Origin of the sequence: Novosphingobium piscinae, assembly GCF_014230355.1 — a bacterium.
Taxonomy (GTDB): domain Bacteria; phylum Pseudomonadota; class Alphaproteobacteria; order Sphingomonadales; family Sphingomonadaceae; genus Novosphingobium; species Novosphingobium piscinae.
On record NZ_JACLAX010000009.1, the window covers coordinates 115343 to 164215 of the forward strand.

45 protein-coding genes and 2 tRNA genes (1 of these 47 running past the window's edge) are annotated in these 48873 nt (G+C 67.7%); 27 read left to right on the forward strand and 20 right to left on the reverse strand.

The annotated features are described in order from the left end of the window. From H7F53_RS10705 to H7F53_RS10775, 15 genes are all read left to right on the forward strand, one after another. Nucleotides 1-146, forward strand: the 3' portion of a protein-coding gene (locus tag H7F53_RS10705; protein WP_185679473.1) for a hypothetical protein. 52 nt of this gene lie to the left of the window's left edge; only the last 146 of its 198 coding nucleotides appear in the window; its start codon lies off the left edge, out of view; it ends in the stop codon at nt 144-146. Beyond that, nucleotides 139-807: a complex I 24 kDa subunit family protein gene (locus H7F53_RS10710; protein ID WP_185679474.1), complete on the forward strand. Its 669-nt coding sequence runs from the start codon at nt 139-141 to the stop codon at nt 805-807. The genes H7F53_RS10705 and H7F53_RS10710 overlap by 8 nt, the downstream gene beginning before the upstream one ends. 158 nt (nt 808-965) lie before the next feature. Next, the gene (nuoF, locus tag H7F53_RS10715) at nt 966-2252 is read left to right on the forward strand and encodes an NADH-quinone oxidoreductase subunit NuoF (RefSeq protein WP_185679475.1); all 1287 of its coding nucleotides are present in this window, start codon (nt 966-968) and stop codon (nt 2250-2252) included. A gap of 117 nt (nt 2253-2369) precedes the next feature. Next, complete coding sequence (nuoG, locus tag H7F53_RS10720; protein ID WP_185679476.1) at nt 2370-4391, forward strand: NADH-quinone oxidoreductase subunit NuoG; 2022 nt, start codon at nt 2370-2372, stop codon at nt 4389-4391. Then, nucleotides 4388-5434 (forward strand): NADH-quinone oxidoreductase subunit NuoH, encoded by a 1047-nt coding sequence (nuoH, locus tag H7F53_RS10725; RefSeq protein WP_185679477.1) that lies wholly within the window; start codon nt 4388-4390, stop codon nt 5432-5434. The genes nuoG and nuoH overlap by 4 nt, the downstream gene beginning before the upstream one ends. Further along, nucleotides 5431-5916 carry an NADH-quinone oxidoreductase subunit NuoI gene (gene nuoI, locus H7F53_RS10730; protein ID WP_185679478.1) on the forward strand — a complete coding sequence of 162 codons (486 nt, stop codon included), beginning with the start codon at nt 5431-5433 and terminating at the stop codon, nt 5914-5916. Before nuoH ends, nuoI begins: the two co-directional genes overlap by 4 nt. Before the next feature lie 12 nt (nt 5917-5928). Next, the gene (locus H7F53_RS10735) at nt 5929-6546 is read left to right on the forward strand and encodes an NADH-quinone oxidoreductase subunit J (RefSeq protein WP_185679479.1); all 618 of its coding nucleotides are present in this window, start codon (nt 5929-5931) and stop codon (nt 6544-6546) included. Beyond that, complete coding sequence (gene nuoK, locus H7F53_RS10740; protein ID WP_185679480.1) at nt 6543-6848, forward strand: NADH-quinone oxidoreductase subunit NuoK; 306 nt, start codon at nt 6543-6545, stop codon at nt 6846-6848. The genes H7F53_RS10735 and nuoK overlap by 4 nt, the downstream gene beginning before the upstream one ends. A gap of 5 nt (nt 6849-6853) precedes the next feature. Next, nucleotides 6854-8920, forward strand: coding sequence for an NADH-quinone oxidoreductase subunit L (nuoL, locus tag H7F53_RS10745; RefSeq protein WP_185679481.1), 2067 nt, complete (start codon nt 6854-6856; stop codon nt 8918-8920). 34 nt (nt 8921-8954) lie between these two features. Beyond that, nucleotides 8955-10502, forward strand: coding sequence for an NADH-quinone oxidoreductase subunit M (locus H7F53_RS10750; RefSeq protein WP_185679482.1), 1548 nt, complete (start codon nt 8955-8957; stop codon nt 10500-10502). After that, the gene (nuoN, locus tag H7F53_RS10755) at nt 10502-11965 is read left to right on the forward strand and encodes an NADH-quinone oxidoreductase subunit NuoN (protein WP_185679483.1); all 1464 of its coding nucleotides are present in this window, start codon (nt 10502-10504) and stop codon (nt 11963-11965) included. The genes H7F53_RS10750 and nuoN overlap by 1 nt, the downstream gene beginning before the upstream one ends. A gap of 43 nt (nt 11966-12008) precedes the next feature. After that, nucleotides 12009-12728: a biotin--[acetyl-CoA-carboxylase] ligase gene (locus H7F53_RS10760; protein WP_343062022.1), complete on the forward strand. Its 720-nt coding sequence runs from the start codon at nt 12009-12011 to the stop codon at nt 12726-12728. Continuing rightward, complete coding sequence (locus H7F53_RS10765) at nt 12728-13507, forward strand: type III pantothenate kinase (protein ID WP_185679485.1); 780 nt, start codon at nt 12728-12730, stop codon at nt 13505-13507. Before H7F53_RS10760 ends, H7F53_RS10765 begins: the two co-directional genes overlap by 1 nt. Continuing rightward, on the forward strand, nt 13504-15138 hold the full coding sequence (locus H7F53_RS10770; RefSeq protein ID WP_185679486.1) for an MBL fold metallo-hydrolase: 1635 nt from the start codon (nt 13504-13506) through the stop codon (nt 15136-15138). Before H7F53_RS10765 ends, H7F53_RS10770 begins: the two co-directional genes overlap by 4 nt. Nucleotides 15139-15142: 4 nt before the next feature. Beyond that, on the forward strand, nt 15143-15427 hold the full coding sequence (locus tag H7F53_RS10775; protein WP_185679487.1) for a DUF1467 family protein: 285 nt from the start codon (nt 15143-15145) through the stop codon (nt 15425-15427). A gap of 54 nt (nt 15428-15481) precedes the next feature. Here H7F53_RS10775 and H7F53_RS10780 read toward each other — a convergent pair whose 3' ends face one another. Beyond that, entirely contained in the window at nt 15482-18121 is a 2640-nt protein-coding gene (locus tag H7F53_RS10780; protein WP_185679488.1) for an ATPase, read from the reverse strand. 71 nt (nt 18122-18192) lie between these two features. Here H7F53_RS10780 and H7F53_RS10785 point away from each other — a divergent pair, with 71 nt between their 5' ends. Together H7F53_RS10785 and H7F53_RS10790 are read left to right on the forward strand one after the other, a co-directional pair. Further along, nucleotides 18193-18504 (forward strand): Hpt domain-containing protein, encoded by a 312-nt coding sequence (locus tag H7F53_RS10785; RefSeq protein WP_185679489.1) that lies wholly within the window; start codon nt 18193-18195, stop codon nt 18502-18504. Between the two features lie 150 nt (nt 18505-18654). Then, nucleotides 18655-19863 carry a hypothetical protein gene (locus tag H7F53_RS10790; RefSeq protein WP_185679490.1) on the forward strand — a complete coding sequence of 403 codons (1209 nt, stop codon included), beginning with the start codon at nt 18655-18657 and terminating at the stop codon, nt 19861-19863. Here the strand turns inward: H7F53_RS10790 and H7F53_RS10795 are convergent. Next, nucleotides 19860-20342, reverse strand: coding sequence for a hypothetical protein (locus H7F53_RS10795; RefSeq protein ID WP_185679491.1), 483 nt, complete (start codon nt 20340-20342; stop codon nt 19860-19862). The genes H7F53_RS10790 and H7F53_RS10795 overlap by 4 nt on opposite strands. 319 nt (nt 20343-20661) lie before the next feature. After that, a tRNA-Val gene (locus tag H7F53_RS10800) sits at nt 20662-20737 on the reverse strand. A 60-nt stretch (nt 20738-20797) separates the two neighbouring features. Here H7F53_RS10800 and H7F53_RS10805 point away from each other — a divergent pair. Further along, the gene (locus tag H7F53_RS10805) at nt 20798-22195 is read left to right on the forward strand and encodes a sensor histidine kinase (protein ID WP_185679492.1); all 1398 of its coding nucleotides are present in this window, start codon (nt 20798-20800) and stop codon (nt 22193-22195) included. A 91-nt stretch (nt 22196-22286) separates the two neighbouring features. On the opposite strand, the gene H7F53_RS10810 is transcribed toward H7F53_RS10805, so the two are convergent. Both H7F53_RS10810 and gltX read right to left on the reverse strand, forming a co-directional pair. Next, nucleotides 22287-23567: a citrate synthase gene (locus H7F53_RS10810; protein ID WP_185679493.1), complete on the reverse strand. Its 1281-nt coding sequence runs from the start codon at nt 23565-23567 to the stop codon at nt 22287-22289. 16 nt (nt 23568-23583) lie between these two features. Next, a complete protein-coding gene (gene gltX, locus H7F53_RS10815; protein ID WP_185679526.1) occupies nt 23584-25041 on the reverse strand; it encodes a glutamate--tRNA ligase in 1458 nt (485 codons plus the stop codon). A 136-nt stretch (nt 25042-25177) separates the two neighbouring features. Between gltX and H7F53_RS10820 the strand changes: the two genes are divergently transcribed. Further along, entirely contained in the window at nt 25178-27334 is a 2157-nt protein-coding gene (locus H7F53_RS10820; protein ID WP_185679494.1) for a ComEC/Rec2 family competence protein, read from the forward strand. Here the strand turns inward: H7F53_RS10820 and lexA are convergent. The 7 genes from lexA to H7F53_RS10855 form a co-directional block, all read right to left on the reverse strand. Next, a complete protein-coding gene (gene lexA / locus H7F53_RS10825) occupies nt 27325-28011 on the reverse strand; it encodes a transcriptional repressor LexA (protein ID WP_185679495.1) in 687 nt (228 codons plus the stop codon). The two genes, H7F53_RS10820 and lexA, sit on opposite strands and share 10 nt — an antisense overlap. A gap of 96 nt (nt 28012-28107) precedes the next feature. After that, entirely contained in the window at nt 28108-28902 is a 795-nt protein-coding gene (trpC, locus tag H7F53_RS10830) for an indole-3-glycerol phosphate synthase TrpC (protein WP_185679496.1), read from the reverse strand. Beyond that, a complete protein-coding gene (gene trpD / locus H7F53_RS10835) occupies nt 28899-29894 on the reverse strand; it encodes an anthranilate phosphoribosyltransferase (RefSeq protein ID WP_185679497.1) in 996 nt (331 codons plus the stop codon). The genes trpC and trpD overlap by 4 nt, the downstream gene beginning before the upstream one ends. Next, nucleotides 29891-30475 (reverse strand): anthranilate synthase component II, encoded by a 585-nt coding sequence (locus tag H7F53_RS10840; RefSeq protein ID WP_185679498.1) that lies wholly within the window; start codon nt 30473-30475, stop codon nt 29891-29893. The genes trpD and H7F53_RS10840 overlap by 4 nt, the downstream gene beginning before the upstream one ends. 68 nt (nt 30476-30543) lie before the next feature. Then, nucleotides 30544-31317, reverse strand: coding sequence for a bestrophin-like domain (locus H7F53_RS10845; RefSeq protein WP_185679499.1), 774 nt, complete (start codon nt 31315-31317; stop codon nt 30544-30546). Nucleotides 31318-31353: 36 nt separating this feature from the next. Beyond that, complete coding sequence (locus H7F53_RS10850; RefSeq protein WP_185679500.1) at nt 31354-32883, reverse strand: anthranilate synthase component I family protein; 1530 nt, start codon at nt 32881-32883, stop codon at nt 31354-31356. Nucleotides 32884-32893: 10 nt separating this feature from the next. After that, nucleotides 32894-34831: a peptidyl-prolyl cis-trans isomerase gene (locus H7F53_RS10855; protein WP_185679501.1), complete on the reverse strand. Its 1938-nt coding sequence runs from the start codon at nt 34829-34831 to the stop codon at nt 32894-32896. Nucleotides 34832-35134: 303 nt separating this feature from the next. Here H7F53_RS10855 and tpiA point away from each other — a divergent pair, with 303 nt between their 5' ends. The 3 genes from tpiA (at nt 35135) to pyrG (ending at nt 38219) form a co-directional block, all read left to right on the forward strand. Beyond that, nucleotides 35135-35908 carry a triose-phosphate isomerase gene (gene tpiA, locus H7F53_RS10860; RefSeq protein WP_185679502.1) on the forward strand — a complete coding sequence of 258 codons (774 nt, stop codon included), beginning with the start codon at nt 35135-35137 and terminating at the stop codon, nt 35906-35908. A 159-nt stretch (nt 35909-36067) separates the two neighbouring features. Further along, the gene (gene secG, locus H7F53_RS10865) at nt 36068-36403 is read left to right on the forward strand and encodes a preprotein translocase subunit SecG (RefSeq protein ID WP_185679503.1); all 336 of its coding nucleotides are present in this window, start codon (nt 36068-36070) and stop codon (nt 36401-36403) included. Nucleotides 36404-36587: 184 nt separating this feature from the next. After that, on the forward strand, nt 36588-38219 hold the full coding sequence (gene pyrG / locus H7F53_RS10870) for a CTP synthase (RefSeq protein WP_185679504.1): 1632 nt from the start codon (nt 36588-36590) through the stop codon (nt 38217-38219). Nucleotides 38220-38791: 572 nt separating this feature from the next. Here pyrG and H7F53_RS10875 read toward each other — a convergent pair. Then, a complete protein-coding gene (locus H7F53_RS10875) occupies nt 38792-39268 on the reverse strand; it encodes an Hsp20 family protein (protein ID WP_185679505.1) in 477 nt (158 codons plus the stop codon). A gap of 218 nt (nt 39269-39486) precedes the next feature. Here H7F53_RS10875 and grxC point away from each other — a divergent pair, with 218 nt between their 5' ends. The 5 genes from grxC (at nt 39487) to H7F53_RS10900 (ending at nt 41581) form a co-directional block, all read left to right on the forward strand. Next, nucleotides 39487-39744, forward strand: coding sequence for a glutaredoxin 3 (gene grxC, locus H7F53_RS10880; protein ID WP_185679506.1), 258 nt, complete (start codon nt 39487-39489; stop codon nt 39742-39744). A gap of 4 nt (nt 39745-39748) precedes the next feature. Continuing rightward, nucleotides 39749-40567: a carbon-nitrogen hydrolase family protein gene (locus H7F53_RS10885; protein WP_185679507.1), complete on the forward strand. Its 819-nt coding sequence runs from the start codon at nt 39749-39751 to the stop codon at nt 40565-40567. 9 nt (nt 40568-40576) lie between these two features. Further along, nucleotides 40577-41065, forward strand: a complete 489-nt coding sequence (locus H7F53_RS10890) for a DUF1178 family protein (RefSeq protein ID WP_185679508.1) — start codon at nt 40577-40579, stop codon at nt 41063-41065. 92 nt (nt 41066-41157) lie between these two features. Then, nucleotides 41158-41234: transfer RNA gene (locus H7F53_RS10895), tRNA-Arg, on the forward strand. Then, a complete protein-coding gene (locus H7F53_RS10900) occupies nt 41207-41581 on the forward strand; it encodes a hypothetical protein (RefSeq protein WP_185679509.1) in 375 nt (124 codons plus the stop codon). Before H7F53_RS10895 ends, H7F53_RS10900 begins: the two co-directional genes overlap by 28 nt. 453 nt (nt 41582-42034) lie before the next feature. Here the strand turns inward: H7F53_RS10900 and H7F53_RS10905 are convergent, their stop codons facing one another. From H7F53_RS10905 to H7F53_RS17680, 7 genes are all read right to left on the reverse strand, one after another. Continuing rightward, nucleotides 42035-42709 (reverse strand): hypothetical protein, encoded by a 675-nt coding sequence (locus H7F53_RS10905; protein ID WP_185679510.1) that lies wholly within the window; start codon nt 42707-42709, stop codon nt 42035-42037. Nucleotides 42710-42724: 15 nt separating this feature from the next. Continuing rightward, nucleotides 42725-43069 (reverse strand): head decoration protein, encoded by a 345-nt coding sequence (locus H7F53_RS10910; RefSeq protein ID WP_185679511.1) that lies wholly within the window; start codon nt 43067-43069, stop codon nt 42725-42727. Between the two features lie 10 nt (nt 43070-43079). After that, nucleotides 43080-43610, reverse strand: coding sequence for a hypothetical protein (locus H7F53_RS10915; RefSeq protein WP_185679512.1), 531 nt, complete (start codon nt 43608-43610; stop codon nt 43080-43082). Nucleotides 43611-43624: 14 nt separating this feature from the next. Next, nucleotides 43625-43855: a hypothetical protein gene (locus H7F53_RS10920; protein ID WP_185679513.1), complete on the reverse strand. Its 231-nt coding sequence runs from the start codon at nt 43853-43855 to the stop codon at nt 43625-43627. Nucleotides 43856-43903: 48 nt separating this feature from the next. Beyond that, nucleotides 43904-46795: a phage tail length tape measure family protein gene (locus tag H7F53_RS10925; RefSeq protein ID WP_185679514.1), complete on the reverse strand. Its 2892-nt coding sequence runs from the start codon at nt 46793-46795 to the stop codon at nt 43904-43906. 120 nt (nt 46796-46915) lie between these two features. Continuing rightward, nucleotides 46916-48586, reverse strand: coding sequence for an AAA family ATPase (locus H7F53_RS10930; protein ID WP_343062025.1), 1671 nt, complete (start codon nt 48584-48586; stop codon nt 46916-46918). Further along, complete coding sequence (locus tag H7F53_RS17680; RefSeq protein WP_246438823.1) at nt 48583-48732, reverse strand: hypothetical protein; 150 nt, start codon at nt 48730-48732, stop codon at nt 48583-48585. Before H7F53_RS17680 ends, H7F53_RS10930 begins: the two co-directional genes overlap by 4 nt. Nucleotides 48733-48873 lie beyond the last annotated feature (141 nt).

Consider the following 48873-nt stretch of genomic DNA (forward strand, 5'->3'; position numbering starts at 1 on the left):
TCCTGGCCGCGTTCTACTTCGTGTCGCTGGGCCTCGGCGCCCGGCCGAGTGACCTGTTGCCGATGCTGATCGCCGCGATCGGCGGGTTCGAGCTGTCGCTCTATGCGCAGGATCTCTGGCTGAAGCGGAGGCGCCAGCATGGCTGACCGTCATATCGAACCCGACAGTCCCGAACTGCGCGCCCGCTGGGGCAACTGGGCCTGGACCCCGGACAACGCGGCCAAGGCGCAGGAGATCATCGCGCGCTATCCCGAAGGACGCCAGCGCTCGGCGGTGATGCCGCTGCTGGATCTGGCCCAACGCCAGGTCGGTGCCGAGACCAACACGCAGGGCTGGCTGCCGATTCCGGTGATGGAAAAGATCGCGGCGCAACTCGACATGCCAATCATTCGCGTGGTCGAGGTCGCGACCTTCTATACGATGTACAACCTCGTCCCCGTTGGGCGCTTTCACGTGCAGGTCTGCGGGACGACGCCGTGCATGCTGCGCGGCTCCGACGATCTGATCAAGGCCTGCCACCAGCGCGGGATGAAGCCGGGGCACACCACGGCCGACGGTCTCTGGACCTTCACCGAAGTCGAATGCATGGGCAACTGCGCCTCGGCGCCGATGGTCCAGATCAACGACGACAACTACGAGGACCTGACGGCCGAGCGGCTGAACACCGTTCTGGATGCGCTGGCGCGGGGCGAGCAGCCCAAGACCGGCACGCAGGAGCCGGGACGCCATACGGTCGAGCCGGTGGGTGCCCTGTCCTCGCTGACCGCGATGGTCTCCGAAAACCATGATTATCGGGGGGAGTGGTAAGTCATGGCTGCCGCCTTCTTGTTCCCTTGCACCACCCCCACTCAGCCAGAGCCGGTCGAAGGCCACGCGCTGCGTGTCGAGCTTGGTCATTCCGCCGCGCGTGGGCTTCGACAAGCTCAGCCTGAGCGGATCTTGTTTGCTGATGAAGGAGGTGAGGCATGAGCCTCGCTGACAAGGATCGCATCTTCACCAACCTCTATGGCTACCAGCCGTGGAGCCTGAAGGCCGCGATGGCGCGGGGCGATTGGGACAACACCAAGGCCCTGCTCGCCCGTGGGCAGGATGCGATCATCCAGGAAATCAAGGACTCCGGTCTGCGCGGGCGCGGCGGGGCGGGCTTCCCGACCGGCATGAAGTGGTCCTTCATGCCCAAGGAAAGCCGCGACGGCCGTCCCAGCTTCCTGGTGATCAACGCCGACGAATCCGAGCCGGGTTCGTGCAAGGACCGCGAGATCATCCGCCACGATCCGCACAAGCTGATCGAGGGCGCGCTGGTCGCCGGCTTCGCGATGCGCGCGCGGGCGGCCTACATCTACATCCGCGGCGAATACATCCGCGAGGCCGAGACGCTGTTTGCCGCCGTCGCCGAGGCCTATGACGCCGGGCTGCTCGGCAAGAACGCGGCCGGCTCGGGCTACGATTTCGACGTCTTCGTCCATCGCGGGGCCGGCGCGTATATCTGCGGCGAAGAGACCGCGATGATCGAAAGCCTCGAAGGCAAGAAGGGCCAGCCGCGTCTCAAGCCGCCGTTCCCGGCCGGGGCGGGGCTCTATGGCTGCCCGACCACGGTCAACAACGTCGAATCCATCGCGGTGGCGCCGACCATCCTGCGCCGTGGCGCGAGCTGGTTCTCCAGCTTCGGGCGTGACAACAACAAGGGCACCAAGCTCTTCCAGATCAGCGGGCACGTGAACAAGCCCTGCGTGGTTGAGGAGGAGATGAGCATCCCCTTCCACGAGCTGATCGAGAAGCATTGCGGCGGCATCCGCGGCGGACGCGACAACCTGCTGGCGGTGATCCCGGGCGGGTCCTCGGTCCCGCTCGTCCCGGCGGAGCAGATCTGGGACGCCCCGATGGACTTCGACGGGCTGCGCGCGCTCGGCTCGGGCCTGGGCACGGCAGCCGTCATCGTGATGGACAAGTCCACCGACATCGTGCGCGCGATCAGCCGCCTGTCCTACTTCTACAAGCACGAGTCCTGCGGCCAGTGCACGCCCTGCCGCGAAGGCACCGGCTGGATGTGGCGCGTCATGGAGCGCCTGCGCACCGGCGATGCCGCGGTCGAAGAAATCGACATGCTGCAGCAGGTGACCAAGCAGGTCGAAGGCCACACCATCTGCGCCCTGGGCGACGCGGCCGCCTGGCCGATCCAGGGCCTGATCCGCCATTTCCGTCCCGAGATCGAGCGACGGATCGCCGAGAACGCGCGGGAGGCAGCAGAGTGACCGTCAAAGTGATCGTCGTCCCGGCGCAGGCCGGGACCGCTGGCCTCATCGACGCCGGCGTTCAGTCCAGTCTCCAGCGGTCCCGGATCAAGTCCGGGACGACGAATGGGGTCCCAAATGCCTAAAGTCACTGTAGACGGCACCGAACTCGAAGTCCCGGCCGGCGCCACCGTGCTGCAGGCCTGCGAGCTTGCCGGCAAGGAAATCCCGCGCTTCTGCTATCACGAGCGCCTGTCGATCGCCGGCAACTGCCGGATGTGCCTGGTCGAGGTGAGCCCCGGGCCGCCAAAGCCGCAGGCGAGTTGCGCGCTGCCCGCCACCGAGGGTCAGGTCATCAAGACCGACAGCGAGATGGTGAAGAAGGCCCGCGAAGGGGTGATGGAGTTCCTCCTCATCAACCACCCGCTCGACTGCCCGATCTGCGACCAGGGTGGCGAGTGCGACCTGCAGGACCAGTCGGTCGCCTATGGCCGCGGGGCCTCGCGCTATGACGAGAACAAGCGGGCCGTGACCGACAAGTACATGGGTCCGCTGATCAAGACGACGATGACCCGGTGCATCCACTGCACCCGCTGCGTCCGCTTCAGCGAGGAAGTGGCTGGGGTGGACGAGATCGGCGCGCTCTATCGCGGCGAGAACATGCAGATCTCGACCTACCTCGAGCATGCCGCCAAGCACGAGCTGTCTGCCAACGTCATTGACCTGTGCCCGGTCGGCGCCCTGACCAGCCGGCCCTATGCCTTCGAGGCGCGCCCGTGGGAGCTCAAGAAGACTCTGTCGATCGACGTGTCCGACGCGATCGGCGCCAATGTTCGCGTCGATGCGCGCGGCCGCGAGGTGCTGCGCATTCTGCCACGCGTCAACGATGACGTGAACGAGGAGTGGCTGAGCGACAAGGGCCGCTTCCAGGTCGATGGGCTGACCAAGCGCCGGCTCGATCGGCCGTGGATCCGCCGCGACGGCAAGCTCACCCCGGCGACCTGGGCCGAAGCCTTCGCCGCGGTGGCCAGCATCAATCCCGGTTCGTCGATCGCGGCGGTGGCCGGTGATCTGGTCGACTGCGAGACGATGTTCGCCGCCAAGGCGCTGCTCGGCGCGCTGGGTTCCAGCCTGCTCGAAGGCCGCCAGACCGGGATGAGCTATCCGGCCGACAATCTCGCTGCGGTGAACTTCAACACGACTCTCGCCGGGATCGAAATCGCCGATGCGGTGCTGATCGTCGGCAGTCACATTCGCTGGGAAGCTGCGTTGCTCAACGCTCGCCTACGCAAGGCGGTGAAGCGCGGGGCCAGGGTGTTCGTGGTCGGGCCCGAGTATGACCTCACCTACAAGGCCGAGTTCCTCGGCGACGATGCCGCGCTGCTGGGTAAGCTGCCGGGGCATGTGAGCGAGGCGTTCGGCGCGGCCAAGCGTCCGGCGATTATCATCGGCGGCGCGGGCCTGGCCAAGGGCGCGCTCGGGCCGGCGCTGGCCCTGGCCGAGCAGTGGAACCTGGTGCGCACGCTGGACGACGGCACCGCCTGGAACGGCTTCAACGTGCTGCACATGGCGGCGAGCCGCATGGGCGGGCTGATGCTGGGCTATGCCCAGGCCGGCGGGATCGCCGATCTGGTCGCGGCTAAGCCCAAGCTGGTGCTGTCGCTCGGCGCCGACGAGGTCGATTACACCCGCTTCGCCGGCTCGATGGTGGTCTACATCGGCCACCATGGCGACAAGGGCGCCCATGCCGCTGACATCATCCTGCCCGGTTCGGCCTATACCGAGAAGGCCGGGACCTACGTCAACACCGAAGGCCGGGTGCAGTACGCCGAGAAGGCCGTGTTCGCGCCGGGCGATGCCCGCGAGGACTGGACGATCCTGCGCGCACTGGCCGATGCCTTCGGGGTTTCGGTCGGCTTCGACAGCTTCGAGGAGCTGCGTGCGGCGATGGTCGCGGCGGTCCCGGCGCTGGGCGTGGAAGGGTTGGCCGATTACGGTGCGCTACCGCAGGCGGACAAGAAGGCCACTGCGGAAGGTACGATCACCTATCCGATCAAGGACTTCTACCTGACCAACCCGATCGCCCGCGCCTCGGCGACGATGCAGCGTTGCTCGGCCGAGCTGCTTCACGGCGAAGACTTCGCGGAGGCCGCGGAATGACCGCCTTCTTCCAATCGGCCGGCCTCCCGTTCGAGGCCGCATGGCTGCTCGCCACGGTCGCGGGGATCCTGCTGATCGCCTTCCCGGTGATGCTCGCCGTGGCGATCGTGATCTATTTCGACCGCAAGATCTGGGCGGCCATGGCGCTGCGCAAGGGCCCCAACGTGGTCGGCCCCTTCGGCATCCTGCAAAGCTTCGCCGATGGCCTGAAGGTGTTCCTGCAGGAAACGATCATCCCCTCGGCGGCGAACAAGGGCCTGTTCCTGATCGCGCCGATCATCACCTTCACCGTGGCGCTGCTGGCCTGGGCGGTGATCCCGTTCAGCGCGACGGCGATCCTCTCGAACATCAATGTCGGGCTGCTGTACATCCTCGCGATCTCGTCGCTGGGGGTCTATGGCACGGTTATCGCCGGCTGGTCGTCGAACTCGAAATACCCGTTCTTCTCGGCGATGCGCGCCTCGGCGCAGATGATCTCCTATGAGGTCTCGATCGGCTTCATCCTGATCTGCGTGGTGCTGTGGGCCGGCTCATTCAACCTCGACACCATTGTCCAGGCGCAGAAGGGCCACGTCTTCGGGATCGTCAACGGCTTCGTGGCGAACCCGCTGCTGTTCCCGATGTGGGTGATGTTCCTGATCTCGGGCATGGCCGAGACCCAGCGTGCTCCGTTCGACCTGACAGAGGCCGAGTCCGAGCTCGTCGCCGGCTACCAGACCGAATACTCGTCAATGGCCTTCGCGCTCTACTGGCTGGGCGAATACGCCAACGTGCTGCTGATGTGCGCGCTCAACGCTGTGCTGTTCTGGGGCGGCTATCTGCCGCCGCTCGACATTCCGGTCTTGTATGCCGTCCCCGGCCTCGTCTGGATGCTCGGCAAGATCCTGTTCTTCTTCTTCATCTTCAGCTGGGTGAAGGCCACCGTGCCGCGCTACCGCTATGACCAGCTGATGCGGTTGGGCTGGAAGGTTTTCCTGCCCGTTTCGCTGGCGTGGGTCGTTATCGTCAGCGGCTACCTCATGATCACCGGACACTTCGCATGACCGTTGCCCAGCTCATCAAGAGCTTCACGCTCTGGGAATTCCTGAAGGCTCACCTGATCACCCTGAAGTACTTCTTCAAGGTGAAGGCGACCATCAACTATCCCTTCGAGAAGAACCCGCTGTCGCCCCGTTTCCGCGGCGAGCACGCGCTGCGTCGCTATCCCAGCGGCGAAGAGCGCTGCATCGCCTGCAAGCTGTGCGAGGCGGTGTGCCCGGCCCAGGCGATCACGATCGAGGCCGAGCCGCGCGATGATGGCAGCCGCCGCACCACGCGTTACGACATCGACATGACCAAGTGCATCTACTGCGGCTTCTGTCAGGAAGCCTGTCCGGTGGACGCCATCGTCGAAGGACCGAACCTCGAGTTCGCCACCGAAACGCGCGAAGAGCTGCTCTACGACAAGGCCAAGCTGCTCGCCAACGGGGACAAGTGGGAGCGCGCCCTGGCCGCGAACCTTGAAGCCGATGCACCGTACCGGTAGGGGGCCGCGCTCATGATTCAACTCATTGCCTTCTACCTGTTCGCGACGCTTGCCACTGCGGCGGGCGCACTGACGATCCTGGCGCGCAACCCGGTTCATTCGGTGCTGTGGCTGATTGTCGCCTTCTTCAACGCCGCTGGGCTGATGGTGCTGGTCGGGGCCGAGTTCATCGCCATGCTGCTGGTGATCGTCTATGTCGGCGCCGTGGCCGTGCTGTTCCTGTTCGTGGTCATGATGCTCGACATCGACTTCGCCGAGCTGCGCGCCGGTTTCATCCGCAACTTCCCCCTGGGCTTCGCGCTGGCGCTGGTCCTGCTGATGGAGCTGGTGCTCGGCGCTGGAGCCTACAAGGCCGGTGCGCTCAAGCTGGGCACGCCCGACGGTTCGGCCACCGCTGCCGCCGGAGCCAGCAACATCGAGGCGATCGGCGCGCTGCTTTACAGCCGTTACCTGTTCCTGTTCGAGGCAGCCGGCCTGGTCTTGCTGGTCGCCATGGTCGGAGCGATCGTGCTGACCCACCGCCAGCGCAGCGGGGTCCGCGGGCAGAACGTCGCCCGGCAGAACGCGCGCCGCCCGGACGAGGCGACGCACAACGTCTCGCCCGAGGTGGGTAAGGGAGTCACGCTGTGATCGGCATCGAACACTACGTCGTCGTCAGCTCGATCCTCTTCGTGCTGGGCGTGCTGGGGATATTCCTCAACCGCAAGAACGTGATCATCATCCTGATGGCGATCGAGCTGATCCTGCTGGCCGTGAACCTCAACCTGGTCGCCTTCTCGAGCTTCCTCGGCGACCTGACCGGGCAGATCTTCGCCATGTTCGTCCTGACCGTGGCGGCCGGCGAAGCCGCGGTGGGTCTGGCGATCCTGGTGATCTACTTCCGCGGCCGCGGCACCATCGCGGTTGACGATGTGAACCGGATGAAGGGGTAAGCTTCGTGAACTCCATTCTCTTCATCGTCTTCGTGCCGCTGCTCGCCGCGGTCGTTGCCGGGCTGGGCAACAAGCAGCTCGGCAATGTCCCGGCGAAGGTCATCACCACTGGATCGCTGGCGATCTCTTGCCTGCTGTCGTGGCCGATCTTCCTGTCGTTCCTGAGCGGCAGCGCCGAGGCCAGCGTGACCCCGGTGCTGCAATGGGTGCAGTCGGGCACGATGGCCTTCGACTGGGCGCTGCGGGTCGACTCGCTGACTGCGGTCATGCTGGTGGTGATCACCAGCGTCTCGTTCCTCGTGCACCTCTATTCGTGGGGCTACATGAGCGAGGAGCCCGACCAGCCGCGCTTCTTCGCCTACCTCTCGCTGTTCACCTTCGCGATGCTGATGCTGGTGACTGCGGACAACCTGGTGCAGATGTTCTTCGGCTGGGAGGGGGTCGGCCTCGCGTCCTACCTGCTGATCGGCTTCTGGTTCCGCAAGCCATCGGCCTGCGCCGCGGCGATCAAGGCCTTCGTGGTCAACCGCGTCGGCGATCTCGGCTTCATGCTCGGCATCTTCGGCACCTATCTGGTGTTCGACACCGTCTCGATCCCCGAGATCCTGGCTGCCGCGCCGTCGATGGCCGGATCGACCATCGGCTTCCTCGGCTACCGGCTCGATACGATGACCGTGCTGTGCGTGCTGTTGTTCATCGGCGCGATGGGCAAGTCAGCCCAACTTGGGCTGCACACCTGGCTGCCGGACGCGATGGAGGGCCCGACCCCGGTCTCGGCGCTGATCCACGCCGCGACCATGGTCACTGCCGGCGTTTTCATGGTCTGCCGCCTCTCGCCGATGTTCGTGGTGAGTCCCACCGCACTGGGCTTCGTCACCTTCATCGGCGCCGCCACCTGCTTCTTCGCCGCGACGGTCGGAACGACGCAGTGGGACATCAAGCGGGTGATCGCCTATTCGACCTGCTCGCAGCTGGGCTACATGTTCTTCGCCGCCGGCGTTGGCGCCTTCGGCTCGGCCATGTTCCACCTGTTCACCCACGCCTTCTTCAAGGCGCTCCTGTTCCTCGGTGCCGGCTCGGTGATCCACGCGATGCACCACGAGCAGGACATGCGTTACTACGGTGCGCTGCGGAAGGAGATCCCGATCACCTTCTGGGCCATGATGATGGGCACCCTGGCCATCACCGGGGTCGGCATCGTCGACGTGTTCGGCTTCGCCGGGTTCTACTCGAAGGACTCCATCCTCGAAGCAGCCTATGGCGCCGGGACCGAACTAGGCGGCTTTGCCTTCTGGTGCGGCATCACCGCCGCGCTGATGACCAGCTTCTATTCGTGGCGCCTGGTGTTCCTGACCTTCTACGGCCAACCGCGCTGGGCCGCCTCGGAGCACATCCAGCACGCGGTGCATGACAGTCACGATCATGGTCATGACGACCACGCTCACGCGCACGACCACGCGCATGATGATCATGGCCACGCCCATGACCACGGGGCCAGCCACGATGGCACCGGCGGCTACCACCCGCACGAGAGCCCCTGGGTCATGCTGGTGCCGCTGATCGTGCTGAGCCTGGGCGCGGTGCTGGCTGGCTATGTCTTCCACCATGCTTTCATCAGCGAGGGCACGGGCGAGTTCTGGCAGGGTAGCCTGGTTTTTGCCGAGCACACCATCCATGCGATGCACGCCGTGCCGACCTGGGTGAAATGGGCTCCGTTCACGGTGATGGCCCTGGGCTTTGCCACAGCCTGGTACGCGTACCTGAAGAACCCCAGCCTGCCGGCCGCCTTTGTCGAGCAGCTGGGCGTCATCCACCAGTTCGTCTTCCGCAAGTGGTACTTCGACGAGCTCTATGCCTTCCTGTTCGTCCGCCCGGCCTTCTGGTTCGGCCGGGTGTTCTGGAAGCAGGGCGACGTCGGGATTATCGACCGCTTCGGCCCGAACGGCGCCGCCTGGGTCGTCGCGCAGGGTGCGCGCGTCGCCCAGCGGGTGCAGTCCGGTTATCTTTACAGCTATGCGCTGGTCATGCTCATCGGGCTTGTGATGGGGATCAGCTACGTGGTGGTGCGCTGATGCGCGCGGCGGCCACGAGCGGGGGTAGAAAGTAATGTCCGGGTTTCCCATCCTCACGCTGATGCTGCTTGTGCCGCTGGCCGGCGCGGTCGGCTGCCTGGTCTCCGGTGACCGCGGCGCACGGCAGATCGCGCTTGTTGCCACGCTGATCGATCTGGCATTGGGCGCGGTGCTTTGGTCAGGCTATCAGATCGGTGGACCGCAGTGGCAGTTCGTCGAGCATGTGCCGCTGTTCGCCGGCTTCTCCTGGGCGCTGGGGATCGACGGGATCGCGCTGCTGCTGATCCTGCTGTCGGTTTTCCTGATGCCGATCTGCATCGGCGCGAGCTGGGAGGCGGTGACCAAGCGGGTCGGCGAATACTACGCTGCCTTCCTGCTGATGGAGACGCTGATGATCGGCGTGTTCGCGGCCCAGGACCTCTACCTGTTCTACATCATGTTCGAGGCCGGCCTGATCCCGATGTACCTGATCATCGGCATCTGGGGCGGCCAGGACCGGATCTACGCCAGTTACAAGTTCTTCCTCTACACGCTGCTCGGTTCGGTGCTGATGCTGATCGCGATGCTGTGGATGGCGCACGAGGCCGGCACCACCGACATTCCGACGCTGATGGCCTATGACTTCGCGCCCACCGCGCAGACCTGGCTGTTCCTGGCCTTCTTCGCCAGCTTCGCGGTGAAGATGCCGATGTGGCCGGTCCACACCTGGCTGCCAGACGCCCACGTTCAGGCGCCGACCGCCGGTTCGGTGATCCTCGCCGGCGTGCTGCTGAAGATGGGCGGCTACGGCTTCATCCGCTTCTCGCTCCCGATGTTCCCTGAAGCTTCGGCTCAGTTTTCGGGTCTGGTCTTCGCGCTGTCGATGATCGCGGTGGTGGTCACCTCGCTCATCGCGCTGGTTCAGCACGACATGAAGAAGCTGATCGCCTATTCGTCGGTGGCGCACATGGCGATCGTCACGATCGGCCTGTTCGCCTTCAACGTGCAGGGCCTCGAAGGCGCGATGATCGTGATGCTCAGCCACGGACTGGTCTCGGGTGCGTTGTTCCTGTGCGTCGGCATCATCTACGATCGGCTGCACACCCGCGAGATCGACCGTTACGGCGGGCTCTCGATCAACATGCCGCGCTACGCCCTGTTTTTCCTGCTGTTCACGATGGCCTCGATCGGCCTTCCCGGCACCAGCGGCTTCGTTGGCGAGTTCCTCTCGCTCGGCGGGATCTACCAGGTGTCGAGCTGGGTGGCGCTGGTCTGCACAACGGGCATTATCCTGGGTGCGGCCTACATGCTCTACCTTTATCGCCGTGTCGCCTTTGGCGAGCAGCAGCACGCCGATGCCGCGGCCATGACCGACCTGACCCCGCGCGAGCTGGCGATGGTCGTCCCGCTTGCGCTCGCGGTGCTGTGGATGGGGGTCTATCCTGAAAGCTTCCTGGCGCCGATGCGCGCCGATATCGCCGCGCTGGACGCGCGCGTCGCCCGGGCCAAGCCGGCCGGCGATGCCAAGGTCACGCCCGGCAAACCCGTTGTACATGATGCCGCCCATGCTCAGCATGGTGCCGCGCCCGAGGGGGCCCACTGATGGACTGGTCGCAGTCGCTGCGCCTGATCGCGCCTGAAGAAACTCTGTCCCTTGCCGGGCTGGCCCTGTTGCTCGTCGCGGCCTGGGCTGGCGACAAGGCTGCGCGGGCGATCTCGATCGCGGCAGTCAGCGTGCTCGTTGCTGTCATGGCGCTGGTGGCCCCGGCGCTGTGCAACGGAGCGATGGGCCCGGAAACCGTGGCCTTCGCCGGCCAGATGACGGCCGATGCCTTCGCCAGTTTCGCCAAATTGCTGATTTACGGTTCGGCCGCGGTGGCGCTGGTGGTGGCGCCCAGCTTCTTCGAGCGGGTCGGGGCGATGCGCGCCGAGTATCCGGTGCTTATCCTGTTCGCCGCGATCGGCACTGGGATGATGGTCTCGGCCGGGGATTTCCTGACCCTGTACATCGGCCTCGAGATGAACTCGCTCGCCAGCTACGTCCTCGCTGCCTTCCTGCGCAGCGACGACCGCTCGGCCGAGGCGGGGCTCAAGTACTTCGTGCTCGGCGCGCTCGCCAGTGGCATCCTGCTGTTCGGGATCAGCCTGACCTATGGCTTCACCGGGACGACCAGTTTCGCTGGCGTCCATGCCGCACTGGGCGGCGGGCTGAACACCGGGATGGTGTTCGGGATTGTCTTCGTGCTGGCCGGGATCGCCTTCAAGATTGCTGCCGTGCCGTTCCACATGTGGACCCCCGACGTCTACGAGGGCGCGCCGACCCCCGTGACCTTGTTCTTCGCCACGGCTCCCAAGGTCGGCGCGCTGGGCATGCTGATGCGCGTCGCCATCGTTGCTTTCGGCAGCGCGGCCGGGGCCTGGCAGCAGATCGTGATCTTCGCAGCCGTCGCCTCGATCGTGATTGGCGCACTGGGCGCGATCGGCCAGCGCAACATCAAGCGCCTGCTCGCCTATTCGTCGATCAACAATGTCGGCTTCATCCTGATCGGCCTGGCGATCGCCACGCCGCAGGGGTCTGCCGCGATGCTGACCTACCTGGCGATCTATGTCGCGATGACGGTGGGTAGTTTCGTCGTCGTACTGATGCTGCGCGATGCCGATGGCAACCCGGTTGAGGATCTCGCCGACGTGGCCGGCCTTTCGCGCACCCAGCCGCTGCTGGCCGCGGGCATGGCGATCGTGATGTTCAGCCTGGCGGGCATCCCGCCGCTGTTCGGGTTCTGGGGCAAGTTCGTGGTGTTCCAGGCCGCGGTCGATGCGGGGTTCGTCCCGCTCGCCGCGATCGGTATCGCCGCCTCGGTGATCGGCGCCTTCTACTATCTCAAGGTCGTCAAGGTGATGTACTTCGACGAGCCGGCTGACAAGGTTGCGGGCGAGCGCGAGCTGGCACACACCGTGCTGCTGGTCGGTACGGGGTTGTTCCTCTCGCCGCTCGGCTACCTGCTGACCAAGTGGCTCGGCGGGCTGTCCGGCGCCGCGGCTCTGGCGCTGTTCCACTTTGCCTGATCCGGCTCCCCCTGGCGGCCATGCTGGCGCCGGGGTGGAGGTCGTGGCCCAAACCGGATCGACCAACGCCGACCTGATCGCCCGGCTCGCTGCCGGCGGGCGAGTGGCCGAGGGTCAGTGGCTGGTGGCCGACCGTCAGACTGCCGGCAAGGGCCGGCAGGGCCGGGTCTGGAGTGACGGGCAGGGCAACTTCATGGGCTCAACCCTGGTCCACGCCCGGCGCGGTGATCCTCCGCTGCACACGCTGGCGCTGGTTGCCGGACTGGCCGTGCTGGCAGCGGTGGGCGAGCGGCTCGCCCCACCGCGGCAGGCCCTGCTGAAGTGGCCCAACGATCTGCTGATCGGGCCCGCCAAGCTTGCCGGCATCCTGCTTGAGCGCAGCGGCGATGCAGTGGTGATCGGGGTTGGGGTCAACCTGGTCGAAGCCCCCGCCATTCCCGGGCGCGAGACCGTTGCGCTGGCCCGGTTCGGACCGGCGCCCGATCGCGACACCTTTGCGGCTGATCTGGCCCGGGCCTTCGCAGCCGAGCTCCAGCGCTGGCGCGACTATGGACTGGGCCCGGTGATTGCCCGCTGGCAGGCTGCGGCTCATCCTCTTGGCACGCCGCTTTTGGTGGGTGAGCCGGGCGAGGCGCCGCTGGTCGGTACTTTCGGGGGGCTCGACGCCGATGGGGCCTTGCTCTTGCGCGGGCATGACGGCACGACGCGCACGATCCACGCGGGCGAGGTGCGGCTCGCCCCTTCTGGGACAGGAACGGACTGATGCTGCTGGCGATCGACCTGGGCAATACCAATGTGGTCTTCGCGCTGTTCGAGGGACGCCGGATCCGCGCGCGCTGGCGCATCGCCACCGATCCGCGGCGCACCGGCGACGAATACGCCGTCTGGCTCTCGCAGCTGCTCGCGCTCGAAGGGGTGGAACGGAGCGCGGTTGACCAGATCATTGTCTCCACCGTGGTTCCGCGCGCGCTCCACAACATCCAGGTCCTGGCTGACAAGTACTTCGGCGTGACCCCGCTGATCGCAGGCGAGGGCGCGGCCGACTATGCGATGGCGATCGATGTAGACCAGCCGCGTTCGCTTGGTGCCGACCGTGCGGTCAATGCGGTGGCCGCCCACGCCCGCTACAGTGGTGACCTGATCATCGTCGATTTCGGGACCGCGACGACCTTCGACGCGGTGGACTTCAACGGTGCCTACAAGGGCGGGATCATCGCGCCCGGGATCAATCTGTCGCTGGATGCGCTGGTCGGGAACACCGCCAAGCTGCCGCGCATTGCGATCGAGGCTCCGCGCTCGACCAGCGTGATCGGGACCAATACCGAAGACCAGATGCTGATCGGGGTGTTCTGGGGTTATGTTGCCATGATGGAGGGTCTGATCGACCGGATGAAGCAGGAAATCGGCCGCCCCGCCAAGGTGATCGCCACCGGCGGGCTGGCCGTGCTGTTCGACAAGCACACGACGATCTTCGATGCGGTCGATCCCGACCTGACGCTCGACGGGCTGGCCTTGCTTGCCGAAAGGGCAGCACGCCAGTGACCCCCGGAAAGGAACTGCTGTTTTGCGCGCTCGGTGGCTCGGGCGAGATCGGGATGAACGTCAACCTCTACGGCTGCGATGGCAAGTGGCTGATGGTCGACCTTGGCATGACCTTCAGCGGCAATGAGTATCCCGGCGTCGATCTGGTCTTCGCCGATCTCGATTTCATCGAGCGCGAGCGCGACAACCTGATCGGCGTGGTCCTGACCCATGCGCACGAAGACCATATCGGAGCAGTGCCGTACTTTGCCGAGGAGCTGGGGGTACCGCTCTATGCCACCCCGTTCACTGCCCGGTTGGTCCGCTCCAAGCTGGACGAGGCGGGGATTGCCAACCGGGTCAAGCTGCACGTGATCGACCACCTCGATCGCTTCCAGCTGGGGCCGTTCGGCATTCGGTATGTGCCGCTGGCGCATTCCATCGCCGAGGGCAACGCCCTGTTGATCGACACGCCCTATGGCCGGATCTTCCACACCGGCGACTGGAAGCTGGATGACGAGCCGCAGATCGGCGTCCCCGCCACGACAGCCGAACTGACGGCGATCGGTGATGAGGGCGTTCTGGCGTTGGTCTGCGATTCGACCAATGTGTTCAATCCCGAGGGCTCCGGGTCCGAGGGCGAGGTGCGCCGCGGCCTGCTGGCTGAGGTTGAGAAGCATGCCGGCAAGCGCGTGCTGGTCACCACATTCGCCTCCAACGTCGCCCGGTTGCAGACCCTGGCTGATGTTGCCGAGGCGACTGGTCGGCGGCTCTGCGTTGCCGGCCGTTCGCTCGACCGGATCATCGGCGCGGCCCAGGCGAGCGGCTATCTGAAAGGCTTTCCGGAGCTTGTCGATCCGGACACCGCCATGGGGTTGCCGCGCGGCGACGTGTTGATCGTCGCGACCGGCGGCCAGGGCGAGCCGCGAGCGGCGCTGGCGCGGATTGCCGAGGGCCATCACGACATCGCGCTGGATCGCGGCGACGTGGTGCTGTTCTCCAGTCGGCAGATCCCGGGCAACGAGATCGCGATCGGCCGGATCCAGAACAAGCTGGCCGCCGATGGGGTGACGATCGTCACCGACCGGCAGAGCATGATCCACGTCTCGGGCCATCCGGGGCGGCCCGAATTGCTGGCGCTCTATGGCTGGATCCGTCCGCAGATCCTTGTCCCGGTGCATGGCGAGATGCGCCACATGAGCGAGCAGGGCAGGCTCGGGCGCGAGGCGGGTATTCCGCGCCAGGTGGTGCAGAAGAACGGCGACCTGGTCCGGCTGGCCCCTGGCAAGCCCGGAAAGTTCGGCGAGGTGCGCGCCGGCCGGCTCGTGCTCGACGGCGACATCATCGCCCCGGCCGACGGCCCGGGCATCGTCATGCGGCGCCGCCTTGCGCTCAATGGCCTTGTCATGGTGGCGGTCGACGGGCGCGGTCATGTCGAGGTGGCGGGCATGGGCCTGCCGCTTGAAGAGGACTATGCCGATTTCTGCACCGAGGCAGCCGAGGACGTCAGGAAGGCGCTGGCTGCGCTGAAGGGGGGAGCGCGCAAGGACCGCGATGCCCGCACTGAGGCCGCCCGCCTGGCCGCGCGGCGCGCGGCGACGCGATGGTCGGGCAAGAAGCCGCAGGTCCAGGTCATGTTGCTGGAGGGCTGAGGCGATGCGCTGGACCTCGATCCTGGCGATTTACACGCTGTTCTGGGTGCTGTCGGCCTTCCTCGTCCTGCCCTTCGGGGTACGCACGGCCGAGGAGGATGGGGCGCCTCGGATCGCCGGCCAGGCCGAGAGCGCACCGACCAGCTTCTCGTTCAAACGGCTCGCCCGCCGTGCCACGCTGCTCTCGCTGGCGCTGTTCGCACTGTTCTACCTGAACTACGTCAACGGCTGGATCGTCGCCGCCGATCTTGACGTCAGCCGCTTCTATCGCGGACCGGCGCGGACCTGACGCTCTCGCGATGCCTGGGCTGCGACTGGCCCGTGCTGGGGGCGCGGTTCTTGGTCAGGTCCGCAGACGCTCGATCGATTGGGCCAGCAGCACGTAAAGCTTGCCCATGTCGGACGACAGCAGGGTTACGCCCAGCGCATGGCCGTCGCGGGTCGACAGCAACTGGCGCAGCATCGCTTCGAAATCGTGGATGTAGCGGCTGACGTGGCCGCGGAACTCGTGGTCCTCTTCGTAGAGGCGCACGATCTCGCGCTGTTCGGTGGCATCGGCCAGGCGGAGCGCTCGCCGGGTGAAGACCCCGCGGTCGCCCTTGAGATAGGCGGCCCAGGCCATGTCGGTCACCTCGGTCGACAGCGCCTTGGCCACATCAATCGCGTTGGAATTGAGCGATTCGGTGATCAGCGCCACCCGCCGCGAGAAGTCGTTGTCGACCTGCTCTTCCGCCTTCTCACGGGCCCGGGCAACGCGCTGCTCGAGATTGCCGGTCAGTTCGTTGACCTTGCTGAGCTGGTCGCGCAGCTGGACCGTGGCCTCGCGGCTGACCCCGGCGGCGTGGCTCGCGGCCTGCTCGAGCGCACCGACCGCTTCGGCCAAACGCAAGCGCATCGCGCGGTCGATCGCCGCCGCGCTCTCCTCCCCCAGTCGCTCGGCCACGGCCGAGATCGCGCCGGAGGTATCATCGGTAAGCGTCTGGGCGGCGCTGCGGGCCGCTGCCTCGAGGCTGTCGATCGCCGCGGTCAGCTGGCTCGCGGCTCGTTCGGTAAGGGCATCGGTGCGGGCGCCGATATCGACCAGCGCCTCGCGGATGTCGCCAACCGCCATGCTGTAGTCCTCGTTCTGCGCCGACAGCGAGCGCTGCAGCTGTTCGAGCTCGGCAAAGGTGGCCTTCAGGCTGCCTCTGGTTTCCTCGGCGCTCCGGGCGAGGCTGTTGCCCTGTTCGCGCGCCTCGCCGACGCTCTCACGCAGGGCGGCAACCCGTGCCTCCCAGTCGACCAGCGCCCCTTCACCGCGCGACAGGGCAGCAGGCAGCTCCTCGCCCGACTGGCGCGCGCTGGCCTGGAGCAATTCGAGCAGGCGCACGGCGCCGTCGGTCAGCTGGTCGATGGTCGCGCTGGTGCCGTTCAGGGCTTCGCGGCTGCCGGTGAGGCGATCGGCGAGCGTGGCCAGGCTTGACCCCAGCGTATCCTCGGCCTGGTTGCCGAAGGCGGAAATCGCCGCGATCCGTTCGGACAGGGCTTCAAGCCGGGCGCTGATCGCTACGGCGCTGTCGGCCAGCTCCTGCTGGCGCGTCGATTGCTCGGCCACGCGCTTGGCCAGCTCCTCGTCGAGCTGGCGGAACAGTTCGGCGGCGCGGGAGAGTTCACCGGCGTGGCGTTCGCGTGCCTGGTCGAGCCGCTGGTCCATTTCCTCGGAGAACAGGCGGTTGCGCTCGGCCAGCCGCTGGTCGAACTCCTGCGCCTCTTCCGACAGCTTTTCGATCCGTCGTGTCGCGGCATCGAGCGCATCGCGGTCAAGCCGGTCGAGCCGCTGCACCACGCCAGCGATCTCGGCCTCGACGCGGTCCTTGGCGGCGATCAGGGCTGCCAGCGCGCCGCTTTCCCCGTCACGCAGTGCCCGGGCGAGGGCATGGCCCTCGTCGCGCAGCGCGGCGAGCCTTGCCCGCAACGAGGTAAGCGCCTCGGCCTCTTGCTGTTCGAGCTGGCTACGGGTTCGGCCGAGTTCCTCATCGAGCAATGCGGCGCGGTGCTGCAGCCCGGCCAGCGCGTCGCTCTCGTCGGCGCTGAGGCGGTCGCGCAGCTGGCCCGCGCGATGCTCGAGCATCTCGATCCGGGCCGAGACTGTGGCCTGCACCTGATCGAGCCGGGTGTCGAACAGCGCGAGCGAGGCGTCGACCCGCTCGTGCAGGCCGGCGATCGCATCGGTGCTGGTACGGCCGGCCCCGGCCAGCCGGACAAAGCCGTCGGTCAGCTCGCCGAGTGCGGTCTGGGCGGCGTTGCTGGCATGGCCGATCGTGTTGGCCAAATCCTTGGTCGAGCTGGCAATGACCGGCAGTTGGCCGCGCAGCCGCTCCATGTTGTCGAGCGCGGTAGTAGAGACCCCGGCGATGGCATCGACCTGGGCACCATTGTCGCGGATCAGGTCCTGCAGCCGGCCGGCCTGTTCGGACAGGCGGTCGGCCGCCACTCGCCCGAGCGATTCCAGATCACGCGCCTGCGCGGCGATGAACTCGCGGGCGAGGCTGAGCTCGCGGTTGACCACCGTCAGGCGGCCCTCCAGCCGCGCGGATTCTGCCGCCAGCAGGCGGGCCGCATCGCCGAACCGGCCAGCCTCGCGGCGGCTGTTGCGCATTGCCAGCAGCCACAGCACGCCAATGAGCAGCAGCGGGACAGCCCAGTCGACGACCAGCGCAATGCCTTCGCGCGGGGTCAGCCCGGCGCTGATGGTGCGGCGTTGAGCCCACAGGAAGAAACCGCTCCAGCCGCAGGCCGCAAGGCCGGCAAGCGCGGCGGGCAATGCCTCACGCCAGCGATTGCGTTCCACCGTCCAGGCTGCGGATGTGTCGGCCTGGTCCCCGTCGTCCCAGACCGGGGCCGCCGTCTCGGCCGAATCTGCCTGCGGCAGTGTAGTGTCCTCGCCCGTCAGCGGCGTTTCGCCGCCGGGCCCGATCGCGACAATGCGCTTTCCCCCAGTCATGCCGGTACGCTACCACGCAGACCAGCGGCGAGAAACCCCGCCTTAACCCTCTTCGTCGCATAAGCAGCGCCATGGTTCTTCATGCCGGCGCCCTTGATGAGACCCTGGCCGCGGCCGCCGGGAGCGATCCCGCGCTGGCGGCGGAACTCCGCGCCGCCTTTGCCGAGAGCCTGGCCAACCATGTCAACCTGCTGCAGCGCGCGCGTTGCGATGCCAACTGGCACGTGGCGGCCTTGCGCATCCGCGGGTTGGCGGCGAGCTTTCAGGTCCAGCCGCTGATCGACCTCGCCGATGCCGCACTGGCTGCCGCCCCCGGCGAGCCGACTGTGGTGCGTGCCCTGTCCGGCTTCGCCGCCGATCTGGCGGGGACCGGTCCTGCCTGAACGCTGCGGCCGGGACCGTCCGGCTGAACCGACCGTTTCACGATCACCGCCGGGAGCTTGGGCTTGGCAGGTCCGGGCCGCGGTTCTACAACCGCGCGTCCGCGGCCATGTCCGCGGCATGGCAGGAGACGGGGTCTGCGCGTCGGATTGTTGACTGCAAGCGAGCCGGCCATTGCGGGGCAGGCTCCCGCGCCCGCGTTTCTGCGGGTCGGTGGCGCCCTGGTCGCCCGGCACCAGGTGGCTCTGGCGCTGGCTGCGGGCTGCCGCCGGATCGTGGTCATCGCCCGTGACTTCACAGCCGAGTTCGCCAGCCTTCAGCGCGATGCCGAGGAGGCTGGCGCGTCATTCCACGTGGTCGCTGCGGCAACCGGGCTGACTGGTCTGGTAACAGCCGCCGACGAGGTGCTGGCGCTGGCCGAGGGGCTGCTACCGACCCCCGGCGACGCGCTGCCGCTGTTTGCTAGCGGGCAGGGGGTCATCGTGCTTCCCGCCGACCACGGCACTGCGGCCGGATTTGAGCGGATCGACCTTGCCCAAGCCTGGGCCGGGATGATGCTGGTGCCAGGCCGGCTGGTCGATCGGCTCATGGACCTGCCTGCCGATGTCGATGCCGTTTCGGCGTTGTTGCGGATCGCGCTACAGGCGGGTGTCTCGTTGCGGCCCGTGCCTGAGGCGGTGCGCAGCGGCGGTCGCTGGCTGCTGATCCGTAACGAGGTCGATGCCCAGGCCGCCGAAGAGGGCTGGATGGTGCGCCACACCGCCGATGGACCGGGTACGCCGGGTCCGGCGATGGCGCGACTGCTGGTGCGGCACTTTGGCGCCGCCATGCTGCACGAGGGCAGCAGCCGCATCATCGGCCTCGGTCTTTCGGGGTTGTTGGCCATTCTTGCCCTGGCAGCCGGGTGGTTCGGCAGCCTCGTCGGCGGCTTCGCCCTGCTGGCCGCGGCGGAGGTGGTGCTGGGAACCAGCTTGCTCCTGGTCAGCTTGCACCAGGGTGCGCTACGCCAAGGGCCGCGTCGGCTGTGGGCCTCGGGCGCCGCTGGTGTGGCATTCGATCTGGCGCTGGTTGCACTGCTCGTTCTGGCGCTGCCGCTTTTGCCCGGACAGACCCTGGCTGAACGCGGATTTCCTGCGGTGGTCTTGCTCGGGCTGTTGCGGGTTCTGCCGAGGGTCCTCCCTGGCCGGGTGATGGCCTGGCTCGAGGACCGGTTGGTTCTGACCGCGCTGTTCGCGGTGCTGGCCGCAGGCCACGTGCTGGCCCCCGCAATTCTGGGGATGAGCCTCGTTCTCCTGATGGCGGCGCTGGTGCTGATCGGTAGACGGGATGCCGCCAAGGCAACAATCATAACCGGGGCTTAACCACGCTGTTCTATTCCACCGCCATGAACTCCGCTGGTCCGCCAATCCCGGATGCCGTGTCCGGCCTCGATCCCTTGTGGAACGAACTCGCGCGCGACCGCCGCGATGGTGCTGCACTCGGACCGGTTCTGCGGCATCTGGTCCGTGGAGAGAGCAATCCGTTGCTGGGCGAGGAGCCGATTGCCCGCACCCGCGCGATGGTCGCTTCGCTTACGGTCGAGCTGCTGCGCCCGCTGGGCGAGCCGGAGGTTGCTGTCTGGAACGACGCGCTGGGCGCTGCGCTGATCGATACGGCTGGCCTGGTTGACCACGTTCACGCTCTGGCGGTGGAAGGGCAGGTCCTGGCGCGCCTTGCCGAACGGGGTATCGATCCGCTGCTGCCACCGCTGGTGCAGGACCGGATCAGTGCCAGTGATCCGCAGCTTGCCGGTCTGGCCATGACGCTGATGGCTGCTCAGACCCGGTTCGTGCGCCGCCACCAGCGCATGGAGCTGGCTGCGGCGGACCTGCCGGCGGACCTGTTCGGCGCGGCGATCTCTACCTTGGCTCGCCGGACCGCCGATGCGGGGGCCGAGGCGGTAGCCGCATGGCGCGCCGGATTCGATGAGCGGCGTGGACGGTTGGGCCTGCTCGCGCAGCTCGGATTGGGCTTGGGCGACGATTTTGCGGCCGCGCTGGACCCGGCGCAGGCTGGTTTCTCGCTGTTTGTGACCGCCGTGTCGCTCCTCACCGGACAGGATCGTGACGAGGTCCTGCTCGCCGCGGCAAGCGGCCGGCCGCTGCGCCTGGCACTCCTGCTGGCGGCGGCCGGGCTCGAACCGGCCGCGCGCGAGGCCGTGATCCTCTGCCTTCAGCCCGAAGCAAGCCCGCCGCCGCACTGGTTCCTGGTTGACAGCCATCAGGCAGCCGAACTCCTGGCGCAGGGGCAGGGGGGATGACCACGCCTCCACTCGCGCCACCCTCGGTGCCGCAGGTTCACGGGGCGATTGCCCGGACCGATTCTGAGGACCGCTTGGTGGCCGCGGACGAGCCGCTGCTCGGCCTGCAACTGCGCTGCGGTGGCGATGTGCCTGGCGCCATCGCCATTCCTGCGCTGCGCGAGGCAGTGGGCAAGGCGCGTGCGCTCGGCTTGCGGATTGCCCGCCCGATCATTGCCCAGGACGGAGCCGAGAGCGTGACGGCCTGGGTCGAGATCGAACCGGCTGTCGATGGTTGCCAGATCGAGCTCAGGCACTGGCGGTCCAGGCCCCTGCCGGTCGAGGATGAGGCTGCAATCGCACGACGCAAGCTGGCGGTCGAGCGCCAGATCGCCGAACTCCACGCGCGGCTCGATGCGCGCCAGAACGTCCTTTACGCCGCAGCCGAATCGACCGAGCTGGCGGCGCTCGCCGCGCGGATGGACAGCGCCCGCGGGCGGCCCTGGACCGATTTCGTCTCGATCCCGGGCAGTGCCCATCAGCAGCCGCTGCACTGGCGGCTGCTCGATGGCGCCCCGGTCGCGGTGGAAGGATCGGCCCGGCCCTGGCGGGCGACGCTGGTTCCGGTGGGCCTGCCTGGCAGCGAGCCTGCCGGGTTCGAGCTTTACCTCGGCTCGGACCTTCCCGCCGCCTCGCAGTCTGAGGCGAACCCGGTGGCAGCCCAGATCCGCGCACGGATGATCGGCCGCGAGGTGGCCCCGGTGCTGCGCCAGCCCATCGCCCGGATCATCGCCAATGCGGAAACCATTCGCTCCAGGCTCGCCGGCCCGCTCAGCGAGGAATACAGCGCCTATGCCGCCGATATCGCCACGGCTGGCCAGCACCTGCTCGCGCTGATCGATGATCTGACCGATCTCGAAGTGGTCGAGGCGGATGATTTCAGCACTGCGCCCGATCGGATCGATCTTGCCGAGGTGGCGCGGCAAGCTGCCGGCATTCTTGGCGTCAAGGCGCGCGAGCGCGGCATCGTCATCGATGCACCGCGTCCCGGCGAAAGCCTGCCCGCAGTCGCCGAGTTCCGCCGCGTGCTCCAGGTCCTGCTCAACCTGGTCGGAAATGCCCTGCGTTATGCTCCGGAAGGGTCGCAGATCTGGATCCGGCTTGAGGACGAGGCTGGCCTTGCGCGGGTGATCGTGGCTGACCAGGGACCGGGGCTCGATCCCGCGCAGCAGCGCAAGGTATTCGAGAAGTTCGAGCGGCTTGGCCGCAGCGGCGATGGCGGCTCGGGGCTGGGGCTTTACATCTCGCGCCGCCTCGCCCGCGCGATGGGCGGCGACCTCACCGTTGACAGCGCGCCTGGCCAGGGCGCGCGTTTCGTGCTGACGGTCCCGGGCGATCTGCCGGTTTCACGCTGACCCTCATTTTCGCTGGCTTGCGCCGCGCCCACCAACAACAACGGCGCCGATCCCGGGATCGGCGCCGTTTCTTGCTCGGTTGGTCTCGCGATCAGCGCTGGCTGAGCGGCACGTAGTCGCGCTGCGTCGGGCCGGTGTAGAGTTGCCGCGGACGGCCGATCTTCTGGCCCGGGTCCGAAATCATCTCGTTCCACTGCGCCACCCAGCCAACGGTGCGGGCCAGGGCAAACAGCACAGTGAACATGGTGGTCGGGAAGCCGATCGCCGACAGAATGATGCCCGAGTAGAAGTCCACGTTGGGGAACAGCTTCTTCTCGACGAAGTAAGGATCGTTGAGTGCGATTTCCTCAAGCCGCAGCGCGGTCTCGAACAGCGGGTCGGTGACCTTGAGTGCGTCGAACACCTCGCGGACGGTCTTCTGCATGACCGTCGCGCGCGGATCGTAGTTCTTGTAGACGCGGTGGCCGAAGCCCATCAGGCGGAACGGATCGTTCTTGTCCTTGGCGCGTGCGATGTAGTGCGGGATCTTGTCCGGAGTCCCGATTTCCTTGAGCATGTTGAGTGCGGCTTCGTTCGCACCGCCATGCGCCGGGCCCCACAGGCAGGCGATGCCGGCCGCGATGCAGGCGAAGGGATTGGCGCCCGAGGATCCGGCGAGCCGCACCGTCGAGGTCGACGCGTTCTGCTCATGATCGGCGTGGAGGATGAAGATCCGGTCCATCGCCTTCTCGACCGCCGGGATTACCTCGTATTCTTCGGCCGGAACGCCGAAGGTCATGCGCAGGAAGTTGCCGGCATAGGACAGATCGTTGCGCGGATAGACAAAGGGCTGGCCGACCGAATACTTGTAGGCCATCGCTGCGATCGTCGGCATCTTGGCGATCAGGCGGTGGGCGCTGATCCGGCGCTGGTCGGGATCGGAGATGTCGGTCGAATCGTGGTAGAAGGCCGAGAGCGCGCCGACCACGCCGCACATCACCGCCATGGGGTGTGCGTCACGGCGGAAACCGCTGAAGAAGCTGCTGAGCTGCTCGTGCACCATGGTGTGGCGCGTGATCGTGCGGGTGAAATCGGTGAGTTCGGCCTGGCTCGGCAGTTCGCCGTTGAGCAGCAGGTAGCAGACCTCCATGAAGCTGGAGCCCTCGGCCAGTTGGCCGATCGGATAGCCGCGATGGAGCAGCACGCCCTCGTCGCCGTCGATGTAGGTCAGCGCGCTCTCGCAGCTGGCGGTCGAGGTGAAGCCGGGATCATACGTGAACAGCCCGGTCTGGGCATAGAGCTTGCGGATGTCGACCACGTCCGGGCCGACCGAGCCGCTCAGCACGGGAAATTCGAAATCGGCGCCACCGGCGTTCAGCTTTGCGTTACCCACCTGTCCAACTCCTTACTTATAAGGCATTCGCAGCCGGAACCGCCTGCGCGGCGATCCGCGCGAGGCTTTCGTCCCGTCCGAGCAATTCAAGCACGTCGAAAATGCCGGGCGACGTTGTCTGCCCGGTCAGCGCCGCGCGCAAAGGCTGCGCCAGCTTGCCCAGGCCAAGGCCCCAGTCCCCGGCGGCCTGCTTGAGCGTGGCCTCTAGCGCTGCGGTTGTCCAGTCGGCGTGACCGCTCAGCAGCTCGGAGATCTGGCCCAGCAGGGCGCGCGCCTCGGTGGTCAGCAGGGCCGTCGCCTTGTCGTCGAGCGATAGTGGACGCTGGGCGAACAGGAAGCCGGCTCCGGCAGCCAGGTCGTTCAGGTCACGGGCCCGGACCTTCAGCACCGGCATGGCCCGTGTCAGCAGGTCCAGGTCCGGCTCATCCGGGATCCGTGGCGCAACCAGCGCCGCCAGCGCGGCATCATCGGCTTCACGCAGATAGTGGCCGTTCAGGTTCTGCAGCTTGGCAAGGTCGAATCGCGAGGGACTCTTGCCGACGTGGGCGATATCGAACCATTCCTGTGCCTGGGCCCGGCTGATGATCTCGTCGTCGCCGTGTCCCCAGCCGAGCCGGAGCAGATAGTTGAACAGGGCTTCGGGCAGAATGCCAAGCTCGTCGCGATAGGCGTCGACGCCGAGCGCACCATGGCGCTTCGACAGCTTGGCCCCATCAGACCCGTGAATCAACGGGACATGGGCATAGACCGGATCGAACCAGCCGCCCTCGATCGCCTGCATGCCGCGGACGATCACAAGCTGGCGGAAGGCGTTGTTGAGGTGATCGTCGCCACGGATAACGTGGGTCACGCCCATGTCATGGTCGTCAACCACGACGGCCAGCATGTAGGTGGGCGTGCCATCGCTGCGCAGGAGGACGAAATCGTCGATCTCCTCGTTGCGGACGGTCACCTTGCCCTGGACCAGGTCCTCGATCACCGCTTCGCCTTCGCGAGGGGCCTTGATGCGCACGACATAGGGCTGATCGACCGGCCAGGTCTCGGGGGTCGCATCACGCCATTCGCTCTCGATCCGGAAGGGCTTGCGTTCGGCCTGCGCGCGTTCCCGCCGGGCGGCGAGTTCCTCGCTGGTGAGATAGCAGCGGTAGGCCTTGCCCGCTGCCAGTAGGGCGTGGGCGACCGCAGCGTGGCGGTCGGAGCGGGCAAACTGGAACACCGGCGGTTCGTCTCCGCCCAGGCCCAGCCAGTCCAGCCCGTCGAAGATCGCGGCAATGGCAGGCTCGGTTGAGCGGGAGCGATCAGTATCCTCGATGCGCAAAAGGTACTTGCCGCCATGATGGCGGGCAAACAGCCAATTGAACAGGGCCGTGCGCGCGCCGCCGATGTGGAGATAGCCGGTGGGCGAGGGGGCGAAGCGGGTTACCACGCCACGACCGCTGTCAGTCGCCGCGTCAGTCAACCTGCTGCTTGCCATCATGCCTCTATTCCTGTCCTTATGACGTCATGGCCCGCGTTGCCGTTCCGGCCTTCACGCCCCCACCGCCAGGCGCCGCTGCAACGCAGCGCGCCTCTTGGCGCAGGCGGGTCGGCTTGTCCAGCGGGCTTGCGCCATGAATCGCCGCATCGAGAGGTTTCTGGCCGAACGTCAGTACGATGGGGCGGCCTGGCTGGCCGTGGCCTTTGCATGTGGCATTGCGGCATGGTTCGCCTTGCCACGTGCCGGGCAGTGGGTGGCGTTTATCGGACTCGGCCTGTTCGGGGGCGTGGCCGCGCTGAAGCGTCGGCCAAGCGATGCGTCCATGCCGCTCGGTCGGATCGCGCTGGGCACCATGGCGGCGGTGCTGGCCGCCGGGGTCGCCCATGTCTGGATGCGATCCGAGCTGGTTGGCACGCCAGGTATTGCCCGCCCCTTTGCCGGCATGATCGAGGGCCGGGTGCTGTCCCGTATCATCCGGCCGGCCGACGGGGAATGGCGCCTGGTGCTGGCCACGCGCGATCCGTTGTCGCTGCGGCGGGTGATCCGGGTCCGGCTGCGTGTGCCGCAGGCGGCCATGCCCGCGAACCTGGGCGACGGGGCGCGGGTCCGGGTGAAGGTGCGGTTGATGCCTCCGGCGCCGCCGCTGTTGCCGGGAGGCTATGATTTTGCCCGGGCCGCATGGTTCGAGGGCCTGGCCGCGACAGGCGTGGCGCTGGGCCCGATTGCGGTTCAGGCGGCGGGGAAGACAGCGCCGGGGTTGCCGGCGCTACGGGCAACGCTGTCCGCGCATATCACGACCCGCCTGCCGGGTTCGGCCGGCGGGATCGCGGCGGCGCTGGCCAGTGGCGACCGCGGCGGGATCGCCAGGGCCGATGAAGAGGCCATGCGCGACGCAGGATTGAGCCACCTGCTCTCGGTGAGCGGCCTGCATGTCAGTGCCGTGGTTGCCGCCGGCTATCTTGTGGGTCTGCGCTTGCTGGCGCTGTGGCCATGGCTGGCCCTGCGGCTGCGGCTGCCGCTGTGGGCTGCGATGGGAGCCGCGGTCGCGGGTGGTTTCTATACGGTGCTGACCGGTTCCGAAGTGCCGACGGTGCGCAGCCTGGTTGGCTCCCTGCTGGTCCTCCTGGCTGTTGCGCTGGGGCGGGACCCCCTGTCCTTACGCCTGCTCGCGCTCTCGGCCCTGGTTGTTATGCTGGCGTGGCCCGAAGCCGTGATTGGCCCCAGCTTCCAGCTGAGCTTTGCGGCCGTGCTGGCGATCGTCGCGCTGCATGCGGTGCCGGCAGTGCGGGACCGGCTGGCCGCCCGCGAGGAACCGGCATGGCAGGCGGGGATGCGCCGGCTTGGCGGTTTGCTGCTCACCGGGCTGGTGATCGAGCTGGCACTGCTTCCGATCGGACTGTTCCATTTTCACCGGGCCGGGTTGCTCGGTGCGCTGGCCAATGTCGTGGCGATCCCGCTCACCACCTTCGTGATCATGCCGGCCGTTGCCCTGGCGCTGGCGCTTGACCTGGTCGGGCTCGGCGCGCCGGCCTGGTGGTGTGCCGGACAGGCGCTTGCCCTGCTTCTGCGGTTGGCCCACGGCGTGGCCGAGGTTCCTGCCGCTGTCGCGCTGACCCCTGCCTTCGGACCCGGCCCCTTCCTGCTGCTCCTTGGAGGCGGCCTGTGGCTGGCCCTGTGGCCCGGCCCAGTCCGGCGCTGGGGCCTGCTGCCGATTGCGCTGGGCGGCGTGGCTGCGCTCACCGCGCGCGCACCCGATGTGCTGGTGTCGAACGATGGTCGCCACGTCGCGGTGACCGGGCTGGTGCCAGGTCATCTGGCAGTCCTGCGCGATCCCCGGCCGGGCTTCGCGCAGGATCGACTCAACGAGATGGCTGGGCTGGATACCACCCTGGTGCCACTGACTGGTCTGCCGCAGACGACCTGCAACACCGACTTTTGCAGTGTCGTGTTGCAGCGACGCGCGCGCTCATGGCACCTGCTGCTGGCGCGCGGCTCCGATCCTGTGCCACTGCGCGACCTGGCGGCAGCCTGCGAGCGCGTCGACCTGGTGATAGCGCCGCGCTGGCTGCCGGCCAGCTGCCGGCCTCGCTGGCGCAAGATCGACCGGCACAGCCTGGCGCAGACGGGTGGGGTCGCGATCGACCTGCTTGCAGGCCGGATCGAGACAGTCCGCCGGGAGCGCGACGACCATGGCTGGCAGGTGCCGCCGCCGACCTTGCCAGCGGGACGAACCGACCAACCGGTTCCCCCGAGGTGGTCCCCGGCGGCACCGCCTGCCGCTCAGTGGTAGCGCCGCAGCAGGCCCGCTAGCTTGCCCTGCACCATCACCTCGCCGGGGGCGTAGAACTGCGGATCGTAAGCGGCATTGGCCGGATCGAGCCGCACCCGGCCCTGCTCGCGGTACAAGTACTTGAGCGTGGCCTCTTCGCCCCGCACCAGCGCGACCACGATCTCACCGTCCCGCGCGCTATCGGTGCGGCGGATCAGCGCGAAATCGCCATCGAGAATGCCGGCGTCGACCATGGAATCGCCTGACACCTCGAGCGCGTAATGCTCACCCGGGCCGAGCAGGGCGGCCGGGACGGGTAGGGTGGACTGACCTTCCAGCGCCTCGATCGGCACGCCAGCGGCGATCCGGCCGTGCAGCGGCAGTTCGATGACGTCGTTGGCCGGCGCTGCGGTGACGACCGGGCTGCGCAACTGCGGCGGCGGAGCACTGGGGCGGGGCGGCGGCGCCACCTTGGCGCTCACGTCGTCCGGCTGGCGCAGAACTTCGAGTGCGCGGGCGCGGTTGGGCAGGCGCCGGATGAAGCCCCGCTCTTCCAGCGCCGAAATCAGGCGATGGACGCCTGACTTCGAGCGAAGATCGAGTGCCTCCTTCATTTCCTCAAAAGATGGTGACACGCCGGTCTCTTCGAGACGGGCCTGGATGAACCGGATCAACTCGTGCTGCTTGCGCGTCAGCATGGCACTCTACTCCCGGCATGGACGATGCCGGACTCCGATGTTCCTGCATCGTTCAGTGAACGAACGCGGAACATCTAGGCAACTTGGCTCAGCCCGTCAAGCGGTGGTGCCCAGCAGGTTGCGCGTCGCGGTAACGACATCGGCCTGACGCATCAGGCTTTCGCCGACCAGGAAGCTGCGCACTCCGGCCGCGGCGAGGCGTTGCAGGTCGGCATGGTGGTTGATGCCGCTTTCTCCGACCAGCAGGGCACCCTCCGGCGCCAGCGGGGCGAGCCGTTCGGTCACGGCCAGATCGGTGACGAAGCGCTTGAGATCGCGGTTGTTCACGCCGACCAGTCGCGAGCGCAGACGGGCCGCGCGCTCCATTTCCGCCTCGTCGTGGACCTCGACGAGCACGTCCATGCCGCGTTCCAGCGCGGCAGCCTCGATCTCGCCCATCTGTCCATCGTCGAGCGCGGCGACGATGATCAGGATCGCGTCGGCACCGATGGCCCGGGCTTCGGCGCACTGCCAGGGATCGACCATGAAGTCCTTGCGGATCACGGGCAGCGCGCAGGCGGCGCGGGCTGCGACCAGATAGTCCTCATGCCCCTGGAAATAGGGGGCGTCGGTTAGCACCGACAGGCATGTGGCGCCGCCCTCGGCATAGGCGCGGGCGTGGGCCGGCGGATCGAAATCGGCGCGGATCAGGCCCTTTGACGGCGAGGCCTTCTTGATCTCGGCGATCAGGCCGAAGCCGGACCCCGCGGCACGCCGCAGGGCCGCCTCGAAGCCGCGCGGCGCGGACTGGGCAGCGCCCAGCGCATCGAGTTCGGCTAGGCTGAGCAGCGCCTTGCGACGGGTGACCTCAGCCGTGGTGGCGGCGCAGATTTCGGTGAGCTTGTCGGTCATTGCAGCGTCTGGATCCAGCAATCGAGCAGGGCCTTGGCGAGCCCCTTGTCTATGGCCTCGGCCGCCTCCTCGGCGGCGGCGGCCCAGTCCTGGGCCTCGCCAGCCACCAGCAGCGCGGCGGCGGCGTTGAACAGGACGGCGTCACGGTAGGGCCCCGGTTCGCCCGCCAGCAGGCGGCGCAGGGCCGCGGCATTGGTGGCCGGATCGCCGCCGCGGATCGCCTCGACCGGCGCGGATGGCAGCCCCGCCTCGGCGGCGGTCACCCGCCGCAGCGCGACGCGGCCCTGTTCGACCATGCCGACCTCGTTGCCGCCGGCCAGGCTGAGCTCGTCGAGCCCCTCGTCGCCCGAAACGACGAAGGTCCGCTCGGTTCCCAGCGCGGCGATCGCTGCGGCATAGATCGGGACATAGGCGGGCCGGGCGATGCCGACCAGCTGCCGCGTGACCCCGGCCGGATTGGCCAGCGGTCCCATGAGGTTGAAGATCGTGCGCCGGCCCAGTGCCTTGCGGATCGGCATGATGCGCCCCATCGCCGGGTGATGGCGTCCGGCGAACAGAAAGCCGATGCCCAGATCGTGCAGCGTGTCCTCGGCAGTTTCGGCCAGCCGGTCGAGGTTGAGGCCCAGCGCCTCGAGCGTGTCGGCCGCACCGGCCTTGGAACTGGCGGCGCGGTTGCCGTGCTTGGCCACCGGCACCCCGCAAGCGGCGACGACCAGACTGACCGCGGTCGAGACGTTGAGCGTGTGGAGTCCGTCTCCGCCGGTGCCGCAGACATCGATCGCTCCCGGCGGAGCCTGCACAGCAATCATGCGGTGGCGCATCGCGCGGGCGGCCCCGGTGATCTCGCCGGCCTGCTCGCCGCGGTCAGCCAGCGCGACGAGGAAGCCGGCAATCTCAGCGTCGGGGACGAGGCCATCAAGCATCGCGCCGAACGCGGCCTCGGCTTCGTCCTCGGCCAGCGGATCGGCGGTGATCGGGGGAAGTGCGGTCATGCCGGGAGGCGCGGCGTGATCCCGCACAGCATCAGGAAGTTGGCGAGCATCGCGTGGCCATGTTCGGTGGCGATCGACTCCGGGTGGAATTGCACCCCGTGGATCGGCAGGGCGACGTGGCGGAAGCCCATGACGTGGCCGTCGTCGCTGCGCGCGTTGACCGCAAGCACCGGCGGAATGTCCTCGACGATCAGCGAGTGGTAGCGGGTCGCGGTGAAGGGCGAAGGCAGGCCGGCGAAAACCCCGGTGCCGTCATGGCTGACCGGGCTGGTCTTGCCATGCATCAGCCCGCCGCGCACGACCTGTCCGCCGAAGTGCTGCCCGATCGACTGGTGGCCCAGGCAGACCCCGAGCAGTGGCCGCGCGGCATCGGCTGCGGCGCCAACCAGATCGAGGCTGATTCCGGCTTCGTTCGGGGTGCAGGGACCGGGCGAGAGGAGAAAGCCGGCGGCCCCGCTATCGAGCGCCTGTGCGGCGGTCAGTGCATCGTTGCGCACCACCTCGACCGCGGCGCCCAGCTCCATCAGGTAGTGGACCAGGTTCCAGGTGAAGCTGTCGTAGTTGTCGATGACCAGGATCATGGCAGCTGCCTCTTTCAGCCTTCGCGGGCCGGATCAAGCAATTCCTCGCCCTCGCCAGCAGGATCCGGTCAGGTACCCATCGCCGCGCGCGCCTCGCTCACGGGCGCGGCCGAGATGGTGATCGCGCCTGACCATGGCCGGTCGAGATCAAGGATCAGGGTGAGCGCCAGGGTCAGGAGCACGAACAACACCCCTGCCTCGAGCAGCGGTCGCAGGCTGCCGCGACGGGCGGTGACATAGCCGACGATGCCGGCCGAGATCACAGCATAGAGGCTGACAACGTCCAGCACCCGGCCGGGGATCCGCGCCTCCCGCTCGGCCTTGCGGGCCGCGGCGGCATCGAACATCTCGTTGGCGGCATTGACCAGCGTGGCGCCGAGCGGCGGCTCAAGCCGGACAAGCGCGGCGCGCACCGCAGCCCACACCGCGGTCTGCGCCCGCGCCGAGGCGGCTTCGACCGCGCGGCGGTCGGGCGCGGTGGGCAGCGCCGCGCGCAGATCGGCATAGCCGCGCAGGCGGTCACGCAGCGCCTCACCCTCGGACCCAGCGACCAGCCCGGCGCGCAGCCAGGCCGTACCGATCGCATTGCCCTCGCGGATCACCGCCTCGCGGCGGTCATCGTAGCGCGCCACGGCGAGCGAGAAGGTGAAGGCGATCAGCAGGCCCAGCAGGGCGAGCGCGGTTGAAAGCAGGTAGCTATCGGGGGATTCGGGGCGGGGATCGGCGGCATAGGTCAGGCGGACCCAGCGTCCGGCCAGCGCGGCGAGGACCAGCGCAGCCAGTAGCAGCGCGCCGACCAACCAGAGCGGAGCCGCGCCGAGGAAATCATCGAGTCCCGCCATCCGCGCTGCCCTCCCCCTGGCCCGCCGCAGCGGGCGCTATTGTCCGTAACCGGCCTCGCTGGCCACCCGCACCGCCTCGCGCGCCGCAGCGAACAGGGCCCCGGCCTTGTTCTCGCATTCGGCCTGCTCGCTGGCAGGCACGGAATCGGCGACGATACCGGCCCCGGCCTGGACATGCATGACTCCGTCCTTGAGCACCGCGGTGCGCAGCACGATGCACGAATCAACCGACCCGTCGGGTGCGAAGTAGCCGACCCCGCCGGCATAGGCGCCGCGGGTTTCCGGCTCGAGCTCGGCGATGATCTCGCAGGCGCGGACCTTGGGCGCGCCCGAGACGGTGCCCGCCGGGAATCCGGCGAACAACGCGTCAATCGCATCATGCCGCGCGGTGTCGAGCTGTCCGACCACGTTCGAGACGATGTGCATGACGTGGCTGTAGCGCTCGATCGTGTAGCTTTCGGTGACCCGGACCGTGCCCTTGGCGGCGACCCGGCCGACATCATTGCGGCCGAGGTCGAGCAGCATGAGGTGCTCGGCGCGCTCCTTGGGATCGGCCAGCAGGCTGGCTTCGTGCGCGGCATCGTCCTCAGGGGTGCGGCCGCGCGGACGGGTGCCGGCAATCGGCCGGATCGTCACCTCGCCGTGACGGATGCGCACCAGGATTTCCGGGCTCGAGCCGATCAGGGCGAAGCCGGGCAGATCGAGGAAATAGAGGAAGGGCGAGGGGTTCACCCGCCGTAGCGCGCGGTAGAGTGCGACTGCCGGCAGGGTGAAGGGCGTGGTGAAGCGTTGCGCCAACACGACCTGGAAGATGTCGCCAGCGGTGATGTAGTCCTGCGCCTTCAGCACCATGTCACGATAGCGCTCGGGCGCCATTACCGGGGTGCGCACCGGTTCGGGCAGGTCGGCAGGCGGCGGCGCCGTCTGCGCCGGACGGGCCAGCCGGGCCAGCGCCGCGTCGATTCGGTCGGCTGCCGCACCGATCAGCGCCTCGGGCGCACTCGCGCCGGGCCACACCGGGGCAACGCACCAGAGCGCATCGCTGAGCCGGTCGAACACCAGCACCAGGGTGGGCCGGACGAACAGCATGTCGGGCAGGGCGAGCGTGCTCTGCGGAGCCCGGGGCAGTTTCTCGACAAGGCCGATGGTTTCATAGCCGAAATAGCCGACCAGGCAGGCGAGCGCGGGCGGCAGCTCGGCCGGCACGGCAATGCGGCACGCGTTCACCAGCGCGCGCAGCTCGCTCAGGCTGTCGCCGGGCTGGGGGGTGAAGGCAGACGGATCAGTCGGCCAGTTGCGGTTGACCTCGGCAACCCGGCCGGTGGCGCGGAAGATCAGGTCTGGCGCCAGCCCGAGCAGACTGTATCGGCCGCGCACTTCCCCGCCCTGGACCGATTCGAGCAGGAAGTCGCCGCGGCCTTCCTCGAACAGCTTGAGCGCGGCCCCAACCGGAGTTTCGGTATCGGCCACCAGACGACGCCAGACCAGCGCCGGTTCGCCACGGGCGAGCTGAGCAGCGGCGGCGGCCGCGTTCTCTGGGCCGGCGGATTCCGGAAGCAGGCTCATCCCGGCGGGCTCAGTTGGTGCCGACCAGACGGCGGGCGACCGCGTCGATCGCGGCCTGGTTGCGCTTGACGCCGACCTCCTGGCGGATCGCGGCGCGCAGCTGGGCCGCGTACTCGCGTCCGGTCAGCCCGGACAATTCCCGCGCGGCGGCGGGCAGCATCGGAGCCACGCGGGCCGGATCGCCCGGCACGATCTGCGCCAGCGAGACGACAAACCAACCCTGGTTGCCGGGCGCGGCCAGAACCTTGGTGGTTCCCTTGGCCATAGAGAACAGGAGGGCGAGGGCCGGCGGCACCTGCTGGCCCTGCCGCGCCAGGTCCTCGCGGCCCAGTTCGATCCGGTCGACCGGGGGCACCCGCGGCACACCTAAAGCGGCCACGGCCGCGCCCAGTTCCTGGCCCTGCTTGACCTGGCCGAGGACCTTCTCCGCCGCAGCCTTGGCCGCCGCCGCGCCCTTCTGCAGCAGCAGGTCGGTCATCACCTGCGGCTTGATCTCAGCCAGCGGGGCGGGGGCCGAAGGGGTGATGCGCGAGACATCGAACACGATGAAGGTCTTGCCCGGCTCGATCTCGGCAAGCTGCGGCTGGCCCTCGCGCTCCATCGCGAAGGCGGTCGCCAGCACGCGGGCAAGCTCGGCCGGGGCTTTCTGTCCGGCAGTGCCGAACACCTGGCCATCGGCGGTCAGTGCCGGGGTTTCGGTGATGGTCAGCGCCAGCTCCTTGGCGACGTCGCCCAGCGAGGCGCCGTTGTCGAACTCGTCCTCGACCTTGGCCGAGAAATCGGTCAGCGCGGCGCGGCGCTTTTGCAGGCTCAGTTCTGCGAGGATCTCAGGCCGCGCCTGATCGAGCGACTTGCCCGGCTTGGCGTCGATCGCATCCACCCGCAGCACAACCCAACCGAGCGGCCCGCGCACCGGGCCGGCAGTCTTGCCAGCGGTGGTCCCAAAGGCCGCCGAGGCTACGGCGTCGTTGGCCTGGTTTGCCAGCGCCGCGCGGTTCAGCGGGCCGAGCTTGGCCACGGCCAGGCCTTTGGCGGAAGCGGCGGCCTCGAGCGTGCGGCCTCCCGCCAGTTCGGCCAGCACCGCCTTGGCGGCCGCTTCGGTGGGGAGAATCAGCTGGCTGACCCGCCGGTCCTCGCTGGGGGCATAGGCAGCCTTGTTGGCGGTATAACGGGCAGCAATCTCGGCCTCGGTCGGGGCCGGCACGCTCTTCAGTGCCGTCTCGTCAAACACGGCAAAGCGGACCGTGCGGCGCTCGGGCCGGGCATAACGGGCTCGGTTGGCGTTGTAATAGGCCGTCACCTCGGCTTCGGCGGGCGCCGCCGGCGGGGCAAAGGCCGCGGCCGGCAGCAGGGCGATTGTGCCGGTCCGGCGCTCGGCGAAAAGGGCGGCGTAGCGCAGCACCAGCCCGCCCGGCATGCGCGCGCCGAGCGCGGCCGGGGTGAGCAGCTGGCGCGCGATCAGGCCATCGGCCAGTTCCCGCCGCACTGTGGCCTCGGTCAGGCCGCGCTGCGCCAGCAGGGCGCGGAACGCGGCGTCGCTGAACTTCCCGTCGGGACCCTGGAAAGCAGGGATCTTGGCGATCTCGCTGTCCACCAGCCGGTCGCTGGCGATAACCCCGTGACGCTCACCGAATTCGGCGATCGCAGCCCGATCGATCGTCTGATCAAGGACGGTGCCGAGTCCGCCGCCCGCCACGAAGGCCTTCATCATCAGCCGGGGATTGTCGCGCTTGAGCTGTTCGACCGCGCTCGTCGCGGCCTGGGCCAGCTCGCTGGCATCGACGCCACGGCCGCCTACCGTGGCGACACGTCCATCGTTGCCGGTGACCGCATTCCGCATTCCGGCCACATCGCCCGCGGCGAAGGCCAGGGCGATCAGTGCCAGGAAGATCAGCGCGAAGACGACGCCAATCTTGGAATGCATGAAGGACCGGAAGAAATGCAGCATCGGCGGGCTCGACTGTGGGGCCCCGGCGGGGCTGAGGACGTCAGCGGGGCTTTAGGGACCAAATCGTCGCACCGCAACGGGGCGGCCATCCTCGCGGCCACCATCAGGGCAGGGGGGACTGGGCAGGGGGATAGGGCAGGGGGATAGGGTAGGGGCCGGGCGCAGGTCGGCAAATCGTGAAAAACTGTATGGTCGCGTTTTGACAGCCGGGGCGTGGCTGGCCTAGCAGCGCCGCGGAGAGCCGCCAATTCCCTCCGGATTCGGCACTATGCTCATCTAAAATCAAGATTTCAGGGAATTTTTATGCCACATCGGCCCTACATCGTCGGAAACTGGAAGATGAACGGGACCCGCGCCATGCTGGCCGAGGCCCGCGCCATCGACCGGGCGGCCGGACGCTATCCGGATGTCCAGGTCGGGCTGGCGCCCCCGTTCACGCTGGTCCAGGCGATTGCGTCGGAGGCACAGGCCATCGGCACCGGCGGGCAGGATTGCCACCCCGAGGTCAAGGGGGCGCATACCGGTGACGTGGCGGCTGCCATGCTCGCCGATGCCGGAGCGGATTTCGTCATTGTCGGCCATTCCGAGCGTCGCCGCGATCATGGCGAAGGCGATGCCCTGATCAAGGCCAAGGCGGAAGCCGCGCTGGCGAGCACGCTCGGGGTCATCGTCTGCGTCGGCGAGACGCTGGACGAGCGCGATGCCGGGCAGGCCGAAGCCGTGGTCCAGGCGCAGGTCGCCGCCTCGCTGCCGTCTGCTGCCCTGGCCGAAGAGGCAGGTATGGCGCGCGTGGCCGTGGCCTACGAACCGGTCTGGGCGATCGGCACCGGCCGGGTCGCGGCGGTGGACGATGTGATCACCATGCACCGGGCGATTCGCGCGACGCTGATCGCCTGGAGCGCCGAGCTGGGCGACAAGGTCCGCATTCTCTACGGCGGTTCCGTCAATGCCGATAACGCGCGCGACCTGCTGGCCGCCGAGGGCGTCGGCGGGGCGCTGGTCGGTGGAGCGAGCCTGACCGCGGAGAGCTTCCTCGCAATCGTCGCTGCCGCCCATTCCGCGCGCAGCGACGACTGAGGCGACCCCCAGGCCAGGCGTCGCACGGTCCTTGGCGCCCAGCGACGAAGTGTTCGCCGGGCTGCGGGAGCCGTTTCGTAATCGGCTCCATGCCTTGCCAGCGGGCTCCCGCACGCCTAGATGGCGCTCAACTTTCCCTCCGGACAACGAGTTTTGCCCGTGTTCATCTTTATCATGGTCGTCCAGGCGATCGTCGCGGCCCTGTTGGTCGGCGTCATCCTGATGCAGAAGTCCGAAGGCGGCGGCCTCGGCACCGGCGGCAGCCCCACCGGCTTCATGTCGGCGCGCGGCGCTGCCGATTTTCTGAGCCGGACCACCTCGATCCTTGCCACGGTGTTCGTCGTCCTGTCGATCGTGCTGGCGGCGATGGCGGCCGGCGCCGGCAATGGTCGTGCGATTGACACCTCGCTCAAGCGTGACGTGGCGCCGGTTCAGGCCCCGGTCGATCCGCTGGCTCCGGCCGCGGGCGCCCAACCGGCTCCTCAGGCCACCTGAGCACCGCGCCGGGATGGTGTCCCGGCGCCGATTTCGTCCCTGGTTTCCTTCCGAAGGGCGGCGTGCGGCCTCTTGCTCCGCACGCCCGCGGGATATGGCTGGTCGCGGCAGCTGTGGATTAGCTCCACATCCTGGCGCCTTGGCCTTGCCCTGCGCCCCTCGCAGCATTTAAGGCCCGACTCCCATGGCGCGGTACATCTTCATCACCGGCGGCGTGGTTTCCTCGCTCGGCAAAGGTCTTATGGCGGCAAGCCTGGCGGCTTTGCTCCAGGCCCGTGGGTTCCGGGTGCGGATCCGCAAGTTCGATCCCTATCTCAACGTCGATCCGGGGACGATGAGCCCCTACCAGCACGGCGAGGTCTTCGTGACCGACGACGGCGCCGAGACCGACCTTGACCTCGGGCATTACGAGCGGTTCACCGGCGTGTCGGCGCGCCAGTCGGACAACATCACGTCGGGCCGGATCTACCAGCAGATCATCGCCAAAGAGCGCCGCGGCGATTACCTCGGCGCAACCGTGCAGGTCATCCCCCACGTGACCGACGCGATCAAGTCCTTCGCCCAGGATGCGACCGACGATCTGGACTTCGTGCTGTGCGAGATCGGCGGGACCGTCGGCGATATCGAAAGCCTTCCGTTCATCGAGGCGCTGCGCCAGCTGCGCAACGAACTGGGGCGCGAACAGACCTGCTCGGTCCATGTCACCCTGGTGCCCTACATCGCCGCCGCCGGTGAGCTGAAGACCAAGCCGACCCAGCATTCGGTGCGCGAGCTGACCAGTCTCGGGGTCCAGCCCGACCTGCTGCTATGCCGCTGCGAGAAGCCGCTCCCGGCGAGCGAGCGTGCAAAGATCGCGCTGTTCTGCAATGTCCGGACCGAGGCGGTGATCCCGGCGCTCGATGCATCAAGCATCTATGCCGTGCCCCTGCAGTACCACCAGGAAGGGCTCGACGCCGAGGTGCTGCGTCATTTCGGGCTGACCGCGCCTGCGCCGGATCTGTCGCGCTGGCATGATATCGTCGACCGCTATCAGAACCCTGAGGGTGAGGTGACGATCGGTGTGGTCGGCAAGTATGTCGGCCTGCAGGATGCCTACAAGTCGCTCAACGAGGCGCTCGTCCACGGGGGAATGGCGCACCGCGTCAAGGTCAACATCAAGTGGCTCGATGCCGAGGTGTTCGAGCAGGACGACGAGACCATCGCCGCCCACCTCGAGCCGATGCACGGTATTCTGGTGCCCGGCGGCTTTGGCGAGCGCGGCACCGAAGGCAAGATTGCCAGCGTGCGCTTCGCTCGGGAACGCAAGGTGCCGTTCTTCGGGATCTGCCTGGGAATGCAGATGGCCTGCATCGAAGGGGCCCGCAACACCGCGGGGATTGCCGGAGCATCCTCGACCGAGTTCGGCCCGACCGGCGAACCGGTGGTAGGCATCATTACCGAATGGATGACCCAGGAGGGCCTGCAGACCCGCGCCGAGGGCGGTGATCTGGGCGGCACCATGCGGCTTGGCGCCTATCCCGCCAAGCTGGCGGGCAACAGTCACGTCGCGGCGATCTATGGCGCCGAGGAGATCAGCGAGCGTCATCGCCACCGCTATGAGGTCAATTGCGCCTATCGGGACGCACTCGAACAGGGTGGACTGGTCTTCTCGGGTATGTCGCCGGATGGGCTGCTGCCCGAGATTGTCGAGCGCCCGGACCACCCCTGGTTTGTGGGTGTACAGTTCCACCCGGAACTGAAGAGCCGTCCCTTCGCCCCGCATCCGCTGTTCAGCGGCTTCATCGGCGCGGCGTTGCAACAGGCGCGACTCGTCTGAACGGACTTCCTGGGCACCTCTTCAGGCCGTCCCCTTGTCCCATTACGCACTTTGACGATTTTCTACCCGATCCGGGAAATGGTAGCCCGCGGGTGGGAGCGCGGCGGCGCTTTTGGCTAGGCCGCTCCACCCCAGCGCTTGTAAAAAAAAGGGCAGATGCTGCGAAGGGGCTTGCCAAATGAAATCGATAGCGATTACCCCTCCGACCTGACGGGAAGAGGTATGCATTCGATTATTCTACGCAAGCGAGAAAGCGATCAACGATAGGTTCCGACGGGCGCAAGACCAGAGCGGAGCGGGGGCACACTAAGATATTCGGCCGCGGTAGTATTGCGAAATGCTGCCGAGTTGCCAGGGCTTGTCCCGCGATTGATCGTCTTTTGCGACCCGGACGATCATGATGGGACGAGGCGGCGCATCAGCGTCGCGGGGGTGGGTCATCCCAGATCCACCCCCAACATGTTTTCCATTTGACCATCGAGGCAGGAGCGAAGGCCCGGCTTGGCGGCGATAGGGCCGACAAGCCGAGCACTAAGCCTACGTTGACCGCTTGCGCCGGGTTCGCCCCTAGGTCAGGCGGCCTGATCGCGACTGGCGGCAGGAATGTCCACCACGCTCAGAGACTTCTGGGTGCCGATGGCCACCTTTTTCGGCTTCATCGCTTCAGGCACCTCGCGGACAAGATCGATCACCAGCAGTCCGTCTTCGAGATTGGCATTTTCGACGCGCACGAAGTCGGCCAATTCGAAGCGGCGCTCGAACGCGCGCTGGGCAATGCCGAGGTGGAGGAACTGGCCGTTGGCCTGGCTATCCTCGTTCTTGCGTCCCTGCACGATAAGCAGGTTCTGCTGCGCGGTAATGTCGAGGTCGGCCGGCTTGAACCCAGCGACCGCCAGGGTGATGCGATAGGCGTCCTCACCGCGCCGTTCGATGTTGAAGGGCGGATAGTTCTCACTCGCGCCATTGCGCGAGGCATTCTCCAGCAGATCGAACAGGCGATCAAAACCGACGGTGCTGCGGCGGTAAGGGGTGAAATCGAAACGGGTCATGGCAAAAATCCTCATCTGAGCAATTTCAGGACCGACGGGACCCCGACGGGCATCCCGGCAGCGTGTCATGGCCGGGCTCGGCCCATGACACGATCGGTGAGATATGATAGCCGCGACGGCTTTCAAGGGCTGGTTGCCGGATGGCCGTGCGGATCAGTTGCAGCAGGCGTGAACGCACGCTTGGCGCGGCCCCGCATGGTGAACAACAAGGATCGATCATGGCGAAAGTTGAGATCTATACCCAGTGGGGCTGCCCCTATTGCACCCGGGCCAAGGCACTGCTCGACGCTAAGGGGGTCGCCTATACCGAGTATGACGTGACGATGGACACGGCCAAACGTACCGAGATGGCCGCGCGCAATCCCGGTGCGCGGACGGTGCCGCAGGTGTTTATCGATGATGTCGCCTATGGCGGATGCGACGATATCCACGCGCTCGACCGTGCCGGATCGCTCGACGCGGCGCTGGGAGTCTGAACGCTTGGTGCGCGTTGGCCTGCTGCAGATGACCAGCGGGATCGATCCCGCTGCCAATGGCCGCACGATCGTGGCAGCGATCGAGCAGGCCGCGCGCGAGGGCGCGGCCATGCTGTTCACTCCGGAGATGTCCGGCCTGGTCGATCGTGACCGTCAGCGTGCTGCCAAGTCCATCACGACCGAGGCGGATGACCCGGTGCTGGCCGTGGTCTGCGAGGCGGCGGCACGGACGGGGCTGTGGGTGGCGCTGGGTTCGCTGGCGGTGCGCGGGACCGGTCCGCGATATGCCAATCGGGCCTTCGTGATCGACGGCACCGGGGTGATCCGTGCGCGCTACGACAAGCTCCACATGTTCGACGTCGATCTGGCGACGGGTGAATCGTGGCGCGAATCGAACGCCTATGCTCCCGGCGAGGCGGTGACCGTGGTGCCCGATACGCCGGTCGGCCGGCTCGGTCTGGCGATCTGCTACGACATCCGCTTTCCCGCCCTGTTCGAGGCGCTCGGCCGCGAGGCTTGCGATGCCATCGCCATCCCCGCGGCCTTCACCGTTCCGACCGGGCGCGATCACTGGCATGTGTTGCAGCGGGCCCGCGCGATCGAGGCGAGCGCCTTCGTCCTCTCGGCCGCCCAGGTCGGGCAGCACGCCGATGGTCGATCCACCTATGGCCATAGCCTGGCAATCGATCCCTGGGGCGAGGTGCTGATGGACCTTGGCGGCGAGCACGCCGGATTGGGGCTGGTGGATCTCGATCCGACCCGAATCGCGACGGTACGTGCCCAATTGCCCAGTCTTGCCAATCGCCGCCCAGTTCCCAATTAAGGCGGCACCATGATTGTGTTCGATCTTGAATGCCGTGCCGCCGGTCACCGCTTCGAGGGCTGGTTCAGTACGAATGACGATTACGAGCGGCAGCGCGCAGCGGGAATGCTGTCGTGCCCCGTGTGCGGCGCTGACGATGTAGCCAAGGCGGTGATGGCGCCGAACGTGGGGCGCAAGGGCAACCAGTTGCCCGAACCCGCCCGCGCGACGCCGCAGGCCTCCGCGCCCATTCCGGTCGCCTCCTCCGTCCCGCCGTTGCCGCCCGAAGCCGTGGCCATGCTCCGCGCGGTTGCTCTGGCTCAGGCCGAGGCGATCAAATCATCGCGCTGGGTTGGCGACCGGTTCGCCGATCAGGCCCGGGCCATGCACTATGGCGAACGCGATCATGAGCCGATCCATGGCCAAGCCACCCCGGCCGAGGCGCGCGAGCTAATCGAGGAGGGGGTTCCGGTGGCTCCGCTGCTGATCCCGGTGGTCCCGCCCGATCAAGCCAACTAACCGGCAGGCCAACTAACCGGCGGGCCAACCAACCGGCGGCGCGCAATCCGCTGCGTTGCCATGGTCACCCGCAACCCCTAAGAGAACCGCGGGCGCCCGTAGCTCAGCAGGATAGAGCACAAGATTCCTAATCTTGGGGCCGTGGGTTCGAATCCCGCCGGGCGCACCACGTTTTCCGCCGTTTCTATGCAGCTTGGGGGACGAATCTATACTCGCCCGGCGCAATTGAAATCACCGTACAATCACGCGGCGCTCGAGGATGGGCGGCTGCTCCACTTCGCGATATGGGGCGCAATGACCTTCAAGGAATATCTCAGCCAGCGTAGAAGCACTCACACGCCGCAAGGTGATTTTGTGAGGGACGCCCTCTCCGACAAGGACCTTCCGAACGTCACCAGTTGGGCGGAACTGAGGGCTTACCTCACGAGAAAATCAAAGATGCGCGGGAATGATGACTTGCTCGACGCAGCCCACTCAGTTTGGGCGGCCTATCGTGCGAAGCTGGCTCGGGCATAGCCTTTGCGCCGTGGCTCGGTAAGCCGCGCGATTCCGTCATTTCCGGACCTTCAAACTGAGGGGAGTTCGAGGGCCCATTCGCTCAGTTTCCTCAGTCAGTTTGACCGATGCCAGGCGAGGCGATTTGAGGGCCTAGGAGGGCATGGGAAGAGGTGAGGGCTGGTCGTGCCCATCTCGCCCCCGGATCGACGCTGCGAGCCCCATCTCTGCCAACCTGGCGCCCCCTCCTGAGGAAATCGCGGGTCCTACCTTTGGGGGGTCGGCAAGGTGAAGCGCTTCGGGACCCCGTTTTTGATGCCAGGGGGCGGTTTGCGGCAATCGCTCAGTTCGAAGTCTCAGTTCGCGGGCATGAAAAGGCGGCGGGACTGCACTGGCCCCGCCGCCTCACCCCCGGGCCCCAACCCGAGGTAGAGCGACCGCCCATAAGGAAAAGCGGCCGCCCATCTCGTTATGTCACCCGATGTGCACGGGCGATTCGACATCCATCGCGAGGCCCGAGCACCGCTCGGCGATGAGGGCCAAGGTGGAGGCGATCTCGGTCGACGCCGGGGCCAAGGTGTTGGGCTTCACCAGCCGGCCGCCCTGGGAGACCGCAACCTGGAGGACCCGACGGCAATCTTCGGTCACCTCGTACCCGATGCGCAGCGCGCGGCTCACGGTGGCCGCGTCGGCATAGGCGGAGATGAGCGCGTTGAAGGCCTTGTCCACGCGAGCGCGCACGATCTCGCCCAAGGGCTGGCCCGCTGCGATCACCGACTCCCAAGCGATCATGGTCACGGCGTCCAACTGCGCTTCGACTTCATGGTGACGGCGCTTGAGTTCCTGCACTGCACTGCGCAGCCCTTCGAACTCGGCCTCGAGCGTGGCGACGCTCTCGACCGCGATCTCGGCCGTCGAAGTGCTCGGGTCTGCGAGCAGGGCCTCGGCGAGCGCGACGCCTACCGCGCCCTCAGCGGTAAGCTTGGCCTTCGTGGCGACGATTTCGCTCTGCCGAGCCTGCGCGGCGGCGATGGCGTTCTCGATCCGGGAGAGGTCGGCCTTCGCATCGGCAATGCGCCCAGCGATCGGGCCCAAGTCGAAATCAGCGAATGCCTGGCGGATGGTTTCGATAGAGGATTTCTTGCTCATTGGTGGTTCCCTTCTTCAGCGAAGCTTGATGCCCAGCGCGGCCAAGGCGGAGATTGCCGCGTTGCGCTGGGGCGTGGTGATGCCGGCGGGCCAGAGCAGCCGGTTGCCGAGGACCTCGGCGGGGCCGGTGCGGAGGCCTGAGGTGGACCGGTTGCCCCCGGTGGCGTCTGTCGCCTGGCCGAGGATGGCCGCCGCGTTCTGCGACCCGTCCGCCGCCGCCGGGGCAAGGATGGTGAACAGCCCGGAGGCGGAAATCCGGCCGAGGACGGTGCCCGCGCGGAGGTTCTGGCCGGCGATCAGGACCAGGTTGTCCCGGGCGCCATGGGACAGAAACTCCCAATCGCCGGGGGTGGCGGTCATGATGGGCATGTCAGCCTTCCCCCAGCCCGAAGCGCGCGTTCGCCTGGTCGGCTGCGCGCTTCCATCCGCGGGCGACTGCATCTTGCGGTGCGGCGGCCCCGCCGTTGCCGGCGTCGATGGTGGAGTTGCGGCTCTGGGCCAGCATTTCCCGCATGAAGGCCCGGTCCTCCGCGTGCCGCGCCTCCTCGGCGAGGAGGGGCGACGCCGCGGCCTTGATAAGGCGGACCAGCCCCTCGCCGTTCACGCCGGCCAAGTTCTCGTCGGCGAGAAAGCCGAGCGCCACGTCAGCCTTGCCCTGACATTCGGGGTCGGCGGCGACGGCCTGGGCGACGATCGAGACCCGGGTTGCCTCGAACTCGGCGGCGGCCCCAGCCTGATAGGCCGGAAACCGCGCGGCGATCGTTTCCATCTGCGCCGCCGACAGGAAAGGCATGAGGTCGCCAGCGTCCATTTCGGCGAGCGCGGTCAGCTTGCCGGTGGTGGTGTTGCGGATAAGCGGTGGCTCGAAGGCGGAGGCTTTGGCGGTTGCGCGGGTTGCCATGGTGCTTCCCCCTCTCACAGCCCGAAGTGGGCGTTGGCGGCGGCGGCGGCCCGAGACCATCCCGCGCGGATGGCGGCGGCGTTGGCCCGGTCCGAGACGTTCGCGGTGAGAGCGACCTTGATCTCGTCGGCGCTGAGCTTGCCGCCGGCGACCAGATGATCGGCGAGGGCGCGGTTGAATGCAGGGTTGGACTGCACCGCGGCGGCGACGGCCTGGGCGGTGGTGGATTGAGCATTGATCGTCATGTTGGTCTCACTTTCGCTAGAGTTCGGCACGGATTCGGGGGTTGCGGGTCACCAGTACCCGCCGGCCGCCGCGGGGAGCGCGGAGCCGGTGGACTGGCTGCGGAGGGTGAGCAGGATTTGCGCGAGGTTGTCGTTCGCGCCCTGCTGCGCGGCGAGGAGCGCGTCGGTCTGCCGGTTGATCGCCGATTCCACGCTGGCGCTGTCGCTGGCCCGCGTGCCGGTCGAAAACGGGCTGTCTCGGCTGGTCGCGACCTCGGCGATGGCGAGTTGCCGGTCGAGCGCAGAGCGGGCCCGGCCCGAGATAGCGTCCTGAGCGGAGAAAAACCCGGCCTGGCTGCCGTACAACTGCCGCGCGATGTCGAGATAGGTACGGCTGGCCTGGGCGTAGTCTCCAAAGGCGCTGGTATCGCCGGCGTCGACCCTGGCCGAGAGAGGATCAAGCGCCGCGCGGGCCAGGCTCTCGCGCTCCCGGAGCGACCGCGCCGTGTTGTTGATGCCGAGATCGTCGAGCAGCGACTTCAGCGAGCCCGAGACCTGATCGAACGCCGTCTTGATCGCCTTGCTGCGCTCGATGCCGTAGAGCTTCTCGAGGTCGGCATACTCCTCGGCGGAGGCACCCGCCTCGGCGAACACGTCCTTCAGGTCTGAGAACTGCTTGTTGAGCGTGTCGAGCGCGGCCCCCACCGGGTCGGTGTTCTCCTTCAGCCGGGTGAAGACCCCCTCGAACGAGATCGCCTTCGACAACTGGGCCTCGATGTCTTTGCCGGCCTTGAGGAGCGTCTGAGTGCTGGCGCGGACGCCCTGGATTGCCCCGTCCTGGATCGCGTTCGAGATCGCCGCCCGCAGCGCCGCGGTCGCGTCGAGGCCGTCATAGAGGGCCTGCCCGGACTTGGCCGAATACTGAGCCTGGCCGAGGAACTGGTCCGAGCCGCTGGCCGCGACCTGGTAGTAGCCGCCGCGGTAACTGCCGATCCCCACGTCGTAGGAGCCGACCCGGCCGCCAAGCTGCGTCGCGATCTTGGTGATGGCCTGCTGCAGGCCCAGCCCGAAGGAGTCGAGCGTCGCCTTGACCGCCCCGTTGTTCGCGCTGGCCGTCACCCCGTCCTGAGTGACCGTGCCCGAGCCGCGCGGCCGGCTCGAGAAGATGCCGCCGACTAGGCCGCCGAGCAGGCCGCCGGCGATCGCGCCAAGGGGTCCGAGCGCCTTGCCCAGGGCACCCGTGACCTTCGCGCCGATCTTGTCCCCGACCGACTGCCCCAGCGCGCCACCGATCGCTCCGCCGAGTTGCGCCGAGCCGTTGTTCTGGCCGAAGATCACGGAGCCAACCGCCAGGCCCGAGCCGGCGCCCTGTAGGATCGTGGTCATGGTCTGGCCGAAGGCGCCGCGCTCGGCGAAGATGGCTTCGATCCGATCACCCAGCCGCGCAATGCTGCCGTCGGCGTTGCGACCCGCCGGAGCCGCGAACACAGTGCTGAGCGCCACCCCTGCCGCGCCGCCGATGCCCGCGAAATTGCCGCGCAAGGCTCGCGATACCGCCGCCAGGTCTGCCCCCATGCGACCCGTTGCCGCAAGCCGGTCTGCGGCCACGTCGAGTTCCGCATTCCACCGGCCCGTGGCCGTGGCGAGGTCACCCATCGCGGCGAGCGCACCCTCGTTCGCGCTCTTGATCGCGTCCCAAACGGTGACGCTCTCCGCGGCTGGCGCGCCGATGATCTTCGCGGGATCCGTTGCCGCGGCCATTGCCTCGATCCGTCCGGCGAGGCTGGCCGAGCCCCAGGCGTTCCCCTCGTTCATCCGGTCGTAGGCGGCAGCTACGGATGCCAGCGCCCGGCTGTAGGCGGACAGAGCAGGGGCCGCGGTGCGAGCCGCGCCACCGTGCCGGGCCGTGCCCCTGGCGGCCTGTTCGGACGATTTCGCGAGCTTGTCCGAGATCTCATCCGCCAAGCGCAGTTCGTTGTTGAGCGGGAGGAGCGCCTGCTTCACCTCGGCCAAGCGGCGCTTCGCACCGTCGAGGCCATAGGTCCGGTTCCACGGCATCGCGTTCGGGTCACTGGCACCCGGCTTGCGGGCGATCAGGTTCTCGAGTGCGAGCTGTTCCTCGACCAGCGCGTTGCGCTGCATCGACCGCTCGACGTACCGCAAAGAGTTCTGCGCCCCGGCAAGTTGCCGCGCAGCGTCCGCGGCGGTGAGGTACTTGTCGGCGGCGGTCTCCGCGGCCTCACCGGATTCGAGCAGCTTGCCGGCGAACTGGCCCGCAATCATGGCCGCCCCAGTGATAACCGCCCCCCAAGGGGAGGCCAGGAAGCCGAGCAGCCCGGTCGCGCCGCCCCGGGCGAGGCTGAGGGCCTGCACGACCTGGCCGCTCTGCTGGGCGAAGATCGTCAGGGGCGAAATGCCCATCGCAAGGCCCTGCGTTACGTCGCCAATCTGCCATGCCAACTGTTGCATGGCGGCCCGATGCTGCCCCGCCGAGACCGCGCCCTGGTCGTTCGCGGCCACCAGCCGCTTGCCGCCGACGATCACCGCATCGGTCGCCGAGGCAGTCCGATCGAGCTCGCGCTGCACCTGCGCCAGCGCGTCGGCGTGAGCCTTTGCCGCCCGCGCCGCCTGTTCGCTCTCGACTGCCAGCGCATCGGCCGCCGCAGTCGCGAGCCGGGCCTGTTGGCTATAGTCGCCCTCGGCCCGCGCCGCCGCCGCTGTGGCCGTGGCAATCTCCCGGGCAGCGATGGCCCGAGCCTGGGCCGCCTGGGCCGCCGCCCGCGCCGCCGCCGCGCCGAGGTCGAGCGAACCTCCGGCCGTCCGGGGCATCGAGAGTGCCCGATCTAGCTGCTTCTGGGCTTCCCCGGAAAATGCCGCGAACCTGGACTCAGCGCTGCCGAGAGCCTGGTCGACATCCCGGAGGAAAGCCGACTTGGCCGAGCCATCGTCCTTGTAGCGCAACTGCAGGAAGGCGGGAAAAATCGCTTCACCCATGGCGGGCCCTTTCGTTCACAGAGCACCAGCGCCGCGGGGCACGGTCGCGACGCTTGTGCAGATGGATCGGGTTGGGGAGGGGGCGGGTCACTGGTCCGCCTCCACTTCATCCTGAGAGGGCGGGGGGCCGTCTTCGGCCCCGCCCGTCATGTACGTAGTACATAGGGTGTGTGAGGGCGCGGGTCGGCGCGGGGTCGGCGCGGGGTCAGCGCATACCGTCGGCGCGGGGTCAGCGCGGAGGTCGGCGCACTTCCTGCGCAGTCCGAAGCGATCCTTTCGCCCGGTCCTGCAGACGAGTCCCGTCTCGATTTCGCCGAGCCGATAGAGCCGCTCCATGGCCGCCTCGAACCGCGCCCGGGTGCAACCCTTCGCCTCTGGCATCGCTGCGAACTCTTTCGGGGCGTAGGTCCGGGAGGCGGGGCTATCTGACACCGGCCGCTCCTGCTCATTGCGGAGGTCGAGACAGCGAAGGAATGCGGCGTTCTCGAAGTTCGCCCGAATGGTCTCCTCGAGGTCCGCGCGCTGGTCCTCGGGAAGGTCGTCATCCCTGACAAACGCCCACTGGTGCCACCGGAAGTTGATGGCGCCGCCGGCCTCGCCGTAGTTCGCCTTGCCGACGATGAGGGTGCGCCGATCAGGGTCCGCGCCTTCTTCGGTCGGCCGGGTGAGGGTGAATTGCGAGCGCACCGCGTTGAGCCAGGCGGTCGACCCTGAAAAGCTGTCGCCGGCCTTGTTGGGGTGCGCCAGGAGCAGGATCGCCGCACCGGTCTCCCCGGCCAGCCGGTTGAGCAGGTTGACGAACCGCGTGACCTCGCGGCGGTCGTTCTCATTTTCCGGGAAGAGGTGGGCCACGTTATCGAGCGCGACCAGCCGCGCCCCGGTGCGCCGGATCCAATCGGCGAGCCGGTGATAGAGCGGCGCGGGAGTGAACCGGCCGGCGAGATCGAAGGCGGCAAGCGCGTTGTCCTCGCCTCGCATGCTGCGCAGGTGCAGAGCCCCTGCGAGGTCGCGCATTTCAACCCCGAGCGCGTCGCAGATGTGGGCCTGCCGGAAGTGAAGTTGCTCGGCGTCGTCCTCGCACGTCATGTAGACCGCGGGGTGTCGGTCGAGCGCTAGGCCGAGTGTCGAGACCCCGGCCGCCAGTGCCGTGCAAAGCTGCTGCGCGAGGAGCGACTTGCCGACTGCCCCGGCGCCGGTGAACAAGGTGACCTCTCCCGCGGGGGCAAGCCGGGGGATGATGAAAGACTTCGGCGCCGGTTCGCGGTTGGCCAGTGCAGCGAGATCGAGCCCTTCGAGCCTCGCGACCCGGGGGCGGAGTTCGTCGAGGGCCGTGAGATCGTCGAGGGGGCGGCCGACATCGGCGCAGGCCGCGATCTGTTCGGCCAGCAATTCCCTCCGGCGGCGACGGGCGGCGAGGTCCGCAATGTCAGTGGCCAACTGGTCGGCGGCTAGCAGGCTCTGCCCGTCAGCGGTGAGGCGTGCCAGGTAGGTCACCCCGCCGAGCGCTCGCAACGATTCGTCCGCCTCGAAGTAGGGCCGAAGGGTGATGGGTGTGACCTTCGCGCCGCGCCCCATCAACTGGCCGACACGCTCGAAGATTCGGCCATGAACCGGCTCGGCGAAGCTGGCCGGACCGAGCATCTGGCCGAACCGCTCGAGAACGCTGTTGTCGATCAGCACGGCGCCGAGGAAGGCGGCTTCGGCCTCGACGTTGACGAGCGGGTCGCCGGCGGGGTGGAGGGCGGCTACTGCGCTCACTCGGCGCCGCCCGGGGTCATGTCGAAGAACGGGAGCGCCTGGCTGTCTGCCTTGCCGAGGCCATACTCGAAGGCGGCGTCCTGGTCGCGGAACCATGCTCGGAACGGTTGCTTACCGCCCCGGCTCCGCGTCGTGACGGACCACATAGGCCCCATGGGCAACGTATCCATCCGGCGGGGGCCGCCTTGCCTGGGTAGGCAGCGAGCGCTCTTAAGCGTGCTCTTAAGAGTGTGCTTAGGAGCGGTCGTTGGGCCAGGTGACGGTATTTTCGGGGCCAGAGCGGCGTC

Bases quoted from the DNA above. Each gene is read 5' to 3' on its own strand.
- H7F53_RS10805 (WP_185679492.1), top strand. From the start codon at position 20,798: ATGACCACGCCTCCACTCGCGCCACCCTCGGTGCCGCAGGTTCACGGG.
- nuoH (WP_185679477.1), top strand. From the start codon at position 4,388: ATGACCGCCTTCTTCCAATCGGCCGGCCTCCCGTTCGAGGCCGCATGG.
- H7F53_RS10915 (WP_185679512.1), bottom strand. From the start codon at position 43,610: ATGGCAACCCGCGCAACCGCCAAAGCCTCCGCCTTCGAGCCACCGCTT.
- H7F53_RS10785 (WP_185679489.1), top strand. From the start codon at position 18,193: ATGGTTCTTCATGCCGGCGCCCTTGATGAGACCCTGGCCGCGGCCGCC.
- H7F53_RS10875 (WP_185679505.1), bottom strand. From the start codon at position 39,268: ATGACCCGTTTCGATTTCACCCCTTACCGCCGCAGCACCGTCGGTTTT.
- H7F53_RS10850 (WP_185679500.1), bottom strand. From the start codon at position 32,883: ATGAGCCTGCTTCCGGAATCCGCCGGCCCAGAGAACGCGGCCGCCGCC.
- trpC (WP_185679496.1), bottom strand. From the start codon at position 28,902: ATGACCGACAAGCTCACCGAAATCTGCGCCGCCACCACGGCTGAGGTC.
- H7F53_RS10905 (WP_185679510.1), bottom strand. From the start codon at position 42,709: ATGAGCAAGAAATCCTCTATCGAAACCATCCGCCAGGCATTCGCTGAT.
- H7F53_RS10820 (WP_185679494.1), top strand. From the start codon at position 25,178: ATGAATCGCCGCATCGAGAGGTTTCTGGCCGAACGTCAGTACGATGGG.
- H7F53_RS10890 (WP_185679508.1), top strand. From the start codon at position 40,577: ATGATTGTGTTCGATCTTGAATGCCGTGCCGCCGGTCACCGCTTCGAG.
- H7F53_RS10775 (WP_185679487.1), top strand. From the start codon at position 15,143: ATGCGCTGGACCTCGATCCTGGCGATTTACACGCTGTTCTGGGTGCTG.
- nuoG (WP_185679476.1), top strand. From the start codon at position 2,370: ATGCCTAAAGTCACTGTAGACGGCACCGAACTCGAAGTCCCGGCCGGC.
- nuoF (WP_185679475.1), top strand. From the start codon at position 966: ATGAGCCTCGCTGACAAGGATCGCATCTTCACCAACCTCTATGGCTAC.
- H7F53_RS10780 (WP_185679488.1), bottom strand. From the start codon at position 18,121: ATGACTGGGGGAAAGCGCATTGTCGCGATCGGGCCCGGCGGCGAAACG.
- gltX (WP_185679526.1), bottom strand. From the start codon at position 25,041: ATGGCAAGCAGCAGGTTGACTGACGCGGCGACTGACAGCGGTCGTGGC.
- H7F53_RS10910 (WP_185679511.1), bottom strand. From the start codon at position 43,069: ATGACCGCCACCCCCGGCGATTGGGAGTTTCTGTCCCATGGCGCCCGG.
- H7F53_RS10735 (WP_185679479.1), top strand. From the start codon at position 5,929: ATGATTCAACTCATTGCCTTCTACCTGTTCGCGACGCTTGCCACTGCG.
- pyrG (WP_185679504.1), top strand. From the start codon at position 36,588: ATGGCGCGGTACATCTTCATCACCGGCGGCGTGGTTTCCTCGCTCGGC.
- H7F53_RS17680 (WP_246438823.1), bottom strand. From the start codon at position 48,732: ATGTGGTCCGTCACGACGCGGAGCCGGGGCGGTAAGCAACCGTTCCGA.
- H7F53_RS10765 (WP_185679485.1), top strand. From the start codon at position 12,728: ATGCTGCTGGCGATCGACCTGGGCAATACCAATGTGGTCTTCGCGCTG.
- H7F53_RS10840 (WP_185679498.1), bottom strand. From the start codon at position 30,475: ATGATCCTGGTCATCGACAACTACGACAGCTTCACCTGGAACCTGGTC.
- H7F53_RS10920 (WP_185679513.1), bottom strand. From the start codon at position 43,855: ATGACGATCAATGCTCAATCCACCACCGCCCAGGCCGTCGCCGCCGCG.
- lexA (WP_185679495.1), bottom strand. From the start codon at position 28,011: ATGCTGACGCGCAAGCAGCACGAGTTGATCCGGTTCATCCAGGCCCGT.
- H7F53_RS10845 (WP_185679499.1), bottom strand. From the start codon at position 31,317: ATGGCGGGACTCGATGATTTCCTCGGCGCGGCTCCGCTCTGGTTGGTC.
- H7F53_RS10750 (WP_185679482.1), top strand. From the start codon at position 8,955: ATGTCCGGGTTTCCCATCCTCACGCTGATGCTGCTTGTGCCGCTGGCC.
- H7F53_RS10710 (WP_185679474.1), top strand. From the start codon at position 139: ATGGCTGACCGTCATATCGAACCCGACAGTCCCGAACTGCGCGCCCGC.
- tpiA (WP_185679502.1), top strand. From the start codon at position 35,135: ATGCCACATCGGCCCTACATCGTCGGAAACTGGAAGATGAACGGGACC.
- grxC (WP_185679506.1), top strand. From the start codon at position 39,487: ATGGCGAAAGTTGAGATCTATACCCAGTGGGGCTGCCCCTATTGCACC.
- H7F53_RS10855 (WP_185679501.1), bottom strand. From the start codon at position 34,831: ATGCTGCATTTCTTCCGGTCCTTCATGCATTCCAAGATTGGCGTCGTC.
- nuoI (WP_185679478.1), top strand. From the start codon at position 5,431: ATGACCGTTGCCCAGCTCATCAAGAGCTTCACGCTCTGGGAATTCCTG.
- trpD (WP_185679497.1), bottom strand. From the start codon at position 29,894: ATGACCGCACTTCCCCCGATCACCGCCGATCCGCTGGCCGAGGACGAA.
- nuoN (WP_185679483.1), top strand. From the start codon at position 10,502: ATGGACTGGTCGCAGTCGCTGCGCCTGATCGCGCCTGAAGAAACTCTG.